The 57,671-nt window shown below is 64.7% G+C and carries 39 protein-coding genes, 2 tRNA genes and 1 pseudogene (2 of these 42 only partly in view); 18 read left to right on the top strand and 24 right to left on the bottom strand.

Translation table 11 applies throughout. The features are described 5' to 3' along the window. From QX128_RS00995 to QX128_RS00985, 3 genes are all read left to right on the top strand, one after another. Positions 1–249, top strand: the 3' portion of a protein-coding gene (locus tag QX128_RS00995) for a response regulator (RefSeq protein ID WP_315799927.1). The gene continues 216 nt to the left of window position 1, outside the view; 249 of the gene's 465 nt are visible here — the last part of the coding sequence; the start codon falls outside the window, past its left edge; it ends in the stop codon at positions 247–249. Further along, positions 227–631 (top strand): response regulator, encoded by a 405-nt coding sequence (locus tag QX128_RS00990; protein WP_315799926.1) that lies wholly within the window; start codon positions 227–229, stop codon positions 629–631. The genes QX128_RS00995 and QX128_RS00990 overlap by 23 nt, the downstream gene beginning before the upstream one ends. Positions 632–994: 363 nt before the next feature. Then, positions 995–1,174, top strand: coding sequence for a hypothetical protein (locus tag QX128_RS00985; RefSeq protein ID WP_316178689.1), 180 nt, complete (start codon positions 995–997; stop codon positions 1,172–1,174). Between the two features lie 120 nt (positions 1,175–1,294). Here the strand turns inward: QX128_RS00985 and QX128_RS00980 are convergent, their stop codons facing one another. Continuing rightward, a complete protein-coding gene (locus QX128_RS00980; RefSeq protein ID WP_316178687.1) occupies positions 1,295–3,037 on the bottom strand; it encodes a methanol/ethanol family PQQ-dependent dehydrogenase in 1,743 nt (580 codons plus the stop codon). A 91-nt stretch (positions 3,038–3,128) separates the two neighbouring features. Further along, positions 3,129–3,704 carry a ubiquinol-cytochrome c reductase iron-sulfur subunit gene (locus tag QX128_RS00975; protein ID WP_316236454.1) on the bottom strand — a complete coding sequence of 192 codons (576 nt, stop codon included), beginning with the start codon at positions 3,702–3,704 and terminating at the stop codon, positions 3,129–3,131. A gap of 450 nt (positions 3,705–4,154) precedes the next feature. On the opposite strand from QX128_RS00975, the gene QX128_RS00970 reads away from it, so the two are divergent. After that, positions 4,155–4,228 (top strand) — tRNA-Cys (locus QX128_RS00970). Between the two features lie 48 nt (positions 4,229–4,276). Here the strand turns inward: QX128_RS00970 and QX128_RS00965 are convergent. The 6 genes from QX128_RS00965 to QX128_RS00940 are packed head-to-tail and all read right to left on the bottom strand — an operon-like array spanning position 4,277 to position 14,456. Then, complete coding sequence (locus QX128_RS00965) at positions 4,277–4,450, bottom strand: hypothetical protein (RefSeq protein WP_315799923.1); 174 nt, start codon at positions 4,448–4,450, stop codon at positions 4,277–4,279. 50 nt (positions 4,451–4,500) lie between these two features. Further along, complete coding sequence (locus QX128_RS00960) at positions 4,501–5,238, bottom strand: tRNA-uridine aminocarboxypropyltransferase (protein WP_316236453.1); 738 nt, start codon at positions 5,236–5,238, stop codon at positions 4,501–4,503. A 39-nt stretch (positions 5,239–5,277) separates the two neighbouring features. Next, positions 5,278–8,382 carry an efflux RND transporter permease subunit gene (locus QX128_RS00955; RefSeq protein ID WP_316236452.1) on the bottom strand — a complete coding sequence of 1,035 codons (3,105 nt, stop codon included), beginning with the start codon at positions 8,380–8,382 and terminating at the stop codon, positions 5,278–5,280. Then, a complete protein-coding gene (locus tag QX128_RS00950; RefSeq protein ID WP_316236451.1) occupies positions 8,382–11,510 on the bottom strand; it encodes an efflux RND transporter permease subunit in 3,129 nt (1,042 codons plus the stop codon). The genes QX128_RS00955 and QX128_RS00950 overlap by 1 nt, the downstream gene beginning before the upstream one ends. Positions 11,511–11,539: 29 nt before the next feature. Continuing rightward, positions 11,540–12,943, bottom strand: a complete 1,404-nt coding sequence (locus tag QX128_RS00945) for an efflux RND transporter periplasmic adaptor subunit (RefSeq protein WP_316236450.1) — start codon at positions 12,941–12,943, stop codon at positions 11,540–11,542. Further along, a complete protein-coding gene (locus QX128_RS00940; protein ID WP_316236449.1) occupies positions 12,933–14,456 on the bottom strand; it encodes an efflux transporter outer membrane subunit in 1,524 nt (507 codons plus the stop codon). Before QX128_RS00940 ends, QX128_RS00945 begins: the two co-directional genes overlap by 11 nt. A 298-nt stretch (positions 14,457–14,754) precedes the next feature. Between QX128_RS00940 and QX128_RS00935 the strand changes: the two genes are divergently transcribed. The 4 genes from QX128_RS00935 (at position 14,755) to QX128_RS00920 (ending at position 19,379) form a co-directional block, all read left to right on the top strand. Continuing rightward, positions 14,755–16,068, top strand: a complete 1,314-nt coding sequence (locus QX128_RS00935; RefSeq protein ID WP_316236448.1) for an NAD(P)/FAD-dependent oxidoreductase — start codon at positions 14,755–14,757, stop codon at positions 16,066–16,068. Positions 16,069–16,075: 7 nt separating this feature from the next. Beyond that, entirely contained in the window at positions 16,076–16,921 is an 846-nt protein-coding gene (locus tag QX128_RS00930) for a DUF1365 domain-containing protein (protein ID WP_316236447.1), read from the top strand. Between the two features lie 109 nt (positions 16,922–17,030). Then, positions 17,031–18,263 carry a cyclopropane-fatty-acyl-phospholipid synthase family protein gene (locus tag QX128_RS00925; RefSeq protein ID WP_316236701.1) on the top strand — a complete coding sequence of 411 codons (1,233 nt, stop codon included), beginning with the start codon at positions 17,031–17,033 and terminating at the stop codon, positions 18,261–18,263. 81 nt (positions 18,264–18,344) lie between these two features. Further along, positions 18,345–19,379 (top strand): cysteine synthase A, encoded by a 1,035-nt coding sequence (locus QX128_RS00920; protein WP_316178672.1) that lies wholly within the window; start codon positions 18,345–18,347, stop codon positions 19,377–19,379. 68 nt (positions 19,380–19,447) lie between these two features. On the opposite strand, the gene QX128_RS00915 is transcribed toward QX128_RS00920, so the two are convergent. The 4 genes from QX128_RS00915 to QX128_RS00900 are packed head-to-tail and all read right to left on the bottom strand — an operon-like array spanning position 19,448 to position 23,998. Further along, on the bottom strand, positions 19,448–20,191 hold the full coding sequence (locus QX128_RS00915; RefSeq protein WP_315799914.1) for an amino acid ABC transporter ATP-binding protein: 744 nt from the start codon (positions 20,189–20,191) through the stop codon (positions 19,448–19,450). 22 nt (positions 20,192–20,213) lie between these two features. Further along, a complete protein-coding gene (locus QX128_RS00910; RefSeq protein WP_315799913.1) occupies positions 20,214–21,734 on the bottom strand; it encodes an amino acid ABC transporter permease in 1,521 nt (506 codons plus the stop codon). Positions 21,735–21,747: 13 nt separating this feature from the next. Next, complete coding sequence (locus tag QX128_RS00905; protein ID WP_315799912.1) at positions 21,748–22,953, bottom strand: amino acid ABC transporter permease; 1,206 nt, start codon at positions 22,951–22,953, stop codon at positions 21,748–21,750. A 28-nt stretch (positions 22,954–22,981) separates the two neighbouring features. Beyond that, the gene (locus QX128_RS00900; protein WP_315799911.1) at positions 22,982–23,998 is read right to left on the bottom strand and encodes an amino acid ABC transporter substrate-binding protein; all 1,017 of its coding nucleotides are present in this window, start codon (positions 23,996–23,998) and stop codon (positions 22,982–22,984) included. A 316-nt stretch (positions 23,999–24,314) separates the two neighbouring features. On the opposite strand from QX128_RS00900, the gene metC reads away from it, so the two are divergent. Together metC and QX128_RS00890 are read left to right on the top strand one after the other, a co-directional pair. After that, on the top strand, positions 24,315–25,508 hold the full coding sequence (metC, locus tag QX128_RS00895; protein ID WP_316236446.1) for a cystathionine beta-lyase: 1,194 nt from the start codon (positions 24,315–24,317) through the stop codon (positions 25,506–25,508). 123 nt (positions 25,509–25,631) lie between these two features. Next, positions 25,632–27,326 carry a Na/Pi cotransporter family protein gene (locus QX128_RS00890; protein ID WP_316236445.1) on the top strand — a complete coding sequence of 565 codons (1,695 nt, stop codon included), beginning with the start codon at positions 25,632–25,634 and terminating at the stop codon, positions 27,324–27,326. Positions 27,327–27,482: 156 nt separating this feature from the next. Here QX128_RS00890 and QX128_RS00885 read toward each other — a convergent pair whose 3' ends face one another. The 6 genes from QX128_RS00885 to QX128_RS00860 all read right to left on the bottom strand — a co-directional run bounded on the left by QX128_RS00885 (position 27,483) and on the right by QX128_RS00860 (position 38,680). Continuing rightward, the gene (locus tag QX128_RS00885; RefSeq protein WP_315799908.1) at positions 27,483–27,821 is read right to left on the bottom strand and encodes a lipid-A-disaccharide synthase N-terminal domain-containing protein; all 339 of its coding nucleotides are present in this window, start codon (positions 27,819–27,821) and stop codon (positions 27,483–27,485) included. Further along, entirely contained in the window at positions 27,815–28,558 is a 744-nt protein-coding gene (locus tag QX128_RS00880; RefSeq protein WP_315799907.1) for a glycosyltransferase family 2 protein, read from the bottom strand. Before QX128_RS00880 ends, QX128_RS00885 begins: the two co-directional genes overlap by 7 nt. A 94-nt stretch (positions 28,559–28,652) precedes the next feature. Further along, positions 28,653–29,444 carry a phosphatase PAP2 family protein gene (locus QX128_RS00875; RefSeq protein WP_315799906.1) on the bottom strand — a complete coding sequence of 264 codons (792 nt, stop codon included), beginning with the start codon at positions 29,442–29,444 and terminating at the stop codon, positions 28,653–28,655. After that, positions 29,445–31,187, bottom strand: coding sequence for a glycosyltransferase family 39 protein (locus tag QX128_RS00870; protein WP_316236444.1), 1,743 nt, complete (start codon positions 31,185–31,187; stop codon positions 29,445–29,447). Positions 31,188–31,238: 51 nt separating this feature from the next. Continuing rightward, positions 31,239–33,461, bottom strand: coding sequence for a penicillin-binding protein 1C (gene pbpC, locus QX128_RS00865; RefSeq protein WP_315799904.1), 2,223 nt, complete (start codon positions 33,459–33,461; stop codon positions 31,239–31,241). Continuing rightward, positions 33,458–38,680, bottom strand: a complete 5,223-nt coding sequence (locus QX128_RS00860) for an alpha-2-macroglobulin (protein ID WP_316236443.1) — start codon at positions 38,678–38,680, stop codon at positions 33,458–33,460. The genes pbpC and QX128_RS00860 overlap by 4 nt, the downstream gene beginning before the upstream one ends. Positions 38,681–39,155: 475 nt before the next feature. Here QX128_RS00860 and QX128_RS00855 point away from each other — a divergent pair. The 3 genes from QX128_RS00855 (at position 39,156) to QX128_RS00845 (ending at position 40,669) form a co-directional block, all read left to right on the top strand. Next, positions 39,156–39,232 (top strand) — tRNA-Arg (locus tag QX128_RS00855). A 131-nt stretch (positions 39,233–39,363) separates the two neighbouring features. Continuing rightward, entirely contained in the window at positions 39,364–40,203 is an 840-nt protein-coding gene (locus QX128_RS00850; protein ID WP_316178951.1) for an FkbM family methyltransferase, read from the top strand. A gap of 304 nt (positions 40,204–40,507) precedes the next feature. Further along, positions 40,508–40,669 (top strand): hypothetical protein, encoded by a 162-nt coding sequence (locus tag QX128_RS00845; protein WP_315799902.1) that lies wholly within the window; start codon positions 40,508–40,510, stop codon positions 40,667–40,669. 81 nt (positions 40,670–40,750) lie between these two features. Here the strand turns inward: QX128_RS00845 and QX128_RS00840 are convergent, their stop codons facing one another. The 3 genes from QX128_RS00840 to QX128_RS00830 form a co-directional block, all read right to left on the bottom strand. Beyond that, the gene (locus tag QX128_RS00840; RefSeq protein WP_315799901.1) at positions 40,751–40,963 is read right to left on the bottom strand and encodes a hypothetical protein; all 213 of its coding nucleotides are present in this window, start codon (positions 40,961–40,963) and stop codon (positions 40,751–40,753) included. 122 nt (positions 40,964–41,085) lie between these two features. Next, a complete protein-coding gene (locus QX128_RS00835) occupies positions 41,086–41,559 on the bottom strand; it encodes a hypothetical protein (RefSeq protein WP_315799900.1) in 474 nt (157 codons plus the stop codon). 149 nt (positions 41,560–41,708) lie between these two features. Further along, positions 41,709–43,745, bottom strand: a complete 2,037-nt coding sequence (locus QX128_RS00830) for an acyltransferase family protein (RefSeq protein WP_316236442.1) — start codon at positions 43,743–43,745, stop codon at positions 41,709–41,711. Between the two features lie 979 nt (positions 43,746–44,724). Here QX128_RS00830 and QX128_RS00825 point away from each other — a divergent pair. Both QX128_RS00825 and QX128_RS00820 read left to right on the top strand, forming a co-directional pair. Beyond that, positions 44,725–44,880: a hypothetical protein gene (locus tag QX128_RS00825; RefSeq protein WP_315738062.1), complete on the top strand. Its 156-nt coding sequence runs from the start codon at positions 44,725–44,727 to the stop codon at positions 44,878–44,880. A 269-nt stretch (positions 44,881–45,149) separates the two neighbouring features. Then, positions 45,150–45,425, top strand: a complete 276-nt coding sequence (locus tag QX128_RS00820; protein WP_315799898.1) for a hypothetical protein — start codon at positions 45,150–45,152, stop codon at positions 45,423–45,425. 84 nt (positions 45,426–45,509) lie between these two features. On the opposite strand, the gene QX128_RS00815 is transcribed toward QX128_RS00820, so the two are convergent. Continuing rightward, the gene (locus tag QX128_RS00815) at positions 45,510–45,878 is read right to left on the bottom strand and encodes a PRC-barrel domain-containing protein (RefSeq protein WP_315738064.1); all 369 of its coding nucleotides are present in this window, start codon (positions 45,876–45,878) and stop codon (positions 45,510–45,512) included. A 376-nt stretch (positions 45,879–46,254) separates the two neighbouring features. On the opposite strand from QX128_RS00815, the pseudogene QX128_RS00810 reads away from it, so the two are divergent. After that, positions 46,255–46,907: pseudogene (locus QX128_RS00810) on the top strand (SDR family oxidoreductase); the annotation flags it as partial. A gap of 170 nt (positions 46,908–47,077) precedes the next feature. On the opposite strand, the gene QX128_RS00805 reads toward QX128_RS00810, so the two are convergent. Further along, positions 47,078–47,269: a hypothetical protein gene (locus tag QX128_RS00805; RefSeq protein ID WP_315799896.1), complete on the bottom strand. Its 192-nt coding sequence runs from the start codon at positions 47,267–47,269 to the stop codon at positions 47,078–47,080. A 538-nt stretch (positions 47,270–47,807) separates the two neighbouring features. Between QX128_RS00805 and QX128_RS00800 the strand changes: the two genes are divergently transcribed. Beyond that, entirely contained in the window at positions 47,808–53,987 is a 6,180-nt protein-coding gene (locus tag QX128_RS00800; RefSeq protein ID WP_316236700.1) for a HAMP domain-containing protein, read from the top strand. 13 nt (positions 53,988–54,000) lie between these two features. After that, positions 54,001–55,494 carry an HWE histidine kinase domain-containing protein gene (locus QX128_RS00795; protein ID WP_316236699.1) on the top strand — a complete coding sequence of 498 codons (1,494 nt, stop codon included), beginning with the start codon at positions 54,001–54,003 and terminating at the stop codon, positions 55,492–55,494. A gap of 14 nt (positions 55,495–55,508) precedes the next feature. Here QX128_RS00795 and QX128_RS00790 read toward each other — a convergent pair whose 3' ends face one another. Next, positions 55,509–57,671 carry the 3' portion of an FdhF/YdeP family oxidoreductase gene (locus QX128_RS00790; protein WP_316236441.1) on the bottom strand. The gene runs 120 nt beyond the window's last position, so only the last 2,163 of its 2,283 coding nucleotides appear in the window; its start codon lies beyond the right edge, outside the window — the gene reads right to left on this strand; the stop codon is at positions 55,509–55,511.

Raw genomic sequence — 57,671 nt, 5'->3', positions numbered from 1 at the left:
ACGGTCCCGTTCATCGCAATCTCCGGCTACGCGTTCACCGATAAGAAACTGGGAGCTCCAGACTTCCTCGGAATGGCAATCAAGCTCGGAGCAACGGCAGCGTTGCAGAAGCCGTTCGACATCCTCGATCTGCTCGAAGCGGTCGATCGTGCGATCGAGGTGCGGCAACGACTTCTGACCGAGGCGCGGCGCGTGGCTCCTCATCCACGTCTGTCAGGAAGGGCTCATGATGAACATCCTGGTCGTTGATGACGAAGTCGGCGTTTGCTGTGTCATCCAGCATCTTCTGGTTCGCGAGGGCTACGCGGTCACGGCCGTCACCGACGGTCGGCTGGCCATGGATGCCGTGTCCCGCGACGATTTCGCTGCGGCCCTGATCGATCTCAACCTGGCCGACATGGACGGCAACGACGTCATCCGGGCTGCGCGCGCGGCCCGGCCCACGATGCCGATCGTGATGATGTCGGGCATGGTGCTCGAGTCAGGACAGGGGGCGCCTGACTTGCTCTCCCCCTCGCCCAAAGTGGTCGGCCTTCATCGTTTGGCGAAGCCGTTCAAGCCGAAAGACCTGTCGCAGCTGATGCGTGACATTCTGGCGCAGGACACCGAGCTTCTCGCCGTGGCGGTCTGACCGCCAGCGATTCTGCTGCTTGCGTCGAGCCGGGCGTTTGGAGCGGGTCGCCTCTCTCCGGCAAGGCAGCTTGCGACGCGCGGCAGACGTTCTGGATCTCTTGCTCGCGGTCGGCTACGGGCGGACTCGTGATCGCTGCAGGGCATCACCTGCCGCACGGGCAGACGGGTCGACGGACGACGAGAAGCCTTGGGATGTGAGCCCGTTCACACTGGAACGGCGCGGACCGCGGTATCTTTTGGAACGAAGGGCACCGGTAACCAATTAGGTCCTTCGTGCCCGATCGTTAGAATTTGAGCGATCCGCTCAATTTGAACAAAGTGGAATTTTGCCATCCTGGCTCGCAGTTTGTGCGAGGGCGAGATGAGCGAAGCCGAATACGAGTTGTTGATGGATGTTGTGAGAACCGCTATTGCGCCCGAGACCGAGACCGATTCCATGGCCCGTTTGTTCGCGATTCTGCATTTCCCCGCGGCAGCCAACGACAACCAGGGCGCCTGGCCGCTGATCCCGTTTCCGGACGGCTGGTTCGCGGCCTGTTGACGCGCGATCTTCTGTCGTCATGCAAGCCAGTGGATCGGCACGTCTTTGCCGGAACACTGCTGCGGTCTTCATTTTCTGAGATGGCGACGGCGGAGGCCGCCGCCCCTCAGATCGCCGGCGCTACTTCTTGACTGCGAACACCCAGACGACGCCGCCTTGCGGGACGTTGTCCTCCAGACCGATGTTGCCTTTCGAGAGCGCATCCTGGATGCGTTGCGCATCGACGCCCCAGCCGGACTGCACGGCGATGTACTGCGTGCCATCGACCTCATAGGCGACGGGCATGCCCATGATCCCCGAGTTCGTCTTCTGCTCCCACAGCAGCTCGCCGGTCTTGGCATGGAAGGCCCGGAACATCCGGTCGTTGGTGCCGCCGACCAGAACGAGATCGCCCGCCGTCGCGGTCACCGACCCGAACAGCTGGGATTTCGGGAAATTGTGCGACCACACCTTCTTGCCTGTCGCGGGATCCCAGGCCTGCAGCTCCCCGAAATGGTCGGCACCGGGCCGCACCGTGAGCCCGATGTCCTCGGCCTTGGTGCCGAGCCAGAGCTGGCCGGGAACGAGCGGCAGCTTTTCCCCGGTGAAGCCGCCGCAGAAATTCTCGTTCGCCGGCACGTAGACGAAGCGCGTCTTCTGGCTGTAGGCCGCGGACGGCCAGTCCTTGCCGCCCCACAACGAGGGACAGAAGTCGACACGCTTGCCGAGCGTCGGCTTGTGCGCGGGATCGACGATCGGCCGTCCCGTCTCGGGCTCGATGCCCTTCCAGACATCGGTGTGGACGAAGTTCCAGCCATTGACGTAGTTGATGCGCTCCGGCGTGCGCTCGAGCACCCAGAAGATGGCGTCGCGTCCGGGATGGATCAGGCTCTTGAAGCTGCGGCCGTCGCGCTGCAGGTCGACCAGCATCGGCGCATCGACCTCGTCCCAGTCCCACGAGTCGTTCTGGTGATACTGGAAATGCGTCTTGATCTTTCCGGTCGCAGGATCCAGCGCGATCACCGAGCTGGTGTAGAGATTGTCGCCGGGGTGCAGGCCCCCTGGCCAGGGCGCGGCGTTGCCGACGCCCCAATACACCGTCTTGGTGTCCTTGTCGTAGGTGCCGGTCATCCAGGCCGAGCCGCCGCCGTTCTTCCAGTCGTCGCCGCTCCAGGTGTCATGCCCGGGCTCGCCTTCGGCCGGGATCGTGAAGGTGCGCCAAAGCTCCTTGCCGTCCTCGGCGTCATAAGCGGCAACGTAGCCGCGGACGCCGAACTCGCCGCCGGAGCCGCCGACCATCACCTTGCCGTCGACGATCAGCGGCATCAGCGTGAGATATTGTCCCTTCCTGTAGTCCTGGACCTTCTTGTCCCACAGCACCTTGCCGGTCTTGGCGTCGAGCGCGACCAGATGATCGTCCGTCGTGGCGAGGTAGAGCTTGTCCTGCCAGAGGCCGACGCCACGATTGGTCGGATGCAGCTGGAACAGATCCTCGGGGAGCTCGCGCTTGTAGCGCCAGTACTGATCGCCGGTCTTGGCATTCAGCGCGATGACCTGCCCCATCGGCGTCGTGATGAACATGACGCCGTTGTTGACCAGCGGCGGCGCTTCGTGCCCCTCGACCACGCCGGTGGCAAAGGTCCAGACCGGCACCATGTCCTTGACGTTCGTGGTGTTGATCTGGTCGAGCGGACTATACCCCTGGCCATCATAGGTCCGGCGGTAGAGCATCCAGTTGCCCGGTTCGGGATTTTCGAGCCGCGCGGGCGTAACGGGACTATAGTTGTCGATCGGGCCGGCCACGGCTGCCGGTGCGGCGAGACAGGTGAACGCCACGGTGCTCGATAGCAGCCATTGCTTGATCGCGGTGGACGTGATGGACATGGACAAACCTCCCCTGCTTCGTTTTTCGATTCACTTGTTGTCGTGACGGGTGTCGAGACGATGCGAGTTCCGATAGGGACATGGGATCTCATCAGCCCTGTTGGCCACCTACCTTCCCAATGAAGGGCCCGGCGATCAGGAGCGTGCCGTCCTTGATCGCGAGGGGAAGCGCGGCAAGCCGCCGCGGCGCGGGGCCGAACACGACCTGCGCCCCGCGCCTCGGGTCGTACTCGGAATTGTGGCACATGCATTTGAAGACATCGTCGTTGCCCTCGGTCGCCTTGATCCAGGCCGTGACCGGGCATCCCGCATGCGAGCAGATGGCCGAATAGGCCACGATTCCTTCGGCTGCGCGCCGACGCGTGTCGTCGTCCAGTTCGTTTGGATCGAGCCTGACGAGCACCACCTCGTTCAATCGCGATCCGTCACGCACGATCGCATTCGCTGGATCCTTCGGCCACCCATGAACCGGTGGCTCGCCGATCTTCAAGTCGTCAGGCGTGATCGTCTGCCCTTCGCGCTCCCCTTCCGAGAACACGATCAGGTCGCCTTTCTGCGGCCGCTTCTCCTTGCGAGGATCATCGTCATCGGCCGCTGCGCTGGCGACTGTTGCGCATGCGGCAAGCGTGCCGAAAACCACCGAGCGGCGTGTCGGGTGATCATCCATGACAGATCTTTGCGTGTGAAGTTGTGTGCTTGAGTCGTGGGAATGCTGCTCTAAAGTCCGGCGTCCCGCAGCGCACCCTGACATAGAATAATTAGAACAACACAACCTGACGAAATCAAGGCGCGTTGCGCGATTTCGCCGCGATGTTTTCAACTATCGTCGCTGCTGCGCGTCATTGCCGATGCAACAGTTCGGCGAAAGCTGCTGGTGATCGGCAGCGACGGTGTCGCCAGCTCCGTCTGGAATTTCGACCACGCAAGGTGTGCGCCAGGGTCGGGATGAGAGCAGCGCGACAACACCCCTACGTGCTGCCGTGCCGGGTGCCGACCCGATCTAAACGCGGCTCGGCCGATCAAGGTCCAGCTGGCCGAGGCCCGGATCGATGGCGTCGGCTTCGCGACGAGAGTGGTTGCCTAAGCGACCGATTGCCTATATTGCTCCGCCCACAGGGGCCACGTGGCGGAGTGGTTACGCAGCGGTCTGCAAAACCGTTTACACCAGTTCAATTCTGGTCGTGGCCTCCACTCAATCAAGATCAAGCGGGTTGGACCCCCCATTGGCCGCGGCCGGCGCTAGATGGGCAGATCGTCGATGCCGCCGGGATAGCTGACCTGCGCGCGCGGCCAGGTCAGAATTGCGCCTCGTTCACCGGCCGAGACGCCGCCCCGATCCGAGCCGGACCTGCCGGCCAGCCGGGGCGCGTAATCCCTGAACTGCACCACATTGGATTTTTCTGCTTCCTGCATGGCTCTGATCCTCGTTCCATGCTGCAATGCAAGAAGCGTACCCCCGGTTCCTAAACCCGGCGTTTACGGCCGCGCCAATCCGGCTTGCGGGCCTTTGGGCGGGGCGTGAGCTCCGGTTGCTCTTTTTCCACCTCCCGATACCGCGCCAGCATGCGCTCGAAGCTGGCGTCGAGGGTCGTGGCGATCTCCGGCCGGCGTTCCAGCGCGGCCATCAGCATCCCCGCCGCCTCGATGGTCGACAGCCCGTCGCGGCGCGGCTCGCGGCGCAGCCGGCCGTAGCGCGACGGCTGCCGCGGCCCGAGGATCACGCGCTGGCACTTCAGCATCCACGGATTGCGCCACCACAGCGCCTTGGCCTGGCTCCAGGTGCCGTCGAGCAGGATCACGCCCTCGATCGACTTGAGGATGGCGCGCTGGTTGTCGGCCACCTCGCCCTTGCGGGTCAGCGCGACCACCTCGGTCTCAGGATCGAGCTCGGCCGCCTTGGCCGAGCCGAGATAGAGAATCGCCCAGCGCGCGGGATCGTCGACCGGCCGTCCCAGCGCCCTGGCGAGGCTCGGCCAGGACAGCCCGACCTTGACCACCGCGTTCTTGAAATGCTGGGCGGCGAGCCGCGCGGTGCCGAGCGCGCGGTCCTGCTCCTGCGGGTGCTGCAGGATCAGGAGCCCCAGCCGGCTTTCCAGCGACGTGACGCTGTCGCAGATGCACAGCGGCAGCGGCTTCTGGCAGCGCGGGCAGTCGGGTGGCGCCTCGGTGGCAAGCGGCGGATGGTTATGTATCTCTGGCATGGCGCGCCTATACGCGCCGCTGAACGTCGCGACAACGGCTCATTCGGCAGGAGCTGCGAGCGGCTCCGGCGCCGAGCGGCGGCGCAGCCGGTCGATCAGCAGATAGATCACCGGCGTGGTGTAGAGGGTGAGGATCTGCGACACCAGCAGCCCGCCGATGATGGTGATGCCGAGCGGGCGGCGCAGCTCAGTGCCGGGACCGGTCGCGATCACCAGAGGCAGGCCGGCGAACAGCGCGGCGAGGGTCGTCATCAGGATCGGGCGGAATCGCACCCGGCAGGCCTCGAAGATCGCATCGGCCGATGACATGCCTCGCTGCCGCTCGGCTTCCAGCGCGAAATCGACCAGCATGATGCCGTTCTTCTTGACGATCCCGATCAGCAGGATGATGCCGACGAAGGCGATCACCGTCAGCGGCGTGTTGGTAACCTGCAAGGCGAGCAGCGCGCCGAGCCCGGCCGACGGCAAGGTCGAGATGATCGTCAGCGGATGCGCCAGGCTCTCATAGAGCACGCCGAGCACGATATACATCGCGGCCAGGGCGAACAGGATCAAGAGAGGCTGGCGGCCGCTGCTCTTGTTGAAGTCCCCGGCATTGCCGTCGAAGCTGCCGCGGATGCCCTCCGGCATGTGCAGCTCGTCGACGGCGCGCTGGATGTTGGCGGTCGCGGTCTGCAAGGGCACGTCCGGCAGCAGGTTGAACGAGACGGTGGTCGAAGGGAACGATTGTGAATGATACACCGCCAGCGGTGACAGACCGCGCTCGGCCTTGACCAGCGCCGACAACGGCACCTGCGCGTCCCCTGCCCCGGCCACATAGATGCGGTCGAGATTGGAGGGATCGGTCTGGAACTTCGGGTCGATCTCCAGCACGACCATGTATTGGTTGCGCTGGCTGTAGACGATCGAGATCTGGCGTTGCGCGAAGGCGTTGTTGAGCGCGTTGTCGATATCCTGGACGCGGACGCCGAGGCTCGCCGCCGTTTGTCGGTCGATCCGCAGCGCAAGCTGCAGGCCACCGGGATCGCGGTCGCTTGAAATGTCGGTGATGCCGTCGACCGACTCCAGGCGCTTGGCGACAATCGGCGCCCATTTCTGCAGAAGGTCGAGATCGGGACTGCTCAACGTGTACTGGTAGTCGGAATCGCTCTGGCGGCCGCCGGTGCGAACGTCCTGCGCGGCGAACATGAAGAGCCGAATGCCGGGGACCATCGCGAGGCTCCGCCTGAGGCGGTTGATCACGAGCTCAGTCGAGACGCCCTCGCGCTCCGCCGGGGGCTTGAGGTTGATGAACATGGTGCCGCGGTTGGACGTCGCGCCGCCCGGCCCGCCGCCACCCCCGACCGTCGAGCCGATGCCGGCCACGGCGGGATCGGCCATCACGATGTCGGCAAGCCGCTGCTGCAGGCCCAGCATGGACTGGAACGAAATGTCGGCCGAGGCGCGCGTCGCACCGATGACGAAGCCGGAATCGTCGGTCGGGAAGTAGCCCTTGGGCACCTTGATGTAGAGCGTCACCGTGAGCGCGATGGTGGCGAAGAACACGATCAGGGTGAGAAACGGATAAACCAGCACGCCGCGCAGCGTCCAGGCATAGAAGCGGACCATGCCGGACAGCGCGCCTTCGACGATACGGTCGAACCAGGTGGCACGATCGGACAGCGTCTCCTTGATGTAATGCGCGCAGATCATCGGCGTCACCGTCAGCGATACCAATGTCGACACGACGATCGCGAAGGTCAGCGTCAGCGAGAACTCACGCAGGAGACGGCCGACGACGCCGTCCATGAAGATCAAGGGCACGAAGGCTGCAATCAGAGAAAGGCTGATCGACAACACGGTAAAGCCGATCTGGCGGGCGCCATCGAGCGCGGCGCGCATCGGCGACAGGCCATGCTCGAGATTGCGGTACATGTTCTCGATCATGACGATGGCGTCGTCGACGACGAAGCCGACGGAGATCGCGAGCGCCATCAGTGACAGATTGTCGATCGAGAAGCCTGCGAGCCACATCGCCGCGCAGGTACCGGCAAGCGCCAGCGGCACCGAGACGCCGGCCGCGACCGTCGGCACCAGACGGCGAAGGAACAGGAACACGACGATCATCACCAGCACGGCGGTCGCGAGCAAGGTCCACTGCATGTCATCGACCGAGGCGCGAATGGTCCCGGTGCGGTCGACCAGCGTGGAGATCTCGATCCCCGCCGGCAGCCATTGCTTGAGCTCCGGGATCAGCGCCTTCACCCGGTCGACCGTCTCGATCACGTTGGCATCGCCCTGCTTGGCGATCTGGATCAGCACCGCCGGCTGCTTGTTGAACCAGGCGATCGAACGCACGTTGCGCACGGAATCCTCGACGTCGGCGACATCCGACAGCCGTACGAAGCTGCCATTGCTGCTCTTGATCAGGATGTCGCGGAATTCGGCCGCGCTGCGCATCTGCCGGTTGATGGCGATGGTCTCGCTCTGGCGGCCGCCCTCGAAGATGCCGACAGGCCCGATCGGATTGGCATTGATGATCGCCGTCCGGACATCGTCGGTCGAGATGCCGGCATTGGCGAGCGAGACCGGATTGAGCGCGATGCGCACGGCGGGTTGATCGGCGCCGCTGACCGTGACGTTACCGACGCCGGGTACCTGGAACAGCCGCTGCGCGAGCACGGTGTCGGCGACGTCATACATCGCGCTCGTCGTCATCGTCTTCGAGGTCAGCGCCAGAACGAATACGGGAGCCGCGGCCGTGTTCGCCTTGCGGAACCGCGGCAGCGCCGGAAGGTCGCTCGGAAGGTCCGACAGCGAGGCATTGATGGCCGCCTGCACGTCGCGCGCGGCCTTGTCGATGTCGCGGCCGATCGAGAATTGGATCTGGATGTTGGTGGTGCCGAGCGAGCTCGTCGAGGTGATCTGGTTGACGCCCGCGATCTCGCCGAGTCGCCGCTCCAGCGGCGCCGCGACCGTCCCCGCCATGACGGATGGGTCCGCGCCGGGGCGCGACGCGCTGACGAAGATCGCCGGGAAATCGACGTTCGGCACCGGCGCGACGGGAAGGAAGATGTAGGCGACGATCCCGACCAGGAACAGGCCGATCGAGAGCAGCGTGGTGCCGACCGGCCGGCGAATGAACGGCTCGGAGATCGAGGCCATCACTGGATGCCTTCGGTAGCACCTGCGATCGGCGGCGACGGCAGGTCCGGCGCCGGCGGCAGCGCGCGCTCGAAGCGACGATTGATGCGGTCGAGCGCGAGATAGATGACCGGCGTCGTGTACAGCGTCAGCAATTGGCTGAGCAGCAGGCCGCCGATGATGGAGATACCGAGCGGAAAGCGCAGCTCCGAGCCGGTGCCGCTCTCGATCGCCAGCGGCAGCGCACCGAACAGCGCGGCCAGGGTCGTCATCATGATCGGGCGGAAGCGCAGGAGACACGCTTGCACGATCGCGTCGTAAGGCGTGCGGTTCTCGTGACGCTCCGCCTCGAGCGCGAAGTCGATCATCATGATCGCGTTCTTCTTGACGATGCCCATCAGGAGGATGATGCCGATCAAGCCGATGACCGAGAGATCCTGGCCGAACAGCATCAGGGCCAGGATGGCGCCGCCGCCCGCCGACGGCAAGGTCGACAGGATCGTGATCGGATGGATGTAGCTCTCATAGAGCACGCCGAGCACGATGTAGATCGTGACCACGGCCGCCAGCAGCAGCCAGGGCTGGCCGGCCAGCGACTTGGCGAATTCGGCGGCATCACCCGAGTACACGCCGATGATGCTGCCGGGCATGCCGATGCGGTTCTCGGTCGCATGGAGCGCGTCGACCGCCTCGCTCAGGGCCACGCCGGGCGCGAGATTGAAGCTCAGCGACACCGCCGGAAACTGCGCCTGGTGCGAGATCGCCAGCGGCGCGGTGGTGCGCTTCAGGCTTGCCACCGCCGAGAGCGGCACTTGGCCGCCGGCGCCAGGCAGATAGAGCTTCGATAGGATCGAGGGATCGCGCTGATACATCGGCAGCGCCTCCAGCACGACCCGGTACTGGTTGGCCTGGCCATAGATCGTCGAGATCTGCCGCTGCGCGAAGGCGTCATTGAGGGTGTCGGTGACGCCCTGCAGGCTGACGCCGAGCTGGCCGGCGCGCTGGCGGTCGATGGTCAGCTCAGCGCGCAGGCCGCCCTCCTGGGCTTCGGATGAGACGTCGCGGAATAGAGGGTCGCGGCGCATTTCTCCGACAAGCTGCCTCGCCCATTTCGACACCTCCGCGGCATCGGCACTGGTCAGCGTGTATTGGTACTGCGAGCGGCTCGCCTGGGTCGAGATCTGCACATCCTGGACCGGCTGGAAGTACACGGTCATGCCGGGCACGCCCGAGGTCTTCTGCTTCAGCCGGTCGATCACCTCGGCGACGCCATCCTGCCGCTCGCCGAGCGGCTTCAAGGTCATGACGAGACGGCCGACATTGGTGGTCGGGTTGACCGATCCGGCGCCGATCACCGAGACGACGCCGACGACGTCGGGATCAGCCCGGATCGCGGCGGCGACATCCGCCTGGCGCTTCTGCATTTCGGCGAACGACACGTCAGCGCCGGCTTCGGTCACCGCCGTGATCGAGCCGGTGTCCTGCAGCGGCAGGAAGCCCTTGGGCGCGACGACGTAGAGCGCCAAGGTCGCCGCCAAGGTCGCGAAGGTCACGACGAGCGTCTCGGTCTGGCGGTCGAGCACCCAGAGCAGGCTGCGGTGATAGACCGCCACCGTGCGGTCGATGAAGCGGCTGATAGCGTTCAGCCCCGGCAGCACCCACTCCTCGCTGGCATGCTTCAAAAGCCGCGAGCACATCATCGGTGTCAGGGTCAGCGAGACCACCGCCGACGTCACCACTGCGATCGTCAAGGTCAAAGCGAACTCGCGGAACATGCGGCCGACAAGCCCCGACATGAACAGCAGCGGAATGAACACCGCGATCAGCGACACGGTCAGCGAGATCACGGTGAAGCCGATCTCGCGCGCGCCGCGCAACGAGGCGTTCATCGCGCTCTCGCCATTCTCCATGTGGCGCACGATGTTCTCGATCATCACGATGGCGTCGTCGACGACGAAGCCGGTGCCGATGGTGAGTGCCATCAGCGAGAGATTGTCGAGACTGAAGCCGGCAAAGTACATCACGCCGAAGCTCGTGATCAGCGAAAGCGGCAGCGCGACGCCGGCGATGATCGTGGCGCGCAGCGAGCGCAGAAACAGCAGCACGACCAGCGTCACCAGCACCACGCTGAGCACCAGCGTGAACTGCACGTCGTGCACCGAGGCGCGGATGGTCACGGTGCGATCGCTGACGATGGCGAGCTTCACGCCGGCGGGAAGCGTGCGCTGCAGCTTCGGGATCTCGGCACGGATCTGCTTGACGACCTCGATGACGTTGGCACCCGGCTGGCGCTGGATGTCGAGGATGACCGCAGGGACACCCTGGTACCAGCCGCCGGTCCGATCGTTCTCCAAACCATCGATAATCGTCGCGACATCGCCGATCGTGACCGGCGAGCCGTTGCGGTAGGCAATGATGATCGGCTTGTAGGCGTCGGCGGCCGCGATCTGGTCGTTGGCCGTGATCAGATAGGCCTGCTGCGCCCCGTCGAGCGATCCCTTGGGACCGGAGACGTTGGCGCCTGCGATGGCGGCGCGCAGGTCCTCCATCGAGATGCCATAGGCGGCGAGCCGCGCCAGGTCGGCCTGCACGCGCACCGCGGGCTTGAGTCCGCCGAGCACCGAGACACGGCCGACGCCCGAGACCTGGCTCAGCCGCTGGGCCATGATCGTGTCCGCCATGTCACTCATCGCGCGCAGGGAGATCGTGTCCGAGGTCAGCGCGAGCGTCATGACCGGTGCGTCGGCCGGATTGACCTTGGCGTAGGTCGGCGGATAGGGCAGCGACTTCGGCAAGACGCCGGCGGCGGCATTGATCGCCGCCTGGACGTCCTGCGTGGCGCCATCGATGTCGCGTCCGAGATCGAACTGCAGCGATATCTGGCTGACGCCGAACGAGCTCGTCGAGTTCATCGCCGAGAGCGACGGGATCTGCCCAAGCTGGCGCTCCAGCGGCGCCGTGATCAGCGAGGCGATCACATCGGGGCTGGCGCCCGGCAGTTGCGTCGTCACCTGGACGGTCGGGAAGTCGACCTGCGGCAGCGCCGAGACCGGCAGCGCGAGATAGCCGAGCAGGCCGCCGATCAGCAGCGCGACGCCGAGCAGCGAGGTCGCGATAGGACGGCGGATGAAGGGTTCGGAGACGCTCATCGCGACTGCTCGTCACTCTTGCGGTCGCGTCATGGCTGCGCCTTCGCGCCGCGACCTGCCTCACTCCCTCCCTGGGGCGCTGCACCGGCATCGGTCTGGCCCGCGGCCTGAGGCCTGCGACGCCGCTCGCCGTCCTTCGGCGCGCCGTTAGGCGGCGCTCCGCCCTCCTTCGCCTGGTCCTTGCCTTGATCCTTTGCTTGCGGATTGCGGCCGCGTTTGCGAGGCGCCAGATCGGCCTGCGGCGTCTGCTCGGCGCGCCCGACCACCACTTTGACGCCCTCGGCGAGGTTGGCAAAACCTGTCGTCACCACACGGTCCGAGGGGCTCAAGCCGCTCGCGATCACGGCCTCGCTCTCATTCTGCTGCACGACCGCCACCGGATGCGCGGAGACGATGTCGCCCTCGCCAATCACGTAGCTGAACGTACCTGCCGGCCCGCGCTGTACTGCCGACGTCGGCACCGTGATCGCCTGCGACAGGGTCTCGACCTTGAGCCGGACATTGACGAACTGTCCTGGCCAGAGCTGGAATTTACCGTTGGGGAATTCGGCTTTCAGCTTCAGCGTGCCCGTCGTCTGATCGACCTGGTTGTCGATGCCCCGCAACGTGCCGGTGTCGATGACGGTGACGCCGTCATTGCCGAACACGTCGACGGCGAGCGGTCCGTTGGCGGCGGCCGCATTGACGCGCATGATTTGCTGTTGGGGCAGGCTGAACTGAACCGCAATCGGCTGCAGCTGCGTGATGACGACGAGGCCGGTCGCGTCAGAGGCATGAACGACGTTGCCCTGGTCGACCAGGCGCAGACCGGCGCGGCCGGAGAGCGGCGCCACGATCTTGGTGTAGCTCAAGGTCGTCGCCGCGTTGTCGATCGCGGCCTGATCCGCCTTGATCAGCGCCTGCTGCTGCGCCACCACCGCGCGCTGCGTGTCGGCCTGCTGCTTGGTGCCGGCATTGCTGGCGGCGAGCTGCTCGTAGCGGGCGAGGTCGAGCTTCTGGTTGGCGAGCTGCGCCTCGTCCTGCGCCTTCTTGGCGACGGCCTGGTCGTATTGCGCCTGATAGATCGCCGGATCGATCTCGGCGAGCACGTCGCCCTTCTTGACGTCCTGCCCTTCGACGAAATTGACCGCGATCAGCTTGCCGTCGACCTGGGAGCGAACCGTGACGGTATTGAGCGCGCGGACCGAGCCGACGCCGTCGAGATAGACCGGCACGTCCTTGATGGCAGGCGAGGCGGCCAGGACCGGAACGGGAAGGTCGGGCCGCGCGAAGCGGTTATTGGTCTGCTGCTTCTGCTGCATCGCCGACCAGCCGATATAGCCGAGGCCGCCCAGGATCAGCAGCGTGATCGTGATCGACACCAGCCGCCGCGCCACGCTGGACCGCGCGCGCTTCACTGCCCCTGCTCCCTTCTCGTCCGGTTTAAAGAGCATCGGCCGACTTCTCCATGCGCGGCTCCCAGCCGCCGCCGAGCGCCTGATAGAGGCTCACGAACGCCTGCAGGCGCGCCAGTTGCGCCTGCCATAGCGCGTCCTCGGCCTGGAACAGCGTCAATTGCGTATTCAAGACTGTCACGATGTCGGCAGTTCCCGCGCGCAGTTGCTGCTCGGACAATTCGAACGCACGACGCGAGGCGGTAACGACCTGGCGCTGCAGTTGAAGCCTGATCGTGGTCTGCTTGATCGAGAACAGCGCATTGTCGACGTCGGTGAAGGCCTGGATCACGGTCTTGCGGTAGGTCTGCAGCAGCTCATCCTGGCGCGCTTTGGCATTCTCGAAATTGCCGAGAATCCGGCCGCCGTCGAAGATCGGCTGGGTCAGGCTGCCGGCCAGGCTGAAGAACGCCGCATGCGGCTGAAACAGCGAGGTCAGCGCTGCACTCTGATAGCCTCCGTTTCCGGTCAACTGGATGCTCGGAAAGAATTGCGCCCGCGCGCTGCCGACATTGGCGGTGGCTGACGCCAATTGGGCCTCCTGCCGGCGGATGTCCGGACGCTGCGTCAGGATCTCCGACGGCAGACCAGGCGTGACCCGCGGAGTCCTGATCTGGTCGAGCGAGCCGCCGCTGACCCGAATGCCTTCGGGCGATCGCGCGACCAGCACGGCCAGCGCATTGACGTTCTGGTCGAGCGTCTGGCGCAGCGGCGGCACCGCCGCCTTCTGATTGGCGAGCACGCTCTCCTGCTGCGCGACGTCGAGATCATTGCCGGTGCCCGCCTTCTGCCGTTCGCGGATGGCATCGAGCACACGCGTGGCGCTGGCGATGTTGCGCTCCGCCGTCCGAATCCGATCCTGCGCGGCCAGCACCTGGAAATAGGCATTTGCGACGGTGGCGAGCGTCGTCAACTGCGTGACGTCGCGGTCGAAGCGGTTGGCCAATGCGGTTTCCTCGGCCGCCTGCAGCGCGTCACGATTCTGGCCGAAGAAGTCGAGCTGGTAGCTCGCAGAAAGCGAGGCCTGGTAATTGACGACCTCACGGCCGCCATTGGTGAGCCCGCTGGAGCTCGACCCGGACGTGCGCGAATAGGTCTCCTGCCCCGTGCTCGACAGGCTCGGCAGCAGCGCCGCGCCGGCCTGCCGCGCCAGCGCATCGGCCTGCCTGAACCTGGCCACAGCAGCGGCAATATCGAGGTTGACGCTCTGCGCCTCCTCCATCAACTGGGTCAGCTCGCGTGATCCGAAGCCGCGCCACCAATCGAGCGGCGGTGGCGCCGCCAATTCGGAACCGGACGCCGCCTTGTAGCGCCGGGGCATGTCGAGGGCCGGGTCGGGAATATCCTGCGTCAGCAGGCAGCCGGCCGAGCTTACCGCCAAGCCGATCGCCGCGATCCAGCGGACGAAATGCCGCAGGCCCGCCGGAGCGCGATTCTCCCGCTTCCCGGCAACGATCCGCGGGTCAGCGGACGCGCGGCAAAGCTCGTCGACGGCGATCGGCACGGTGGACACTGGCGTGATGCTTCCCTGTAGTCTTGGGGAATCATTCTAGCCGCAGCCCACGGCGCCGGACAGCCCTGCAGCCCACGTCCCCCCCAGCAGCGATGGTGCCGATAAAGTCCGCCGAATCGACAGATCTCCCGTAAATCAGCGGAGTTTCGTGCAGGCCCGGCCAGGGGCCACCGGCTGCCGCCTTACCAAGATTTCATCTGCCGAATGCCGTTTTGCGCGGGGTGTGACGCGGCGAGCGCGCCCGTGAAACCCTTTGGCGGGGACTCCGTAACTTGCACGTGAACTTCAGGGGGCATTCATGCGAGTTGCGGTGGTCGGAACGGGTATTGCGGGTAACGCCGCGGCCTGGTCCCTGGCGAAGCGTTATCCGATCACCGTCTACGAGCGCGATCTCCGTCCGGGCGGCCACAGCCACACCGTGACGATCGACTATGACGGCGCTCCGGTCTCCGTCGACATCGGCTTCATCGTCTACAACGAGCTGAACTATCCTGAGCTCACCGCCTTGTTCGATCATCTGGGGGTCGAGACGGTCGACAGCAGCATGAGCTTTGCCGTCACCGCGGATGCCGGTCGCTTCGAATGGAAAGGTGGCGGAAACACCTGGCTCGACACCGCCAAGGGGCTGTTCGCGCAGCCGAGCAACCTGCTGTCGACATCCTATCTCTGGATGCTCAGGGACATCCTGACCTTCAATGAACAGAGTACAGCGGACTTCAAGGCCGGCCGCCTGCATGGCCTGACGCTCGGGGACTATTTCCGGCGCAACCATTTCGCGCCGCGACTGCTCACCGACTATCTGGCGCCGATGGGGGCCGCAATCTGGTCGGCCCCGGCATCCGAGATGCTGGACTTTCCGGCCGAGAACTTCGTCGCGTTCTTCAGCAATCACAGGTTGCTGCAATATGACCGCCCGGTCTGGCGCACCGTCAAGGGCGGCAGCCGCCGCTACGTGGAGAAGCTCACGTCAAGCTTCCGCAACCAGATCAGGCTCGGCAGCGCCGTGACCCGCATCGAACGCACCGCCCACGGCGTCATCGTTCAAGATAGCAGCGGGCGTCGGGACAGCTACGATCATGTGGTGATTGCCGCTCACAGCGACCAGGCTTTGTCGATGCTCGCCGACGCGGACGAGCGGGAGCGCGGCATCCTCGGTGCGATCAAATATTCGCCCAACACGATCTATCTGCACCGTGACAGCAGGCTGATGCCGAAGCGCCGCCGCGCCTGGGCTTCGTGGAATTTCCTGCGCTGGCAGCGTGAGGGCGTTCCCATGAACGATGTCGCCGTCACCTATTGGATGAACAACCTGCAGGACATCGACGACGCCAGGCCGCTGTTCGTCAGCCTCAACCCACCCTTCGCTCCGGCTCCGGAGCTGACCTTTGGCAAATATATCTGTGAGCACCCACAATATACGGCTGCCGCCTTTGCGGCGCAGAAGCGTCTGGCAGCGATTCAGGGGCAGCGCAATACTTGGTTTTGCGGGGCCTGGACCGGCTATGGCTTCCATGAGGACGGGCTGCGCTCGGGTCTCGCCGTGGCAGAGGCGCTCGGCGCGAGCGTGCCATGGCGCGGGTTTCCAACCGAGCTCGCCGAGGCTGCGGAATAGGCGCGATATGGGCATGGATCACTCGGGACCGGATGATCGAACGGAAGCGGCCGCGCTCTATGTCGGAGATGTCATGCATGCCCGCATGCGGCCGACCACGCATCGATTCCAGTATCGCGTGATGAGCCTGCTGATCGATCTCGGCCGGCTCGACCAGGCGGACCGGCAGACACCGCTGTTCGGGGTCAACCGGCGCGCGCTCTACAGCTTCCACGAGGCCGACCATGGTCCGCGCGACGGCTCGTCGCTGCTGGCCTATGCGCAGACCTGTGCGGCGGATCAGGGGATCGATCTCAGCGGCGGACGCGTGCTGCTGCTGTGCTATCCGCGGCTGCTCGGCTACGTGTTCAATCCGCTGTCGGTCTATTTCTGTTATCGCAGCAACGGCACCCTGGCGCTGATGATCTACGAGGTCCGCAACACCTTCGGCGAGATCAAGCCCTATGTGCTGCCGGTCAGGCCCAATGAGCTGTCCGCGGCAGGGCTGCGCCAGACGCAGGACAAGACCTTCTACGTCTCGCCGTTCATCGACATGGCGATGCGCTACCATTTCCGCATCATGCCGCCGGGCGACAAGGTCAAGTTGCGGATTCTGGAAACTGGCGCCGACGGGCCCCTGCTCGCTGCAACCTTCTCCGGCCGTCGTCGCGGGCTGACGTCCGGCTCCCTACTCGCTGCCTTCGTCTCGCTCCCGCTGGTGACTGTCAAAATCTTCGCCGCGATCCATTGGGAGGCACTGCGGCTGTGGGCCAAAGGCGTCCGGCTCGTGCCGCGCGGCGAAATCATTGCAGGCCCTGGAACCAATACCGGCTTGGCGGGGAACGGCAGCCACGCTTATATATCACGACGCTGACCGGAAACGGCCGGCTCGCTCTGCGTCCGTGATTCCCTGCCCGCACAGGTGCCACACCGGCCAGCCGACGGGGACGTGGGCTGGAGCCGTTTGCGTGAGTGGACCTGCCATGCCGGACGTCATCCCAGTCACCCCTGATACCATCGACAAGGTGCTTGCCGATCTTCCCCGCCTGCCCCGCCTTGCCCTCGGCTTCGGATCGCGGTTGCGAAAAGGCACGCTCGACGTGACCCTGCCGGACGGACGGGTGATCCGGCTCGGCGGCGTTGAGCCCGGGCCGGCCGCCGCAATGATCCTGGCCAATTACGGCTTCGCATCGCGCCTTCTCAATGGCGGCGACATCGGCATCGCCGAAGCCTATCTGAACGGCGACTGGGATACGCCGGACCTGACGCAGTTTCTCTATCTGTTCTGCGTCAACCAGCACCTGCTGCAGTCGATGCTGGAAGACAAGCCGCTGATCCGGTTTGCCCAGCTGGTCCGGCACTGGTTCAACCGCAACACCAAACGTCAGGCGAAGCGCAACATCTACGCCCATTACGACATCGGGAATTCGTTCTACTCGGCCTGGCTCGATCCGAGCATGACCTATTCCTCGGCCTTGTTCGAGGAGCACACCACCGACCTCACCGCTGCGCAGACCAACAAGTACAAGCGGCTGGCCGAGGCGATCGATCTCAAGCCCGGGCAGAAGCTGCTCGAGATCGGCTGCGGCTGGGGCGGCTTTGCCGAATATGCCGCCAAGACGTTCGGCACCAAGGTCGTTGGGCTGACGATCAGCCAGCAGCAACGCGATTTTGCACAGCGCCGCATCCATCAGGCCGGGCTCGCCGAGAAAGTCGAGATCCGCCTGCAGGACTATCGCGACGAGCGCGACCGCTACGACCGTATCGCCTCGATCGAGATGATCGAGGCGGTCGGCGAGCAGTTCTGGCCGAAGTATTTCTCGCAACTGCGAGACCGTCTGCTGCCGGGCGGACTGGCCGGTGTCCAGGCCATTACCATCCAGGACAGCCTGTTCCAGCACTATCGCCGCGAGGTCGACTTCATCCAGCGCTACGTTTTCCCGGGGGGCATGTTGCCAACACCGCAGATCCTGAAGTCGCTCGGCGACCGCTTTGGCATACCCGTCATCCGCGAGCGCATCTTCGGGGAAGATTATGCCAGGACGCTGGCGATCTGGCGAAATAACTTCCGAGAGGCTTGGCCTGACCTCACGCCCGCCGGATTCGACGAGCGCTTCAGGCGGCTCTGGGAATATTATCTGTCCTACTGCGAAGCAGGTTTCCTCTCTGGGAACATCGATGTTCGCCAGGTGGTCTTTGCGAAATCAGGGGGCTGATCCAGCCGGCTTACGCTCCCCTGGATATCAGGCTAGGGTCCTCTTAAGTGTGCTCGAGGAAACTCCTACGGTATCTGCAAAATGACCATTCATAACGACGTCGTCGCGGCGATCGGCAATACGCCGCTGATCAAGCTCAAGCGCGCCTCGGAGGCGACGGGCTGCACCATTCTCGGCAAGGCCGAGTTCATGAACCCGGGCCAGTCGGTCAAGGACCGTGCCGGCAAGTGGATGATCCTGGAGGCCGAGAGACGTGGCGATCTCAAGCCGGGCGGCCTCGTGGTGGAGGCCACTGCCGGCAACACCGGCATCGGTCTGGCCGTGGTCGCCAGCGCGCGCGGTTATCGCACGCTGATCGTGATTCCGGAGACGCAGAGCCAGGAAAAGAAGGACATGCTACGGCTGTGCGGCGCGGAGCTGGTCGAGGTGCCGGCGTTGCCGTTCAGCAATCCCAACAACTATCAGCATGTCGGCCGCAGGCTCGCCGACGAACTGCGCAAGACTGAGCCGAACGGCGTGCTGTTCGCCGACCAGTGGAACAACCTCGACAACGCCAAGGCGCATTATGAGTCCACGGGACCCGAGATCTGGGAGCAGACCAACGGCAAGGTCGACGGCTTCATCTGCGCGGTCGGCACCGGCGGCACGATTGCCGGCACCAGCCGCTATTTGAAGGACAGGAACAAGGATATCGTCACCGCCTGCGCCGATCCGCACGGCTTCGCCATGTACGAATGGTTCAAGAACGGCGTCGTCAAGTCGACGCCCGGCGACTCCATCACCGAAGGCATCGGCATCGGTCGCGTGACGCCCGTGATCGAGACCGCCAAGGTCGACGACGCGTTCCTGGTGTCCGACGAGGATGCCGTCAACACGATCTACGACCTCGTGCAGCATGAAGGCCTGTGCCTGGGCGGCTCGACCGGCGTCAACGTCGCCGGCGCGGTGCAGCTCGCCCGGAAGCTCGGCCCCGGCCACACCATCGTGACCATCCTGTGCGACTCCGGCACGCGCTATCAGTCGAAGCTGTACAATCCAGAGTTCATGCGTTCGAAGAACCTGCCGGTGCCGGCTTGGCTCGAGAAGCGCAGCGGGATCAAGCCGCCGTTCATGTAGGACGCGAAAGACGAGTAGCGAACGAGAAACGACCTCTATTCGCTATTCGCATCTCCCAATTCGCCCCATCAATGCCGCAGGATCTGGCTCAGGAACAGCTTGCTGCGCGCATGCTGCGGATTGGCGAAGAACTCCTGCGGCGTGTTCGATTCGATGATCTGGCCGGCGTCCATGAACACGACGCGGTTGGCGACCTCGCGCGCGAAGCCCATCTCGTGGGTCACGACCAGCATGGTCATGCCCTCCTTCGCGAGATCGACCATGGTGTCGAGCACCTCCTTCACCATCTCCGGATCGAGCGCCGAGGTCGGCTCGTCGAACAGCATGACCTTGGGGTTCATCGTCAGCGCGCGCGCGATGGCGACACGCTGCTGCTGACCGCCCGACATCTGGCCCGGGTATTTCTGCGCCTGATGCGGGATCTTGACCCGCTCCAGGAACTTCATCGCGGTCGCCTCGGCTTCCTTCTGCGGGATGTTGCGCACCCAGATCGGCGCCAGGGTGCAGTTCTCCAGCACGGTCAGGTGCGGAAACAGGTTGAAGCTCTGGAACACCATGCCGACCTCGCGGCGAACCTCGTCCACGCGCTTGAGGTTCGGACCGAGGTCGATGCCGTCGACATTGATCTCGCCCTCCTGGAATTCCTCGAGCGCGTTGATGCAGCGGATCAAGGTCGACTTGCCTGAGCCCGAAGGCCCGCAGATCACGATGCGCTCACCCTTCCCGACCGAGAGATTGATGTCGCGCAAGACGTGGAATTCGCCGTACCACTTGTTGAGGGCGGAAATGCTGACGATCGAATTTGCAGTCATGGATCTCTCGATGATCTCTGGCTCAATGGCGCCGGTGCGCGTTGACGCGGCGCTCGACCAGCAGGGAGTAGCGTGACATGCCGAAGCAGAAGGCGAAGTAGATCAGCCCCGTGAAGGCAAAGCCGGTGAAGGCCGTGGTCGGCGTCGCCCAGACCGGATCGGCAAACGAGGCCTTGAGGCTGCCGAGCAGGTCGAACAGCGCCACGATGGACACCAGCGAGGTGTCCTTGAACAGCGAGATGAAGCTGTTGACGATGCCGGGGATCACGTGGCGCAGCGCCTGCGGCAGCACGATGAAGCTCGTCGTCTTCCACCAGGACAGGCCGAGCGCGCTCGACGCCTCCGCCTGGCCGCGCGGAATGGCCTGCAGGCCGCCGCGGATCACCTCGGCCATGTAGGCGCCGGAGAACAGCGCAACGCCGATCAGCGCCCGTACCAGGCCATCGACCCTGGCATTGCCGGGCAGGAACAGCGGCAGCATGTAGGTGGCGAAGAACAGCACGGTGATCAGCGGCACGCCGCGGACCAGCTCGATGAAGGCGATCGAAAAGATGCGGATCAGTGGAATGGTCGAGCGGCGGCCGAGCGCAAGCGCAATGCCGATCGGCATCGACGCAACGATGCCGATCACCGAGACGACCAGCGTCACCAGCATTCCGCCCCACAGCCTTGTGTCGACGATGGGAAGGCCGCCGCGATCGAGGCCCATGATCGCAATGACGACGGCAATGCCGGCGAAGGTCGCGGCCGTGGCGATGACGCTGCGCAGCGCCCTGCTCCCGCCGCCGACGATGAACACCAGCGCGGTGACAATGATCGCCGAGAGCGCGAGATCATTCCACACGGGCTGGTGAGATTGCTGCAGTTCGTTGCGGATCCAGACCAGTGGCCAGATCACGAGCGATGCGAGCGTTCCGATCAGCACGACCAGCTTGCCGAGCAGCCACAGCAGCATGCCGACCACCGGCACGTTGTCGCCGGCGCGCATCAGCGCGTTGCCGGCCGTATCGATGCTCTCGACGAACACCTGGAGGGCGCCTGTGGTCCAGCTCACGCCGAAGCCCTCCAGCCCACCGCCATAGAGCAGGAAGAACGCGACCACCGGCAGCGCGAAGAAGAACAGGCCCGCGTTCAATCCTTTGGCAGGCAGGCGCGGAATCAGCAGCGGCACCAGCAGCACCACCGCCAGCACATAGGTCAGATTGACGCGCCAGCGGTCGGCCTCCGGGTAGAAGCCGTACATGAACTGGCCGAACTTCGCCGAAATGTAGGGCCAACAGGCGCCGACCGGATGGCCGGCGTTCTGCGCCAGGCATGCTTCGCGGTCCTTGCCGACCCACACCGCGTCGACCAGCAGGAACTTGACCGCCGGGATCACGGTGAACCAGATCAACAGCGCGCTCACCAGCGTGAGCAGGATATTGGTCGGCGAGTTCAACAGCCTCGTGCGGACGAAGCCGACGAAACCCGTCGTCTTGATGGGCGCCGGGCGTTCTCCGGCCATGTCCTGACGGATGAAGGTTGAGGCCGTGATGTCGGTCATGCGCCAAGTCTCTTCATGCGCCAAGTCTCTTCCCAAGCCGCCAGCTGTAGAAGCTCATCATCGCGCTCGTGATCAGCGACAGCGCCAGATAGACGCCCATCGTGATTCCGATGATCTCGATGGCCTGACCCGTCTGGCTCATCGTCGTGCCCGCGAACACCGACACGAGATCGGGATAACCGATAGCGACCGCGAGCGAGGAGTTCTTGGTCAGGTTCAAATACTGGTTCGTCAGCGGCGGCAGGATGACGCGAAGCGCCTGCGGCACGACGATCAGGCGCAGCACGGTGCCTCGGCTCAGTCCAAGCGAGAGCCCCGCTTCCATCTGTCCCTTGTGGACCGAGAGAATGCCGGCGCGCACGACCTCGGCGATGAACGACGCCGTGTACATGGTCAGCGCCAGGGTCAGCGCGACGAGCTCTGGAATGATGCGCGAACCGCCGGCGAAGTTGAATCCCTTGAGCGCCGGTACCTCGAACGAAATCGGCACGCCGAACACGAGCGCTGCAATCAGCGGCAGGCCGATCAGCAGCCCCAGCACCCAGGGCCAGATCCGCATCACATGGCCGCGGAGGAACAGCTCGCGCCGCGCGTAATAGTGCAGACCGACCGAGACCACGATCGCCACACCGAGCGCGATCACGAACGGCATGAAGCCGGGCTCCTCGATCGGGCGCGGAACGATGAAGCCGCGGTTGTTGAGAAAGAAGGTCGAGAAAAGAGAGATGCTCTGTCGCGGTCCGGGCAGAGCCGCCAACACCGCAAGATACCAGAACAGGATCTGAAACAGCAGCGGCAGGTTGCGGATCAGCTCGACATAGGCGCCGGAGACTCGCGACAGCAATGCGTTCGGTGACAAGCGGCCAAGCGCAACCAGAAAGCCAAGGATGGTCGCCAGCACGATACCTATGACGGAGACCAGCAGCGTGTTCAGCACGCCGACGATCAGCACGCGACTGTAGCTGTCGGAGCCGGAGTAGCTGATCAGGGTCTGGTTGACGTCGAAGCCGGCCGTGTTGTTGAGGAAACCGAAGCCCGACGTGATGCGCTGGGCGGCGAGGTTGCTGCGTGCGTTGGCCACGATCTCGTAGCCAACCCACACCAGGACTGCGACGAACAGGATCTGCAGGATGATGCCGTTCCATCCTGCCTTGCCACCCAGCATGCGCTTCAGCCGAAGCCCATATTGCGCAGGCGGTAACCTCGCTTCGATACTCATTCGCCGCAGCCCCGCTATCGTGCAGTGATCAGCGGATCGGCGGCGCGTACTGCAGGCCGCCCTTGTTCCAGAGCTGGTTCAGACCGCGCGCGATCTGCAGCTTGGAGCCCGCGCCGACGTTGCGGTCATACATCTCGCCGTAGTTTCCGACCGCTTTCACGATCCGGGAGAACCAGTCCTTGGTGAGGCCGAGCTGCTCGCCGAGATTTCCATCGGTGCCGAAGGCGCGCTTGAAATCAGGCTTGTCCGACTTGGCCATCTCGTCCACGTTCGCCTGGGTGACGCCCATTTCCTCGGCCGTGATCAGCCCGAACAACGTCCACTTCACGATGTCGAACCACTGGTCGTCGCCGTGGCGCACCATTGGGCCGAGCGGTTCCTTCGAGATCACCTCGGGCAGCACAACATGGTCGGCCGGATTGGAGAGCTTCAGGCGCTCGGCATAGAGGCCGGAGACGTCGGTGGTGAACACGTCGCAGCGGCCGGATTCATAGGCTTTCACGGTCTCGTCGGCGCCGGCGAACGCGATCACCTCGTACTTCATCTTGTTGGCCTTGAAGTAGTCGGCGAGGTTTTGCTCGGTCGTGGTGCCAGTCTGCACGCAAACCGAAGCGCTGTTCAGCTCCAGCGCCGAGTTGACCTTGAGGGCCTTCTTCACCATGAAGCCCTGGCCGTCATAATAGGTAATTCCGGCGAAGTTCGCGCCGAGCGAGGTGTCACGCGACAGGGTCCAGGTGGTGTTGCGCGACAGCACGTCGACTTCGCCCGATTGCAGCGCGGTGAAGCGATCCTTGGCGGAGAGCGGCACGAACTTGACCTTGGTCGGATCGTTGAAGATCGCGGCGGCAATGGCGCGGCAGACGTCGACGTCGAGCCCGGTCCAGTTGCCCTTGTCGTCCGGGTTCGAGAAACCGGGCAGGCCCTGGCTGACGCCGCAGGCGAGCATGCCGCGATCCTTGACGGTCTTGAGCGTTTCGGCCTGGGCGCCGACGCTCGCCAGCATCGGGGCGAGAGCAAGAGTGAGAGCCAGAGTGACGCGTTTCATAAATACAGCCTTTCGCGGTCGTCCTTGGGGAGCGATGAAATCTCAGCGCGAAGATGGGGCCGACCTGAATCCGCCTTTGCAAACGCCATACCAAGAATATGGCACACGCAATGCACAACGGAGCCGTACATGCGAGATGAAGCGGGAATCGCGGCAAGCCCCTCAACGTGCAGCGATCGAATTGCGCCGGCATCACAGAACGACTGGCGGTCCGGGTCAAGGGGTTGACGGGCCTGTTCTGCATTCTGTTATTAACGACCGCAGTGCAGCCTGATTTCCAGCTATCCCGGCAGGCTCAAAGAGAAAAGACACGCGAATGGCATTATCGAACGACCCCGCTGCGGCGGTGCGACAAAACGTCGAGACACGGCTGGTCACGGCGGGGCGGGACACGAAGGCGCAGCACGGATTCGTGAATCCTCCGGTCGTTCATGGGTCGACGGTCCTGTATCCAACGGCTGAAGATCTGCATGCACACCGCGGCGAATTCCAATATGGCCGCCACGGCACGCCGACCACCAAGGCATTGCAGCAGGCGCTGATGGCGTTGGAGGGCCCGCAATGCGCCGGCGTCGGCATCGCGCCGTCAGGTCTCGGGGCGATCTCGACGACCCTGCTGTCGGTGCTCAAGGCCGGCGACCACGTGCTGGTCTGCGACAGCATCTATCGCCCGACCCGCAATTTCTGCAACGGCATGCTGGCGCGCTACGGCGTCGAGACGACCTATTTCGACCCGTTGATCGGCACAGGAATTGAGCAACTGCTCAAACCAAATACACGCGCGGTAGTGGTCGAGGCGCCCGGCTCGCAGTCGTTCGAAATGCCGGACATCCCCGCCATTGCGGCGGTTGCGCATGCGCATGGCGCACTCGTCATCGACGACAACACCTGGGCGACGCCGCTCTACCACCGCTCCCTCGATCAGGGCGTCGACGTCAGCATGCAGGCGGCCACCAAATATATCGGCGGCCACTCCGACATCATGTTCGGGACGATTTCGGCCAATGCGAAGGCGTGGCCGCTGATCTCCGAGGGCATTCGCCTGCTCGGCGTCTGCGCCGGGCCGGACGACGTCTTCCTGGCGCTGCGCGGCGTGCGGACGCTTGGCGTGCGGCTGGCGCAGCATCATCGATCCGGCCTGGAGATGGCACGCTGGCTCGCCGCCCGTCCGGAGGTGATCGAGGTCCTGCATCCTGCGCTGGAGAGCCATCCGGGGCATGCGATCTGGAAGCGGGACTTCACCGGTGCCTCCGGCCTGTTCAGCATCGTGCTGCAACCAAAGCCGCAAGCCGCGGTTGATGCGATGCTCGACACGCTGACACTGTTCGGAATGGGCTATTCCTGGGGCGGCTTCGAGAGCCTGGCGATTCCGTTCGACTGCGCGACCTATCGCACGGCCACCACCTGGGCGCCCGGCGGCCCCACGCTGCGTCTGCATATCGGCCTGGAGAATGTAGAGGATCTCAAGGAGGATCTCGACCAAGGCTTTGCGGCGTTCAACGCATCTTAGCCACATCTTGGGCAGCCCATGGAACGCCCTGCGATCAGGCACGCAGGGCCGACAAAATAGCGTTGATCCCCAGCCGATTGGGCGTAGCCTTCGCGGCAGAGGTCGCGGAGACGAACGGAAATCATGGTTCTGCTCGATCTGATGGGCGGCGTGGCGTTGCTGCTGTGGGGCCTTCACATGGTCCACAGCGGCATTCTTCGCGCCTTCGGCCCGGATCTCCGGCTGCTGCTATCGCGGGCGCTGCGTAACCGCTTCAGCGCGCTCGCCGCCGGACTCGGTCTGACCGCTCTGCTCCAGAGCAGCACGGCGACCGCGCTGATCACGACCTCCTTCGCGGCGGAAGGCCTGGTCGGCCTGATCCCGGCGCTGGCGATCATGCTCGGCGCCAATATCGGCACCACGCTGATCGTGCAGGTCCTGTCGTTCAACGTGGCGGCGGTCGCCCCCATCCTGTTCGTGCTCGGCCTGGTGGCGTTCCGCAGCGAGCCGCGATCGCGCATCAAGGACCTGGGGCGGGTGTCGATTGGCCTCGGCCTGATGCTGCTGTCGCTGCACATCCTGATCGACACCCTGGCGCCCGCTGAAGAAGCGCCGGCGATGCGCGTGTTCATGCAGGCGATCACGGCCGATGTCACGCTGTGCATCATCTTCGGCGCCGTCGTCACCTGGATCGTGCATTCCAGCGTCGCCAGCGTGCTGCTGGTGATGTCGCTGGCCTATGCGCACTTCATCACGGCCGATGCCGCGTTGGCGCTCGTGCTTGGCGCCAATCTCGGCAGCGCCGTCAATCCGGTGTTCGAGGGCGCGCGCCGTGACAACCCGGCGAGCTATCGCCTGCCCGTCGGCAATCTCCTCAACCGTGTCATCGGAGTCGCGCTGATCGCGCCGTTCCTGCATCCGCTCGCAGCGCAATTGCAGCAATTTCAGCCCGATCTGTCGAAGCTGACGGCCCAGTTCCACATGGCTTTCAATCTCGGCACGGCCGTGGTGTTCATCGGCCTGCTCGGCGTCATGGAGAAGCTGCTCGTCAGACTGTTCCCCGACCGCCCGGCGGAGGTCGATCCGGCCAAGCCGCGCTATCTCGACGAGACCGCGCTGGAGACACCGTCGCTGGCGCTTGCGGACGCTGCGCGCGAGGCGCTGCGAATGGGCGATCTGGTCGAGACCATGTTGCGCAATGTCATGACCGCGATGATGACCAACGACCGTGGCCTCGTGGATCAGGTGTCACGCGCGGACAATGTCGTCGACCGGCTCGACGAAGCCATCAAGCTCTACATCACCAAGCTGACGCGGGGCAGCCTGGACGACCGTGAGGGCAAGCGCGCGATGGAGATCATCTCCTTCGCGATCAACCTCGAACACATCGGCGACATCATCGACAAGAACCTGAGCGAGCTCGCGACCAAGAAGATCAAGCGCAGGTTCCAGTTCTCTGCGGAGGGCGCCGACGAGCTGCAGGCCTTTCACCGCCAGATCATGGAGGCGCTCCGCGTCGCGTTCGGCATCTTCATGTCCGGCGATGCGCAGCAAGCCCACCAACTGCTCGATCAGAAAGCCGAGCTCCGCAACGCAGAGCTCGGCGCGACCGAGCGGCACCTCGAACGTCTGCGCGAGGGCCGCTCGGAGACGCTCGAAACCACCTCACTGCATCTCGACGTGCTGCGTGACCTCAGGCGTATCCACTCCCACATCTGCTCGGTCGCCTATCCCGTCCTGGACGCGGCCGGCGAAGCGGCCAGCCGCCGCAGCGAGGCGGCAGACAGCGGGGCCACCGTCGCCCTGCCCGCATCCTCTGCAAAGCCGCTGCCGCGCTGAGCGTAGGACGGCGCTACGAACCGGTTGTTCCGCATGCCCGCGCCGGGGCCGAAGCGCCTTCGGCGCGGAGAGAGCTGGGCGCGAACTGCGATGGGAGAGGCAATGCCTGTCCTGCGCCAGCGAACATCCGCCCTGTGAACCTGAAGACGGCCCCGATCAATTGCTCAGCGTCTGGGATTCCCGCTGGCGGTTCTTGAAGATCAACATCACGTTGCGGACGTAGATGATGTTCGACAGCAGCTGGCCGAAGATGATGACCGGCTCGCGCTTCACGAGACCGTAGATCAGCGTCATCAGCCCTCCCCCGATCGAGAAGAACCAGAAGGCGATCGGCACCACGCTCTTGCCCGCGCGCTCGCTGGCGATCCACTGCACAAGGAAGCGCGCGGCGAAGGCCAGCTGGGCGGCAAGGCCGAACACCAGCCAGAAATCGAATTTGGCGACGAAGATGTCATAGAGATAGTTGCTGAACGCCTGCCCGAATTGAATCAGCATGATTTCACCTCGATCGCAACCGGCGTCGGCTTCTTGCGGCGGATCAGCCACCACACGCCGGCGAGATCCATGATCCCGATCCACAGCCGGTCGAAGAACCCGTAGTTCGACACGCCCGAATGCCGGGGACGATCGATCACGTCGATATAGGCGATGTCGTAACCCTCGCGCCGCACCAGGGCGGGAAGGAAGCGGTGCAGACCATCGAAATACGGCATCATCAGGAACACGTCGCGACGGACCGCCTTGAGGCCGCAGCCGGTATCGCGGGTGCCGTCATGCAGCACCGCATTGCGGATCTTGTTGGCCAGCCGCGACTGTAGCTTCTTGAAGCCGGTATCCTTGCGGCCGACGCGCTGCCCTGCGACGAGGCCGACGCCTGCACCGCCCTTTTCGAGCGCGGCAATGAGGTCGGGCAAGAACGCGGGATTGTTCTGGCCATCGCCATCCAGCGTGGCCACCATGGCGCCATGGGCCGCGCGGATGCCGCTACGAACCGCAGCCGATTGGCCGGTCGATTTCTCATGCCGCAGCACACGCAGGTTCGGCCGCCGTGCCATTTCCTCGGCGAGCCGCTGCGCGGTGTCATCGGTCGAGCCATCGTTGACGTAGATGATCTCGTAGGACCACAGACCATCGAGCGCCGCCGCGATCTCGGTGATCAGCGGAACGATATTGCCGGCCTCGTTGCGCACGGGAACGACGATGGAGACGGCAACGGGGGTTTCGGTCGACAAGATGAGAACTCGTAATGGCGTGACTGGACCGGTTGCTGCCCCGGGCGCTGCGGCGGAGGCTTCTTATGGGGCTTGGGGCCGCCTATCAACCCCTTTAGCGCGGTACGATTTGGCCGTCCTTGCCCAGGCGGAAACCCAGCCGCCGGGCTGCGAACCAGTAGCGGACCAGCATGGCGCAGGCCAATCCGACCACGGCGCCGGCGACCACATCGCTTGGATGATGGGCCAGCAGCACCAGCCGGCTCAGGGCGATCACGACGGCATAGATGAACGCGGGAACGCGCCATCGCGGCCAGACGGCGGCAACGGCGAAGGCCAGCGCAAAGGCCGTCACCGCATGCGCGGAGGGCATGCTGAAATAGGCAGGTGTGCCGTTGAACGGGTCGAAGTTGAAGGCATTCGCCTTGCCGCCGACGAAGGGACGGCCGCGGCCGATGATGTATTTCAGCACCTGAGCCACGAGCACCGAGCCCAGCACCGCGAAGAAGGCGTACTGAACGTGGGTGGCGAAATTCAGCAGGCGGCTGCGCGTGGCCTCGGGCCATAGCGGCGCGATCAGGATCGTCACGATGACGCCGACTGCCAGCAGACCCAGCACGTATTCATCCTGGCCGAACTCGGTGACGATGCGCCATGGCCACATGCTGGGGGTGCCGCGGGCGGGCATCAACCCGATCTCATAGGCATCGAAGGCAACCATCAGGATCACGATCGCGCCCAAACCGATGCCAATCAGCAGGAGAAGTTCGCGCCACAGACGCTGCCGGCTTGCTGCATCGGGCGCCGTCTGAGGCCGGCGCACCAGCCGTCCCAGCGAGAATTTGCCGACCAGCGCGAGCTGCGAGACATAGCCTGAGGAAGACGGAGAGGTGTCGGGCGCCGACATCTATTCGGTGCCCTCCGAGCGATAGATCGCGATCGAGACCGGGCGGCCCTGCGAGATGTTGTAGCCGTCGATCCGCTTGGCGACGTTGTAGCGCAGCCCGATCGCCTCGGCGCGCTGCACGAAGGCGCGCTCGGTGCGCTGCTCGACAAGCGCGAAGCGGCACGTGCCGTGGTTGAGGAAGTCGGCCGCCCCCGAGCCGTCGGTGAGCTGTGTCGAGGTTCCCGTCATGAACACGAGGCTCGGCTCCTGGAAACCTGCCGCCGCCGCCTTCGGCCCGACGCAGACCACGTTGCGCAGCGCGCGCGCAATCTCCGCGCTGGGAAACAGCGGCGTCAGCGCCGGCAGCACGGCGCCATACACCACGAACGCCAGGAACATCGCCGCCACGCCAGCATTCAAGAGCGAGCGCTCGGCACGGCCGTCGTCATAGAGCCACCAGGCGAACAGGCCGAAAATCAGCGATGCCGCCACGAACGGCCAAGCCAGGAACACCGGCTGATGCGCGACGATGATGGCGCCGATCACGGCCACTACCGACGTGATGGCGGGAATCGCGAACCACCAGGCTGCGCCGCGGCGCAGCCACGAGCGCGACAGCACCCGCCGCTCCAGCGCGCCCACGGTCAGGATGGCGATCGCCGGATACAGCGGCAGCACATAGTGCGGCAGCTTGGTCAGTACCGCCTCGAACACGATCCAGGAAGGCACCAGCCAAGCCAGCAGGAACTGCGCCCCCGGCTCGCGCCGCGCGCGCCACACGGCCGGAGCGGCCATCGCGGCCAGCGGCGCGCCGGGCCAGAAGGTGATGAACAGCAGCAGCAGATAAAGGCCGGGCGGTGCGCCATGCGACTCCTGGGCGCCGATCTTGCTCAGCATGTCGCCGCCCACGGAATCGGCAAAGAAGGTGTCGCCGGCGCGCAGGAAGATCAGCACGAACCAGGGCAGCACCAGCACCAGCATCCACATCAGCCCCCACAGAGGGCGCAGACGCGACAGCCAGCCGGCGCCGCGATCCATGATCGCCAAAGCCAAGATCGTCAGTCCTGCGAACATCAGGATCAGCGGGCCCTTGATCAGGATGCCGCCGGCGAGCGCCGTCCAGAAGATCGCAGGCGGTCCCCACGGCGGATGCACCGGATCCTCGCCGCGCTGCCACGACAGATAGACGCGCGCCAGGGCGCCCATCGCGGCCACAACGGTGAACAGCAGCATCGCGTCGGTCTTCGCGAGCCGGGCTTCCACCCCGAGCAGCACCGAGCAGCACATCAGAAGGGCGGCGAACACGGCGCCGCGCCGCGTCACGAACGACAGCGCGGTCCAATAGGTCAGCAGCACCGCGCCGATCGCGCCGATCAGCGAGGGAATGCGGTAGACCCAGATGCGCAGCTGCGCACGCGGCAGGCCGATCGCCGACGCCGTCTCGACCGCAGCCGATTGCAACCAGTAGATGCCGACGGGCTTCTTATAGCGCACGTCGTCCTGGAAACGGATGTCGACGTAATCGCCGCTCTCGACCATCTGCTTGGTCGCCTGGGCGAAGCGCGCCTCGTCACGGTCGATCGGCGGGATGGTGAAGAAGCCCGGCAGGAACAATAGCAGCCCGCAGACGAGCAGGAACGCCACCGCCCTGGTGTGGCTCACGGTGACGGCATCGATCATCCGCACCAGCCGATTGCCTGGATTGACCAGGTTCTTCGGCTCGCGCGGCTCTCCAAAACGGGGGCGGGCATAGGTCTCGACCATGGGGTTCCGAATACGCTGAAACCGCCATGCCGACAACCGCTTAGCGAACCCTCACTGGATTCTGACCACAACTGTGTCCGCAGCGCCCGTGGCATCGATCACGGTGAGGCGGGCAAAGCCCGGCCCGGGCGGATCGATCAGGCGCTGGCGCCGGCCGTCGATCTCGCCGACGGCCAGTCCATTGACCAGCATGGTCAGCGGCAGCACGCCCCCGGACACTTTCACCGGCATCACCGACGCCTCGCGTCCCGCGGATCGGTCGACATCGATCCGGGAGCCGTTCAGCGGGAACTGAATGTGCGGCGCCTGCTCTGCGCCGGTCCGCACCAATTCCCCGACCGGCCGGAACCGGCGAAGGGGCATTGGCAACTTTGAATTGCTGGCGACAAGCGCCCCTTTGGGCGCCTTTGGCAGTGTCGCCGGCAGCTTGCCGCTGCGGGCAAAAGCGTCGAACAGGATCGGCGCCGCGGCGACGCGGCCGATCAGGCCGGGCACCGGCGCACCATCGGGCCGGCCGACCCAAACGCCGATCGTGATGCGGCCGTCGAAGCCGACCGACCAGGCGTCACGATAGCCGTAGCTGGTGCCGGTCTTGAAGGCGATCCGGTTCCGGGCTGCGTTTTCCGGCGGCGGCGTCCCCAGCAGCACGTTGCCGACCTGCCAGGCGGCCGCCGAGTCCATCAGCCGCATCGGCTCGCGGGCGTTATCCTGCGCACCGTCAGCCGTCATGATCTCGCGCAGCGGCCTGGTGGTGCCGAGCCGCGGAAAGCCGGTATAGAGCTGGGCGAGGTCCTGCAGGGTCACACCGACGCCGCCAAGGCCCATGGCGAGGCCCGGGGCCTCGTCCTTCGGCAGCACCAGATTGCCGCCCGCCTGCTTCAGCCGCGACGACAGCCGGCTGGCGCCGACGCGGTCCAGCAGCACGATCGCCGGTACGTTCAGCGACAGTTGCAGCGCCTTGCGCACCGGCACCGTGCCCTGGAACGTCATGTCGAAATTCTCCGGCGCATAGGAGCCGAAGCGCACCGGGCGGTCCTCGATCAGGCTCTCCGGGTGCACGAAGCCGTCCTCGAAGGCGAGCCCGTAGATGAACGGCTTCAAGGTCGAGCCGGGCGAGCGCACCGCGCGAGTCATGTCGACCTGCCCTGCCCGCTTCTCGTCGAAATAGTCGGCCGATCCGACATGGGCGAGCACGTCGCCGCTGTCATTGTCGACCACGATGATGCCGACCGAGACGTTTGGTCCCAATGCGATGGCGCGATCGCGCGCCAGCGGCTCCAGCACCTTCTGCAGCGAGGCATCCAGCGTAAGGCGGATCATCGGCTGACCCTTGACGGCCGCCGAGGCCTGGTCGGCGGCATGCGGCGCCAGGATCGGCATCGGCTTGCGGAAGGTAGGCACGGCTTGCGCCTTCGCCTGCGCCGCGTCCTCGGCGGAGATCACGTTCTCCGACACCATGCGGTCGAGCACGCGGTCCCGGCCGCGTCGAGCGGCCTCGGGATGGCGGTCGAGCCGGCGCGTCTCCGGTGACTGCGGTAGCGCCACCAAGAGGGCCGCTTCTGCCAGCGACAGCCGCTTCGGCTCCTTGCCGAAATATGCGATCGAGGCGGCGCGGATGCCTTCGAGATTGCCGCCATAGGGCGCGAGCGTCAGATAAAGATCAAGGATCTCGTCCTTGCTCTTCTGATGCTCGAGCTCGAGCGCGCGCACGATCTGCCTGAGCTTGGCGTGCAGCGAACGCTGCCGTCGCGGCTCCAGCAGCCGCGCCAGCTGCATCGTGATGGTCGAGCCGCCGGAGACGATATGGCCATGCGAGCCGAGTTGGATCGCGGCCCGCGCCAGCGCGCGTGGATCGACGCCGTGGTGGTCGTAGAAGCGCTGGTCCTCATAGGCGAACAGCAGCTTCAGATAGGTCGGATCGACGTCCTTCTTCGCGCTGACCGGCAGCCGCCAGCGCCCGTCCGCCATCGCATAGGCGCGCAAGAGCTTGCCGTGGCGGTCGACGACGGTGGTGGACAGCGCCTCGGCCTCGCGCAGCGGCAGCGGGCCGAGGGAGATGGCGTAGGCGGTGAGTGCGAGAACGATTGCAACGATCGACAGGAGCGTACACACCAACAGCCGTTTGACGCCCCGCCCCCTCCTCCCGTCATGGCCGGGCTTGTCCCGGCCATCCACGTCGTGCGGAGGCAGCGTGGGTGCCCGGGACAAGCCCGGGCATGACGGAGTATGTGGCTCCGTCCTGCGCCCATCACCGCTCGTTCCAGCCTCGCTCATTTCGCCGCGCGGACCTCCACGGACCCCGTCCCGGTCCGACCATAGCGCGACGGATTGTACATGTCCTCGACATAGGCCTGCGGCAGCACGTATTTGCCGGGCGACACCGCGCGCACGACGTAAGCGACCGTAAACACGGACTTGGAATCCGCGGCGCGGTCGAGCGCGGCGGTGAAGCGGTCGTCGCGGAACTCGGTATTGACCGGTTCCTGGCCGTCCTCGATCCAGTCGAGCGTTCCGCTGTCTCCCGACGACACCAGATGCGGATTGTCGATCTCCAGCCCCGCCGGCAGATAGTCCGACACCATGATGTGCCCATATTCCGGCTTGGCCTCGGTGACCTTCAGCACGACAGCGAAACGGTCGTTCTGCTTCGCGGTTCTGATATCCGCCGGCTTGCCGTCGAGCGTGTAGTAGCCGCGCTCGATCTTGAAGCCGTTGGACGCCGCGGGCTCCGGCGTCAGCGGCGAGCCGGACACCGAGACCACCGCCTGCACCGGCGCATCGCCGGTATTGGTGATCTTCAGCGGCTGGCCTGAGAGCTCAGCCGCCTTGTAGCTACGGTACAGCGCCTGCTTCACCGCCTGGCCGTTCACGTCGAGCGTCAAGGTCTCCTTGGCGAGCGCCCGCGCCGCCAGCACCATCCACGCATTTTCCTGCGTCGAGGTGTAGGGCGTCAGCCCGCGCGCGGCCTCGACGCGGGCCACCGCCTGCGTCAGCGTCGCGCGCGGCGCATTGCCCTCGCCCGCCAGCGACACCAGCGCCGCGGCATCGCGCAGGTCGGAGCCGTAGTCGGTGCGGCCGAACACCAGCACCGGCTTCGGCGCGAGGCTGTCGGCTGCGGCACCATAGACCCGCTCGGCGCGGGCGCGATCGCCGACCAGCGCGAGCGCGGCGGCGAGTTGCGCCTTGGCAATTGGAGTTGCCAGATTGCCGAGCTTGGTGTCGGCGAGATAGCGCAGGTCGCCGATCGGCGCCGCGCCGTTGCGCGCCAGCACGTAGAGGCCATAGGCAAGATCGCGGCCTCCTGTCTTCTCCGGCTCCTCGGCATTGACCACCGAGTTCCTGACGCGATCCAGCGCGCTCTTGAACAGCACGTCGGGCACCGCAAAGCCCTTTTCGCGGGCGCGGGTCAGGAAGTCCGTCACGTAGGCGTCGAGCCAGGGATCATCGCCGCCGGCCGACCAGAGGCCGAACGAGCCGTTCGAGCCCTGCCGCGCCAGCAAGCGATCGATCGAGTCGCGGATGCGCTGATCGACCTCGGTGTCCATCGCCAGATGCGCGCCGGCCGCGAGCTCATTGACATAGAGCAGCGGCATCGCCCGGCTGGTGATCTGCTCCGAGCAGCCGTGCGGGTAGCGGTCGAGCGCCTTGAGGATCGTCGCCGCGTCGAGCGCGGTCGACAGTCCCGCCGACAGCGACACCGTGCCGGTGCCCGCCACGAGGTCGGAGAACATGTCCGACGTCAGCGTCAGGCTCTCGCCCTTGGCCAGCGTCCGGATCGAGCGCCGCGCCAGCACCTGCGTCGCCGGCTTGACGTCGAGCTGATAATGCCGCGCGAGGCTCAGCCCGTTCGGCCCCTTGATGTCGACGTCGAGCTGCGCCGTGCCGGTGCCCGAGGCGTCCAGCGGCAGGGTCGATGAGCCCCGCTGCTTGGCCGCGAGCTTCAACGTCACATTGGCATTTCCGGAGACCTTCACCGGACCGCTCGCCTTCACGGCCACGGCATAGTCTCCGGGCGCGCCCTCGACATTGTCGACGTCGAATGACAGCGTGCCGCGGTCGCCCGACAGCAGGAAGCGCGGCAAGGTCGCGGTCAACACCACGGGATCGCGCACGGTGACATCGATGTTGGCACGGCCGACCTTGGTCGCGCTCCACGCCACCGCCATCACGCGCGCCGTGCCCGCGAACTCCGGAATGTCGAAGCTGACCTCAGCCGTGCCGTCCGGTCCGACGGTGACGATGCCCGAATACAGCGCCAGCGGTTTCTGCGTCGGCGGCGAGCCCTGCAGCTCGGCGCCGCCGGAGTCACCGCCGGACCGGATCTGGCCGCGCGTGCCCTGCATGCCGTCGATCAGCTGGCCATAGAGATCGCGGATCTCGGCAGAGAGCTGGCGCTGGCCGAGATAATACTCGTCCGGCGCCGGCGGCTTATAGTTGGTGAGGTTGAGAATGCCGACATCGACCGCCGCGATGACGATCTTGGCGTCCTCGCCGGGATTGAGGCCGCCGATCTTGACCGGGATCTTCAACGCCGAGCCCGGCCGCACCAGTGCCGGAGGTGTCAGCGCGACATTCAACGTGCGCGCCGACTTGTCGATGCCGAACCAGGCAACGCCGAGCGCGCGGCCCGGCATGCGCTGCGCGGCCGCATCGAGCGGACGGCGCAAGGTCGTCACGACATAGGCGCCCGTGCCCCAGTCCCTGCCGACCGCGAGCTTGACCTGGTTGGTGCCTTCCTTGACCTCGGTGGTCTGCGTCGTCAGCAGCCGGTCGCCAAGCACGTTGACCGTGAGCTTGCCAGCGGTGCGCGCATTCACCGTCACCACCATGGTGTCGCCCGACTGGTACTGCGGCTTGTCGAGCGAGGTCTCCAGGAGGTCAGGCGTATCGGCGCTGCCCTCGGTGTACCAGCCGACGTCGAACTGCAGCGACGTCACTGGACCGTCGGCCTCGGCCGACTTGATGTCGAGCCGATAGCGTCCGGCCTCCGGCTGGAAGCTCAGCCGCGCCGGCTTGTTGGCGGCGATTGCGACGTCGCCGTCACCGACGCGTTTGGTCGACTTCACCGGCTCATACTCCCAATAGGAGTTCTGCCGGTACCATTGATAGCGCGACTCGATCTTCAGGAGCTCATAGCGCAGGCCATTGCGCGCTAGCATCTTCCCCTCGGGCGAGACGAACACGATTTCGAACTCGGCCTTGTCGCCCTCGCCGACACTCTTGCCGGAAAACGACGGCTTGATGCCGATCTGCGCCGCCTTGGGCGCCACGGGGAGCACCAGCTTGCGCTCGACGGCGCGGCCGCCGGTCTCGGCCATGCGCACGAAGATCTGCGCCTCCTGCGGCCGGCTCGACGACGGCGGCTTCGGCAGGCTGACCGGGAAGGTCGCCGCGCCCTTGTCGTCGGTCTCGGGCAGCCCCTCGATCGGCGTGCGCTCGTTGGAGGCGCTCTCCTCGTCGGCGACGCCGAACTGATAGCCGGGGAAGCCCGGCCGCTCCGAGGCCGTGGTCACCAGCAGGTCGCCTTCAAGCTGCAGGCCGGAGGCCGGCGCACCATAGAGGAAATGGCCGTCGACCTTCACCTCCACCGGAGTCTCTTCCTTGATCTGCTTGTCCTTGGAGGACAAGTCGAATTCCAGCCGCTCGGGGACGTAGTCCTCGACCATGAACGTGGTCTCGCCGACCGCCGTCCCCTTCGGATCGGTGAAGGCGCGGACGCGATAGGTCCCGGTCGGCACTGCCGAGTTCAGCGCCACGCTGAACGAACGGCCGCCAGCGCCCTGATCCGGCAGCACGGCGCGGCGGAACTCGACGCCATCGGGACGCTCGACGACGAGCGTCAGCGGCGTGCCGGTCATGGCGTTGCCCTTGCCGTCGCGCAGCAGCGCGGTGAGGTAGACCGTCTCGTTGGAGCGGTAGACGCCGCGCTCGGAATAGACGAAAGCGTCTGGCCCCGTGGGCGCCTCGCGCCCGGCGACGCCGCGATCGGACAGGTCGAAGGCGGACGTCTTCAGGCTGAGGAAGGCATAGTCGGTCTTCTCGCCCGATACGGTCAGCATCGCCGGCGACAGCCCCCCCTCGCCACGCGCCAGGCCCGTCTCGAACAGCACGTGGCCGGCGTCGTCGGTCTTGCGCGTCGCCAGGATCTCGTTGTTGCGTGCCACCAGCCGCACCTCGGCGCGCGCGACCGGATCGGTCGAGGCCAGCGAATTGACGAACACGTGAATGCCGTCATTGCCGGAGAACGCGGCGACGCCGAGATCGGAGACGATGAACCATTGCGTCGCGAGCTGGCCGCCGCTGTCCTCGTCACTGTTGCCGCTGGTCGGGCCCTTCGGCGCGGCCGTCATCACATAGACGCCCGGCTGCATGTCGCTCAGCGCCTGGTCGACCGGGAAGGCAGTGGTGACGTCCTGGTTCAGGGTCATCGCGGTCGACAGCTCGCCGCTCCACACCTTCATGCCGCGCTCGTTGCCGAGATCGGTGAGCTGGTAGCTCGACAGCGGACGCTGGAAGTCGCTGTCGATGACGGTGTTGATCAGGTTGCGGTCGCCGATCCGGAACACGTTGATATTGACCGCGGGCGTGTTGACGCTGACCAGCGGAATGCCCTTCTGCCCGGTGCGCGGCAGCACATAGGCCTTGCCGGTGAAGCGCACGAACGGCTTGCGGTCACGGACATAGATATTGAACTCGGCCGATTTCGGCAGGCTCTCCTTGACGCTAGAGGGCAGGCCGGCGCGCAGATTGATGTTGTAGCGCTCGCCATGCTTGAGTCCCTCGACGCAGAGCTGCTTGTCCTCCGAGGTCAGCGCCGGCTTGTCATTGCCGGCCTGTGCCACGAAGGGCGAAAAGTCGGTGCGCTTGGCCAGATCCTCGGAGAACTGGAAGCAGGCGCGCGGGCTCGCCGAGTCCGAATCCACGGTATAGTCGAGCAGCCTGAAGCCGTGCTCGTCGCGCATCCGCTCATACTGGCCGCGGACGTCGGCGACCTCACGGAGCTCGAGCGACATCCTGAGCGTATCCAGCGCCGGACGCCACAGCTTGCGCTCGGCCATGGTCTTTCCGAGCACCGCGAGCGCGTCGGCCTCCTCCCCGGCATTGCCGGCGCGCTGATAGGCGATGTAGGCCGCCGTCGAGGCGCGCTCGAGCAGGAAAGTCTGCTCCGACGAGTTGGCCGGCTTGATCTGGTTCAACACAGTGCGCGCCAGCCGCAGCCAGTTGCCGGAATCATCCGGCGCCGCGGTGGCGATCTGCCCGAGGATCTGCAGCCCGGTGCGCAGGTCGTTCCGGCGAAGCGCCGCGTCGGCGTCCGTGCGCAAGGTCGCCAGCGGCTTGTTCACCGCCCCCGCCTCGCTCTTGATCTGCGCCTCCAGCTTGATTGCGGCATCCGCCAGGTCGTCGCGCTTGAACGCCTTGTCGGCGGCGTGGGCAGAAGCAAGACCGAGCGCCATGATGGCGCAGAGGACGGCGGCGCGGACCAGACCGATCATGGGGCAGCTCCTTGGACGGCGATTTCGGCGGCTGTTCGGGACACGCGGAGGGATGTCCGTGTTTGGCCGATTCGTGGCGAGAATGGACGCGAAATGGTGACGGACTGATGGCAAAGGTTGCAGTGGACCGCTGAGCGGCCCGTCGCAGGCGCGATCATCGGCATGCACATGCGACAGGAAAATCTGTTCATCGACGGGCAATTCACGGGACATGGCATACAGACAAGCCGCGGCGGCCGCTGATCCGACGCCGCTGACGCGCAAATGGGGCGATAGACCCACCTCCGCCTCCGCTTGGTCTCCCCGGGCCTCCGTCGGGTTCGGCCGCTCTTGGCGAAACGGAAGATTTTTCATATGACCCGTGCTATGGAAAGCGCGCTGGCCGGACGTCGCCCTCCGGCACCCATCCCATGACGCTCATCCTCCGGACGTTCATCTTGGGATGGTCACCCGGCGATGCTCGTCTCGCGACGACGGTCCCATAGCTCAACTGGATAGAGTAGCGGATTTCTACTCCGCGGGTTGCAGGTTCGAGTCCTGCTGGGATCGCCAATCGCCACGCCAGCGCCATCGTGGCGCCCCGCCGCTCGTTCATTTCGAAGCATCGCCGTGAGCGACAGGGCGTGCGCCACTAGGCTTGCCTTCGTTTGCCGGGCGCGTGGCCATGGCGTTGGGAGGCTAGGTTGGCGAAGCATGAGGCATCCCGGTTTCTGGTCAGAATCCTGCGGTCCCGATTCCGCGACCACAAGACGGAGCTGTCCGAGTTGCGGCGTCACATCCGGCGCGGCGACATCGTTTGCGACATCGGCGCCAACAAGGGCAGTTTTCTCTACTGGCTGGCACGGTGGTCGGCGCCGGGGCGGGTCGTCGCCTTCGAGCCCCAGCCGGATCTTGCCGAGCGATTGGCGCGGCTCTGTTCCCGGTTCTCGCTCGACAATGTCGTGGTCGAACCGCGCGCCGTCTATTCGTGCTCCAGCAGGAAAACCCTGTTCGTTCCCGAGGGGCATCAGCCCGGGGCCTCGCTGCTCCGGCCCGCCGAGACCTCGAGGGCGATCCAGGTGCAGACGACGTCGCTGGACGACTATCTCCCTGACACCGGAAACGTCTCTGCGATCAAGATCGACGTCGAGGGCGCCGAACTCGACGTGCTGCGCGGCGCCGAGCGCACCTTGCGCCGATGCCGGCCGTTGATCGTGGTCGAGTGCGACCGCCGCCTGGCGACGCTCGACAGGGTGAAGGAGACATTCTTGTTCCTGCGGGGTCTCGGCTATCAGGGCCAATTCCTGAGCCGCGGGAGATTGCTTCCGTTGTCTGCCTTCGACCCGGAAATCCATCAGCGCGCCGATGGCGAATGGTTCTGGAAGCGGAAGGACTATTGCAACAACTTCATCTTCAGGAGCGTGCGCGCGCCCATGTCCTATGACCGCGAAGCTTTCCTGGCTCCGATCGAAACCACTTCGCTGGGCGCACGAAGTCGTCTTGAAACAGACCCCCGGCATGTTGCCGAGCATCACGTCGACTGATGGGGTTTACCGATGTCCACGTTGCTGAGCTTCATTTTCGAGTCCTATTGCCTGAGCTGCCGGGCGATGTTTCCAGAGCTCGATACCGATCAATCGACCGTCGCTGAGTAGTACGCTCCAAACGGCAGGACTCGCGATCTGCGATTCCGCCGCGCGGGCCCAGCGGTTCTGCTTTAGCTGTTCGCCTGCAGCCTGCGACGCAGGATGAACCGCGCGCATTAAGCTTTCCTCTTCAGCTTAACGCCGGCTTCCATTTGACGCCGGCGCCCTTCATCCGCCACGTCTGGGGCGATGGAGTTGCATCATGTTTGAATTGGCCATTCTGACTGCAATCTGTTTCATTGCCGTTGTTGCCCTCACGATCATCTACCAGCGGCGCCAGGACGTTCTGTACGGTCCCTACATCTCGGACGTCTCGTGGCCGACGGCGCTGCCCGACGACCGCATGGAGGCGTCCTCGTCTTGACCTGGACAGGCTCTCAGAAGCCCACTCCGCAGGCGCCACGATCACGTCAGGGAAAATTGGTGGCCGCTGGACCGTCCGGCTTCACAAGCCGATGCGCCCACCGGCCTCGTTGAGCAACGCATCGAGCCGATCCGGGCTCATGCTTTGTCCGCCCGGCGTTTCAATGCTGACGCAGGCGGCGCCGAGACGCAGATAGGCGTTGGCCGTAAGCAGCGCGTCCTGCGCGCTGCGGCACCTGATGGTGGCGATCGCGCTGGCGCTTTGGGCTCGTACGGTGAAGGACGCTGCGGCCATGTAGGGCTGGCTCGTCTGTAAGCGGCGGCTGAAATGAAGCCGAAGCTTATTCAGAGGAGCCCGAGGGCATCATTGAGGTGGATCAAAGCCGCCAGCCGAAGACTTCGTTAAAGGCGCCCCGCTCAGCTCCGGTTCAGCGACAGGCTGATACGGGTGACGATGCCGTCCCAATCGCGTTCCCAGGCCCGGGGATAGTTGATCAGCACGCAGTGCACATAGCCCCCAACGAAGTTGCAGCGATTGTACCAGACGTAGTCGCCCTTATAGCTCGACACCGCGAAGAAGCGCGAGGTGACGCGCTTGTATTGGATGTTCGGCGGCGGGTTCTTCCTGGCGAGGAACCGCGCAGGTGACTCCTGCGCGTTGTTGGATATCGACTGCACGGTCAGATTGGCGCGGCCGTCGGCAGTCTGGAAGCGTTGGCCGTAGCCCTCGGGTTGGCCCGCCGTGTCCCTGAAGATCGAGACCGGAATGTCGACCGAGGTGCCGGTCTCCGGGATCCTGTAGGTGTTCCAGCGCACCGATTGGGCTGTCGCGGCGGTGCTCCAGCAGGCGGCGCACGCAAGCACTGCCATCGCCTTGATGATCGGATTCATGTGTGTCGTCCCGAACGGCTTGAGAAACCGATGACGTTGGACCACTTTCACGGCCGCGCGAAGGCAACGTCCGACATCAACGGCAGGGGAACGCACGACACTCGCCGAAGTTCATGGCTCCCGCAGGTCCCGTGCTCGGTCGCTTCCCATCATTGAATCCGGGACGGAGCGGGGTTCCGGGTTGCCGTCGGGCCGTCACCCGCCAGGATCTCGTTCGTCCCGGCCCCGGAGGGCTGCTCCAGTCTCTGCAAGAATGCATCCAGTTGCGGAGCGAGTTGCGAGACGACGAACCTCGAGCCTTCCGGGGTGAAATGGATGGTATCCCAAACGATCGGTGTTTCCGCGTCGATCGTCAGCGGACAACGCCTCTTGCTGCAAATCGTGCCGAGAATGGAAACGTATTGAACGAGCGGATACGCGCGGGCGATCTCTCGCAGACGATCGTCCGCCTCGAACGACGCATCTTTCGGCATCAGCGAATTGCCGATCGGGACGTGCGTCTGCTCATGGTTGAACAACGTCGACGCCAAGGGAGCTGGAAACTCGATCGAGGGACCGAGGAGCAGAACTGGAACTCCCGTTTCCTGAGCGACCGCCAGCAGCGCGTTCAAATAACCGTCGACGCGCCGTGCGGGGGGCTGGCCATAAGTTTCGAGATAGGCGCGCCAATTGCCGGAAAGAATGATGGCGTCAAAGCGGTGCGCCCTGATCTGATCGCGTAGCAGCTGATTGACGTCGTTACAGTTTCGCGAGCTGCGCAGCTTGAGCTCGACAAACGGCGGGCAGCCCCCTGACGTGAGCTGCAGAAGATGGTAGGCATCGGACGATAGGTAGCTGCGCAACGCCCAGGCATAATGCGCGGCAAGGCTGTCGCCGGCGAGCAGAATGTTGCGCTTGTTTGCAGCCGGCTTCAGGCACGCCTCGAAATCGTAGGCCGATGCCGGCTCATCGGGCTGCAAGAAGCAGCTATGCGCCCGATAGAACGGCTCCATCGTCCGGGAATCGTACCGGAGCATTCGCGCCTGTGATTGCGGGAAGCGATCGGCGTAGCCGTCATGCGCGACGCCGTGAACTCCGACCGCAACCAGGACGGCGGCAACGCCCGCGATCACCGGTGAGCCACGCACGCCGACCCACACGGTTCGCGCGCGCGCCGGCCGCTCGACGATGACATAGGAGAAATAGGCCAGCAGCAGCGAGCACAGTAGGAGTCCAGCTGTAGCGGCGGCTGAGGTCGCAACATCCAGCGGCAGCGCGGCCCTGCCGAGGACGAAAACCGGCCAGTGCCAAAGATAGAGCGAATAGGACAGACGACCGAGGAATGCTCCGATCTCGCTGAATGGCAGCCTGGGTCTGCCCTCCTCCTGATTGAACGCGACGATGTAGACCGCAGCACCGACACAGGGGATCAGCGCGTGCAATCCCGGGAAGCGGGTCTCTGCGCGGAAGGTGACCACGGCGAGCAGCATGGAGACCAAGCCCAAGGCCGCGAAGGCCAGGCGCGTCTCGCCTCTGACCGGTGACCATCGATGCAGGAAAAACGCAATGCTTCCGATCAAGAACTCCCAGGCCCGCAGCGGGGCGATGTAGAAGGCGGTCGAGGGCGATTGCTTGATCCAAAGCTCGTCGAGCACACACAGCGCGACCGTTCCGAGGATGACCAGCCCGAGTGACGGCTTCGACGTTGGGTCGGGAAACAGCCGGCTCCAGAGCCATGTCACGACCGGAAACAGGAAATAGAACTGCTCCTCCACCGACAATGACCAGGTGTGGATCAGAATCTTCCCGATCGTTGGCAGATCGAAATAGCCGGTCTGCGACCAGAAGAAGACGTTTGACGAAAACAGAACCGTGGAGATCGCGCTTCCGAAGAACATCCGGTAGTCGCCAGGAGGCGTCAAGAACCACGCGACCATCCCGGTGACGACGATCATCAGATAGAGCGCCGGAAGCAGGCGCCGCGCCCTTCGTTCGTAGAAGGCGATGAACGAAAAGGAATTGGATTGAATGCCGGTCCAGATGAGACGGGAGATCACATAGCCGGAGATGACGAAGAAGATATCGACCCCGACAAACCCCCCGCCAAAGCCTGGCAACTCGTAATGAAATCCAATGACCGAAATCACGGCGACGGCGCGCAGCCAATCGATGTCCGAACGGTACTCTAAAACCTTTGCACGCGTCATGCTGGCAGCCCGGGCGGGCCGTTCGCCCTAACAAGTTACCTGCTGACATACCGCCAAATGAATTGCAACGTGCAGAAACACACGAAAATACCGTTGATGGTTGGTGTATCCGAATTGCCGCACCCACCTCAGGGGCCCATCATGCGGGATGCTGGAGGATCGCGGGCGCGGCCCGGCTCCCATTCGCCTGCGGCGTCATCCGCTTCGCATCAGGAGGATTGGCGGCCGGTCGGGACATCCCGGTACTGAGATGGGACCGGTGATCGGAACGCGCAGCATCCGTCCAGGCCGTCACCGGAGGGCGGGCATGCCACGCGCGCTTCCTCCATCATCATCCACGAACTGCCCATCACGCTGGCGCCTCAACTGGGCTCGACACGAGACGCCCGTGCGATCCCTGCTCGATGATTATGCGGCTGTTGTTTGATGAGCACACCCACCTGCGAGATTTCAGCGAACGGCTTCCGTCGTCACCACTCACATGATACCAGTCATGCTAAAGAAGCCGGCGAGCGAGTGGCGACATTGCCATAGCCGTTAACGCCGCGTCACAAATTGGCCGAGGTCGAGGTGAGCCGCCTCTATACTTCGAGTTGCTTTTGCAACCGCATTGGCGTCGTGGCTCGGACACTGCTCATCGGCAGCGGGCCGCACAGGCTGAGAACACTCAAACCGCTTCCCCGATGGAATTAAGCTTAAAAACGTGCGGCGCCGCGTCGCCGCAACTTGGCAACTTCTTTCAGCAGCCAAGACGTGCAACAATACTGTACGCAACTAATATCAACCTCAGATTTAATTTACTGATCATTTACTTTCCGCAACTTTGCCCCAAAAACTGCACGATGCTGGGTTCCTCTTTCACAATTAGAACTCTTCTGGGACTCTACAAAAACCACCTCCCCAGAACGGGATCTAACAACCTCAGATATACTTTTCATAACTCACTCTCCGTCTTCGTTTCGCGTACAGAGGTCCCACAATGACAACACTCATCAAGGCTCTCCCGACCCATCTCGAAGAGACCCGTATCGACTCCGAGAAGCTGCGCACGATCCTGATGCTCTGCGGCGCCACGGCGTTTGGCTTCATTCTCCACGCCACCTACGGTCTCGATCTCAGCTACGCTTTCTTCTGATTTGATCAGTCCGCCGGTCGCGGGCTGCCTACTCTTCATTGCCGGACGCAATCGGCGCCGGTCCCGGCTCGCGGGGTTATTGAACGGCCCCGCGCGTCGCCTTTTTCGCAGCGATACGCGTGTCATGCGAAGAATATGGCAGAGACCGTCCATCACAGGCTTGATCGTGCTTTTGCACAGCCTGGCCGCGTCGCTCCCACAATTCCGCCGCGACCACGCGACACGCTGAGGGTGTTGAGAATTGCGGTTGCTTGAGGACGAGTAGCGTCATGCGTTCACCAGTATATGATCTCTATCAGATGAAGCAGGATCGCTTGCCGAAAGGAGCCCGTTCGGCATGGCTGAGGACGAGGCCGAATGAGCCGCCACCTGCCGCCGACGACTGGGTCTTCGTCGGCAAGGAACGGCATCCGAGCCGGTGGACGGTCGCAGAGATGAATGAAAAAGGCACCTGCTACCGCGAGATTCCGATCTGGCTGTCGAGCCGCCGCAGCATGATGGCTGGATCGGCGGCCGAAAACAGCGCTCAGCCGCCGGCCGCCTGAGATTTCATCGGGGAGCGCTGACATGGCCGCGACGTGCGAGGTTCGTCAACGGCCTGGACAGCGCAATGAACGGGTTCGGCGGTCCTAAGCGAGTTGGACGCCGTAATAGTCGTCGACCTTGCGCCCCGCTCCGGCATCGCCCCAGTCCCACTCACGCTCGTCGGAATATTTCGGCGCACCTCGCAGCTGATTCTCGGTCACGCCGGTAACGTAGCCGCCGAGTCGCGTGTCGTACTTCAGGGATTGCCAGGGCAACGGGTAGTGGTCATTGCCAAGCCCGAGGAAACCACCGAAGCCCAGGACGGCATACGAGACCCGCCCGCTCAGCTTGTCGATCATCACGCGTTCGATGGTGCCGATCTTGGTGTCGTCGGCGCCATAGACGGCCGTGCCTTCGACCTTGTCGCTTCCAATCAGGTTGCCATATTCGCGTTCATCGAGCATCGATGTCATGTGATCCTCCCATGCCAATGGATCGGCAACGTTCGACCGTCACCGGCTGTTCTCAAGTCCCGCCGGACGCTCAGTCCGAATCCAAGTCTCCGCTGTGTTGCTTGCGATCCTGAGAAGGATGCCGCGTCGCCTCGCGCGAGGGCGCATCCGGCGATGTAGTCTGATGCACCCGCTGCGCACGCTCCTTGTCGGCGGGCTGGTCCTCGCCGCGTTCAGTCCTGACAATGCCTTGGCTTGGCTGCGTCATCGGATAGCTCCTTCTGTCGGTGATCCAAGCGCGCCGAGCTGGGTAGCGCCGACGCGGCCGCGGTTCGCGCCGTAACGACGCCGGCTACGCCTGTTCGTTCCCTCCTTGAGCCAACACGTCGCAGAATCGACCGCGTCACCCGGCTCAGCGCAGTTCGGAGGCCCTCGCCGGCGCAAGGCGCTGATCACCGGGGAGCGACTGCTGCATGGGACGCACTGACGCCCTCGCCGAAACGCGCCGAGCGACGACCCAACCGAAGAGCCGGATGCGCAGGAGGTCATCGCCTTGATCCGGGCGGGAGGGCGGAAGGCCGTCGCCATCACTGGCGACCTGCGCGACGAGGAGTTCTGCCGGCGGCTGGTGCAACAGGCCATCGAAGCGCTCGGCGGACTCGACATCGTCGCGGCAGCAGACGCGTCAGTCGATCCGGGACGTCTCTTCCGAAGATTTCGATGCAACCATGAAGGCCAACATTCATGCCCCGTTCTGGATCATCAAGGCCGCCTGCCCTCACCTCAAGCCGGGATCAGCCAACGAACTACGTAAAGTCGTTGGCCAAGCAGCCGGGCCGAAGGGTACTCGTAACGCCGTCGCTCCCGGCCGACCTGGACCCCGCTTCAGGTCTCCGGCGGAGCTGAAATGGAGACGCTGGACGCGCGGCGGCCAGACCCCGCTGGGCCGTACCGGCGGAGCTCGGATCGATCCATGTACAATTGGCGGCTGCAAACGCGAGCTACGCCGATGGACAGGTCTATGGATCCTCGGGCGGATCGGCAGCTTTGATGCTGCCGCTGGTTCAGATGCGGGTGATGGGCTGCGGCAGCGAATACGCTTCCGTATGCACCTGGCGGATCGTCGTGAACGCGGCGACGGCCGATGCCAGGCCGAAGGCCGTCAGCAGTGCAATGAGAACGGTGCGGGCTGTCATGTGACGCTCCTCCATTCGGATTTGTTACTTGGGCAGCGCAGTCCGGGGCTCTCCGAGCGGCGCAATCTCGCCATCGAGCCAATCCTGCTGGAGGGCGAGGGCGTTCCAGCCCTGGGCCATCCGTTGATAGCGCCGGAACGCCGGCTCTCCGTCGGCGCGCTCCGCGAGCTGAAGACAGTTGTCTGCGTTCTCTCTGAAAAGATCTGATTGTTTCATCCCAATGAGTTGGTAGACGCGGCGGAGCGGTGCAACTCTGTTACATGATATTAATATTCGCCCTGCGCTCGATGGAACATGGCGCGCATTGCAGCGCCATCCGACCTCCTCCTGTCTCCCGCCCCATTCCCCATCGTGCCTTCGGAGGCCATCGCGGCGACTGAGCTACCGATCTCGACCCGCGGTTCTCCGACGGCGTCTCTTCGTTGGTCCATGGAAATGGCCGTCCTCGTTGGCAGTTAAATCCTTTGGAACCCTTTTGCTGGAGGAGAGTTGAGGTGCTTGTGCCAGCAGAAGCCGGTTCCATAAGCCTGAGAAATCGGCGTCCCGGCTTGATTTGGATAGTTGCGGCGGCTTGTATGCCGCCGGCTATACGAATCTCGGATTCTTGCTGGCAGGCGGTCTGCCACGGGGGAACTTGATGAGCGATGTCGATTCTGCTGCCGGTCCGATGCCCCTGCGCCAAGGGTTTGGTCGCCAAGGCAACGGAGCCGAGGCGGCCGATGCCAGCCAGGATCTGCTCCGTGTCCTCCAGGCGATGCGTTCCGGAGATTTCTCCGTGCGCATGAGCGGCGACTATCTCGGCATTGACGGCAAGATCGCCGACACGTTCAACGAGATCATTGCAGCCAACGAGCGGATGGCGCAGCAGCTCGAACGCGTCGGCCAGGTCGTGGGACGGGAGGGAAAGACGCGCCAGCGCGTGCGATTCGGCATTGCCAGCGGCTCCTGGGCGGACATGGAGAGCTCGATCAACACGTTGATCGACGATCTTCTATGGCCCACCCGCGAGGTGACGCGCGCGGTCGCCGCCGTGGCCCAAGGCGACCTCCTGCAGACCGTGAAGCTGGACGTCGATGGGCGGCCTCTGGGCGGCGAGTTCCTGCAGTCGGCGACCATCGTCAACACGATGATCAAGCAGCTCAGCGTCTTCACCTCCGAGGTGACGCGCGTGGCGCGCGAGGTCGGCACCGAGGGCAAGCTCGGCGGCCAAGCCCAGGTTCCCGAGGTCACGGGCGTCTGGAAGGACCTGACCGAGAGCGTCAACTCGATGGCCAACAACCTCACCGGCCAGGTCCGCAACATCGCGGAGGTGACGATCGCGGTGGCCAATGGCGACCTGTCGAAGAAGATCACCGTCGACGTGCGCGGCGAGATCCTGCAGCTGAAGGAAGCCATCAACACGATGGTCGATCAGTTGCGCTCGTTCGCCTCTGAGGTGACGCGCGTGGCGCGCGAGGTCGGCACCGACGGCAAGCTCGGCGGCCAGGCGATCGTTCCCGGCGTTGCCGGCACCTGGAAGGACCTCACCGACTCCGTCAACGCGATGTGCGGCAACCTCACCGCTCAGGTCCGCAACATTGCCAACGTCACCACTGCGGTCGCTCGCGGCGACCTGTCACGCAAGATCACGGTCGACGTGCGCGGCGAGATCCTGGAGCTGAAGGACACCATCAACACGATGGTCGACCAGCTCAACGCCTTCGCCTCCGAGGTGACGCGCGTGGCGCGCGAGGTCGGCACCGAGGGCAAGCTCGGCGGTCAGGCGCAGGTGCCGGGCGTTGCCGGCACCTGGAAGGATCTCACCGACAACGTGAACTTCATGGCGTCGAACCTGACGGCCCAGGTCCGCAACATCGCCGACGTCGCGACCGCCATCGCCAGCGGCGATCTATCAAAGAAGATCACGGTCAACGTCTCCGGCGAGATCCTTCAGCTGAAGGAAACGCTGAACACGATGGTCGACCAGCTCAACGCGTTCGCCGGCGAGGTCACGCGCGTCGCGCGCGAGGTCGGCACCGACGGTCGGCTCGGCGGCCAGGCCAACGTGCTCGGCGTTGCCGGCACCTGGAAGGATCTCACCGAGAGCGTCAACTCGATGGCGTCGAACCTGACGGCGCAGGTCCGCAACATCGCGGAGGTGACGACCGCCGTCGCCAATGGCGACCTGTCCAAGAAGATCACCGTCGATGTGCGGGGCGAGATCCTGGAGCTGAAGGACACCATCAACACGATGGTCGACCAGCTCAACGCCTTCGCCGGCGAGGTGACGCGCGTGGCGCGCGAGGTCGGCACCGAGGGCAAGCTCGGCGGCCAGGCCATGGTGCGTGGAGTCGCCGGCACCTGGAAAGACCTCACCGACAGCGTCAACTCGATGGCCTCGAACCTGACCGGCCAGGTCCGCAACATCGCGGAGGTCGCCACCGCCGTCGCCAAGGGCGACCTGTCGAAGAAGATCACGGTCAACGTCTCCGGCGAGATCCTTCAACTGAAGGAGACGCTTAACACGATGGTCGACCAGCTCAACGCCTTTGCTGGCGAAGTCACCCGCGTGGCGCGCGAGGTCGGCACCGACGGCAAGCTCGGCGGCCAGGCCGAGGTGCCCGGCGTCGCCGGCACCTGGAAGGACCTCACCGACAGCGTCAACTCGATGGCCGGCAATCTGACCGCCCAAGTGCGCAACATCGCCGAGGTCGCAACCGCCATCGCCGGCGGCGACCTGTCGCGCAAGATCACGGTGGACGTCCGCGGCGAGATCCTGAGCCTCAAGGAGACGCTGAACACGATGGTGGATCAGCTCAACCGCTTCGCGGGCGAGGTGACGCGCGTGGCGCGCGAGGTCGGCACCGAGGGCCGGCTCGGCGGCCAGGCCAACGTCCCCGGCGTCGCCGGCACCTGGAAGGATCTCACCGACAGCGTCAACTCGATGGCCGGCAATCTGACGGCCCAGGTCCGCAACATCGCCGAGGTGACCACGGCCGTGGCGCGCGGTGACCTCTCCCGCAAGATCACCGTGGACGTGAAGGGCGAAATCCTCGAGCTGAAAAACACCATCAACACGATGGTGGACCAGCTCAACGCCTTCGCGTCCGAAGTGACGCGCGTCGCCCGTGAGGTCGGCACCGAAGGCAAGCTCGGCGGCCAGGCCGAGGTGCCCGAAGTCGCTGGTACCTGGAAGGACCTCACCGACAGCGTCAACTTCATGGCCTCGAACCTGACCGCGCAGGTCCGCAACATCGCCGAGGTCGCGACCGCCATCGCCGGCGGCGACCTATCGAAGAAGATCACGGTCGACGTGCGCGGCGAAATCCTGCTGCTCAAGGACACCCTGAACACGATGGTGGAGCAGTTGCGCTCGTTCGCGGCCGAAGTGACGCGCGTCGCGCGCGAGGTCGGCACCGAGGGCCGGCTCGGCGGCCAGGCCGTCGTGCCCGGCGTCGGCGGCACCTGGAAGGATCTGACCGACAACGTCAACCTGCTCGCGGCCAATCTGACCACGCAGGTCCGCAACATCGCAGAGGTCACCACCGCGGTGGCGCGCGGCGACCTGTCGCGCAAGATCACCGTCGACGTGAAGGGCGAAATCCTGGAGCTGAAGAACACCATCAACACCATGGTCGATCAGCTCAACGCCTTCGCCGGCGAGGTGACGCGCGTGGCGCGCGAGGTCGGCACCGAAGGCAAGCTCGGCGGGCAGGCGCAGGTGCCGGGCGTTGCCGGCACCTGGAAGGATCTCACCGATACCGTGAACTTCATGGCCGCGAACCTGACCGAGCAGGTCCGCGGCATCGTCAAGGTCGTGACCGCCGTCGCCAACGGCGATCTCAAGCAGAATCTCACGGTCAAATCGAAGGGCGAGGTCGCAGCGCTCGCCGACACCATCAACAACATGACGGAGACGCTGGCGACCTTCGCCGACCAGGTGACGAGCGTGGCCCGCGAGGTCGGCGTCGAGGGCAGGCTCGGCGGTCAGGCCAACGTGCCCGGCGCGGCCGGCACGTGGAAGGACCTGACCGGCAACGTCAACCTGCTCGCGGCCAATCTGACGTCCCAGGTGCGCGCTATCGCCGAGGTCGCGACGGCCGTGACCAAGGGCGATCTCACCCGCTCCATCCAGGTCGATGCCCGCGGCGAGGTGGCCGAGCTCAAAGACAACATCAATACGATGATCACCAATCTGAGGCTCACCACCGACCTCAACACCGAGCAGGACTGGCTCAAGACGAACCTCGCCAAGTTCACCAACATGCTGCAGGGCCAGCGCGACCTGACCACCGTCGGCCGCCTGCTGCTGACCGAGCTAACGCCGCTGGTGAACGCCCATCGCGGTGTGATCTATCAGGTCGAGACCGAGTCCGCGCCGCAGCTGCGCCTGCTCGCCTCATACGCCGATGACGGCATCTATCCTCACCGGACGCATGTCCAGTTCGGCGAGGGCCTCATCGGGCAATGCGCGATCGACAAACGCCAGCGGCTGGTCTCGGAGATCCCAGCCGACGTCATCCCCGTGGGCTCCGCCCTGCTCCGCGCCGTCCCGAAGAACCTCGTGGTGCTGCCGGTGTTGTTCGAGAACCAGGTCAAGGCGGTGATCGAGCTGGCGTCGCTCAGCCCATTCACGACGTCGCAGATGACGTTCCTCGAGCAGCTCACCGACTCCATCGGCATCGTGCTCAATTCGATCGAAGCCACGATGCAGACCGAGGGACTGTTGAAGCAGTCGCAGCAGCTCGCCGCGGAGCTTCAGACCCAGCAGCGCGAGCTGCAGCAGACCAACGAACAGCTCGAGCAGAAGGCGCAACAGCTCGCCGAGCGCAACGTCGAGGTCGAGCGCAAGAACCAGGAGATCGAGCAGGCCCGCCGCGCGCTCGAGGAAAAGGCGACCGAACTCGCGCTGACATCCAAGTACAAGTCCGAGTTCCTCGCCAACATGTCGCACGAGCTGCGCACGCCGCTCAACAGCATCCTGATCCTCGGCCAGCAGCTGACCGAGAATCCGGACGGCAATCTCACTCTCAAGCAGGTCGAGTTCGCCCGCACCATCCATGGCGCCGGCACCGATCTGCTCAATCTGATCAGCGACATCCTCGATCTCTCCAAGATCGAGTCCGGCACCGTGACGGTCGATGCCGAGGAGATCCTCACCACCAACCTCCTGGATACCGTGGGACGTCCGTTCCGCCACGAGGCAGAAAACCGCCTGCTCGCCTTCAACATCGACGTCGACCCGAACCTGGCCCGCAGCATCGTCACGGATTCCAAGCGCTTGCAGCAGGTGCTGAAGAACCTGCTTTCGAACGCCTTCAAGTTCACCGCCGAAGGAGGGGTGCGCTTGAAGGTGTCTGCGGCGCTCGGCGGATGGAGCGCAGAACATCCGGTGCTCAACACTGCGCCGGCCGTGATCGCGTTCGAGGTCTCGGACACCGGCATCGGCATTCCGCAAGACAAGCAGAAGCTGATCTTCGAGGCGTTCCAGCAGGCGGATGCCGGCACGAGCCGCAAATATGGCGGCACCGGTCTCGGGCTCGCGATCAGCCGCGAGCTCGCCAACCTCCTGGGCGGCGAGATCCATCTCAGGAGCGCCCCCGGCAAAGGCAGCACCTTCACGCTCTATCTGCCGCTCAAATATTCAGGTCCCGCAACGACGCCGCGCGTCAGTCCCGCATCGCCCGTTCCCTACGTTCAACCTCCAGCCCTGCAGCAAGCGGCCGCGCCGGAGCGCGGGATCGAGCCGCCGCCGGACGATCGTCTCGATCTCGAACCCGGCGATACGATCCTGCTCGTGGTCGAGGACGATCCACACTACGCGCGCGTCCTGATCGACCTCGCGCGCGATAAGGGCTTCAAGGTCCTGATCGCCGGCCGCGGCGCAGAAGCGCTGGATCTCGCCAAGCAGTATCAACCAGCCGCGATCTCTCTGGACGTCTTCCTGCCGGATATGCTCGGCTGGACCGTTCTGAGCCAGCTCAAGCATAATCCGCTGACGCGGCACATCCCGGTGCAGATCATCACGCTCGACGAAGATCGCCAGCACGCTTTGGCGCGTGGCGCCTTCTCCTTTGTCAGCAAGCCCACGACAACAGAAGGCGTCAGCGCGGCCCTGTCGCAGATCAAGGAATACGCCAAGCCGCGACGCAAGCGGCTGCTGATCGTCGAGGACAACGCGGCCGAGCAGCTCAGCATCCGCCAGCTGTTGGATCACGACGACATCGAGATCATCGCGGCGGATACGGGAGCTGCGGCGCTCGATACGCTGCGTAGCGCCCCGTGCGATTGCGTGGTTCTCGATCTGCGGCTGCCCGACATGAGCGGGTTCGACGTCCTCGATCAATTGCGCTCCGACGAATTCTTGTCGAGCGTTCCGGTGGTCGTCTTCACCGGGCGGGAATTGTCGGCCGAGGAGGATGCGGAACTGCATACGATGGCGCGGAGCATCGTCGTCAAGGGCGTGGAATCGCCGGAGCGGCTGCTCGACGAGACGTCGTTGTTCCTGCACCGTGTGATTACGGAACTGCCGCTCGAGAAGCAGCGCATGCTCGAGAAGCTGAACAGTTCCGACGAGGATCTGATCGGCAAGACGGTGCTGCTGGTCGACGACGACGCCCGCAACATCTTTGCTCTCTCCAGCGTGCTGGAACGCCGCGGCATGAAAGTGCTGACGGCGACCACCGGCAGCGAAGCGATCGACCTGGTGCAGAGCAATCCTGCAATCGCGATCGTCCTCATGGACATCATGATGCCGCAGATGGATGGTTATCAGACGATCGGCGTCATCAGGCAAAACCCCGCCTTCGTCCGGCTCCCCATCATCGCGTTGACCGCGAAAGCCATGAAGGGAGACCGCGAAAAGTGTCTCGAGGCCGGCGCCTCCGATTATCTGGCAAAACCCGTCAACACCGAGCAGCTGCTTCTTGCGATTCGCATGTGGCTGCACCGCTGAACGGCTCATCATGATGGAACATGCGAAGGTCAACATCCTCCTGGTCGACGATCAGCCCGCGAAGCTGCTGGCCTACGAGGTCATCCTGAAGGAACTCGGCGAAAACCTCGTAGTCGCCACCTCTGGTCGCGAGGCGCTCGAAATTCTGTTGAAGAACGAGATCGCCGTGATCCTCGTCGACGTCTGCATGCCTGAGCTCGACGGTTTCGAGCTGGCGCAAATGATCCGTGAGCATCCGAGGTTCCAGAAGATTGCGATCATCTTCATCTCCGCCATCCAAGTAAGCGACTTCGATCGCCTGCGTGGTTATGAGATGGGCGCCGTCGATTACGTGCCGGTTCCCGTCGTGCCGGAGGTGCTGCGCGCCAAAATCAAGGTCTTTGCCGAGCTCTATCGCAAGACACGCGAGCTGGAACATCTGAACCTTGAGCTGGAGGACCGGGTACGGGCCCGCACGGCCGAGCTTGAGCGATCGACAGCAAAGCTCGTCGAGAGCGAGCAGCGTCGGAGCATGGCGATCGCGGCCGGCAGGATGGGCTCGTGGGACTGGGACGGTGTCAATGGCGACTGGATGTGGGACGAGGGCCAGTACCGCATCTTCGGCGTCACGCCGCAGAACTTCGAGCTGAACACCGTGAACATCATGGCGCTGCTGCACCGGGAGGATGCCGAGCGCGCCCGCCAGGTGGTCGCGGAATTCAGCCGCGGCACGGCGTCGTATGAGGCTGAATTCCGGATCAACCGGCCCGATGGCGAAGAGCGGTGGTGCGTCGGAACGGCCGCGGCGACCACCGACAGGACCGGCCGCGTGATCCGCGTCAGCGGGGTCACGATCGACATCACCGAGCGCAAGCGCGCCGAGGAACGACAGAACCTGCTGACCCGCGAGGTCGATCATCGTGCCAAGAATGCGCTGACCTTGGCCCAGTCGATCGTGCGGCTCACCAAGGCGGACAGCGTGAAGACCTATGTCAACGCGGTAGAGGGGCGCATCAGCGCACTGGCCCGCGTTCACACCATCCTCTCGCTATCAAGCTGGGAAGGTGCGAAGATAAGCAGGTTGGTGGCCGAAGAACTTGCACCCTATGCACCGGGCGGCCAGGTCGCCTTTGACGGTGCCGAGCTGCAACTCGAGCCTGCGACCGCACAGACGCTGGCGTTGGCGCTGCACGAGCTGGTGACAAACTCGGCCAAATACGGCGCGCTGTCGGTCCGCTCCGGACATCTCTCGGTCAAATGGACCATCCAGGATGAGCGCCTGGATCTGATCTGGATTGAAACCGGCGGTCCCTTGGTGCGCGCACCGACCTCGCGCGGCTTCGGCACGCGCAGCCTGATGGCCAGTGTGGAAAGCCAGCTCGGTGGGCGCGCCTCCTTCGACTGGCGTCCAGAGGGATTGGTGTGCCGGCTGGTCGTCCCGCTCCGCCCCGGCGCGACCCCGCCGGAGATCACGAGCCCTTGCGCAACGGCGGCTCCGGACGACGCACGACAACGGGCTGCGGGCTGACCGCCCCGGAGAGCTCAGGCCATGTCGCGCGAGATCCGGACCGGGATCGACTTGGCGGCGGGCACCTTGCTGCCCTCCGCATAGTGCCATAGCGGAATCAATCCGTTGCATTCGGGGTAGTAGGCCGCAACACTGTAGCGCGGAATGTCGAACGCCACGGCCTGGAGCCCGCCCAGCGAGCGCTCCACGCCGTCATCGGCCTTGGTCGAGAGCCGAACCGGCTCGCCCTGCTTGACGCCCAGATCGGCCATATCGCTCGCGTTCATGAAGACGATCAGACGGCCACCGGTGACGCCGCGAAACCGGTCGTCCTCGTTGTAAATGGTGGTGTTGAACTGGCCGTCGGCGCGCAAGGTCATCAGCTGAAACACGCCGTTGCCTTCCTCCGGCGGATTGAGCGCTGCCCTGGGCACGGTGAAGTTCGCCTTGCCGGTCGGTGTCTTCCATTTGCGTTCGCGGGCGCCAAGCGGCCGCGGAAAGCCGCCGGGCTCAAACAGGCGCTTATTGAAATCTTTGAACTGCTCGGGATAGGTCCGCTCGATCGCGTCTCTCACGCGCGCGTAGTCACCAACCCAGGCATCCCAGTCGACGCACGGATTTGGCTTCAGGGTGGCCTTGGCGAGACCGGCGACAATGGCTGGTTCGGACAACAGGGTCTCGGCGACGGGCTGGCGCTGCCCGCGCGAGCCGTGAATGCAGGTGGTGGAGTCCTCCATCGAGACCGCCTGATCTCCGCTGGCCTGCCGGTCGATTTCGATGCGGCCGAGGCACGGCAGCAGATAGGTCACCTCGCCTGCGACGATGTGGCTGCGATTGAGCTTGGTTGCGATCTGCACAGACAGCCGCAGCTTCGACCACGCCGGCTCCATCAGCGAACGTTCCGGGACGGCGCGCAGGAAGTTGCCGCCGAGACTGATGAAGCCCTTCACGTCGCCCTTGATGATGCCCTGGCAGGCATCCACCGTGCTGAGACCGTCCCATCGCGGCGGCTCGAAGGAATAGAGATCGGCCAGTTTGTCGAGTGGCACCAGCTTGGTCTTCTCGGAGATTCCCACGGTGCGCTGACCCTGCACGTTGGAATGGCCGCGGACAGGCGAGATGCCGGCCCCGGGCTTGCCGATATTGCCGCGCAACAGCAGGAGATTCACGATCATCTTGGCCGTCTCGACGCCATGCCGATGCTGGGTAATTCCCATGCCGTAATTGGCGATCACGGCGTGCGAGTTCGCGTAGACCTTGGCTGCCTCCAGAATAGCGGCGCGCTCGAGGCCGGAAGACCGCTCGATATCGCTCCACGACGCCTGCCGGCAGAAGGTCGCAAAGGCCTCGAAGCCGGACGTGTGCTGCTCGATGAAGGCGACATCCAGCACACGCGGGCTCTTCGTGGCGACCGCCGCGTCATCCGCCTCGATGACCGCCTTGCACAATCCGAGCAGCGCCGCCCCATCTCCGCCGACGCGCAGCTGATGATATTGCGTGCTGATCCGCGTCCCGCCGGTCAGCACCATCTGAATCGGGTTCTGCGGATCGGTGAAGCGCTCCAGCCCCCGCTCGCGCAGCGGGTTGAAGGTGATGATGGGTACGCCGCGTTGCGCCGCCCGCTGCAACGGATGCAGCATGCGCGGCGAGTTCGTCGTCGTGTTCTGGCCGAAGAAAAATATGCAATCCGCTTTGTCGAAATCCTCCAGCAGCACCGTGCCGACGGGCACGCCGATCACCTCAGGCAGCGCTACCGACGTCGACTCGTGGCACATGTTGGAGCTGTCGGGAAAATTGTTGGTGCCGTACATCCGGCCGAACAGCTGATACATGTAGCTCGTTTCGAGCGAGGCCCGGCCCGACGTGTACATCACGACCGACCGTGGCTCGAGCCTGTTCAACTCCGCCCCGATGTCGCGGAAGGCCTCGTCCCAGCTCACGGCAACATAGCGATCCGCCGCAGCGTCGTAGCGCATGGGATGAGCGAGACGCCCCTGCTCTTCGAGCTGATGATCCGACCAGCCTCGCAACTCTGTCAGACTGTGCCGAGCAAAGAACTCCGGTCCGACGGTCTTGCCGGTGATTTCCCACGCGGTCGCCTTGGCGCCATTCTCGCAAAATTCGAACGGGTGCGGCTTTGCCGGCTTGGCCCAGGAGCAGCTGACGCACATGAAGCCGCCCAGCTTGTTCTGTTTCAG

Source organism: Bradyrhizobium sp. SZCCHNR1015 (genome assembly GCF_032489875.1).
Classification (GTDB): Bacteria; Pseudomonadota; Alphaproteobacteria; order Rhizobiales; family Xanthobacteraceae; genus Bradyrhizobium.
The sequence above is the reverse complement of the archived record's forward strand: the minus strand, read 5'-3'. Positions and strand labels throughout refer to the sequence as shown.

Coding starts and splice junctions, on each gene's coding strand:
- QX128_RS00990 (WP_315799926.1), top strand. CDS start 227: ATGATGAACATCCTGGTCGTTGATGACGAAGTCGGCGTTTGCTGTGTC.
- QX128_RS00985 (WP_316178689.1), top strand. CDS start 995: ATGAGCGAAGCCGAATACGAGTTGTTGATGGATGTTGTGAGAACCGCT.
- QX128_RS00980 (WP_316178687.1), bottom strand. CDS start 3,037: ATGTCCATCACGTCCACCGCGATCAAGCAATGGCTGCTATCGAGCACC.
- QX128_RS00975 (WP_316236454.1), bottom strand. CDS start 3,704: ATGGATGATCACCCGACACGCCGCTCGGTGGTTTTCGGCACGCTTGCC.
- QX128_RS00965 (WP_315799923.1), bottom strand. CDS start 4,450: ATGCAGGAAGCAGAAAAATCCAATGTGGTGCAGTTCAGGGATTACGCG.
- QX128_RS00960 (WP_316236453.1), bottom strand. CDS start 5,238: ATGCCAGAGATACATAACCATCCGCCGCTTGCCACCGAGGCGCCACCC.
- QX128_RS00955 (WP_316236452.1), bottom strand. CDS start 8,382: ATGGCCTCGATCTCCGAGCCGTTCATTCGCCGGCCGGTCGGCACCACG.
- QX128_RS00950 (WP_316236451.1), bottom strand. CDS start 11,510: ATGAGCGTCTCCGAACCCTTCATCCGCCGTCCTATCGCGACCTCGCTG.
- QX128_RS00945 (WP_316236450.1), bottom strand. CDS start 12,943: ATGCTCTTTAAACCGGACGAGAAGGGAGCAGGGGCAGTGAAGCGCGCG.
- QX128_RS00935 (WP_316236448.1), top strand. CDS start 14,755: ATGCGAGTTGCGGTGGTCGGAACGGGTATTGCGGGTAACGCCGCGGCC.
- QX128_RS00930 (WP_316236447.1), top strand. CDS start 16,076: ATGGGCATGGATCACTCGGGACCGGATGATCGAACGGAAGCGGCCGCG.
- QX128_RS00925 (WP_316236701.1), top strand. CDS start 17,031: ATGCCGGACGTCATCCCAGTCACCCCTGATACCATCGACAAGGTGCTT.
- QX128_RS00920 (WP_316178672.1), top strand. CDS start 18,345: ATGACCATTCATAACGACGTCGTCGCGGCGATCGGCAATACGCCGCTG.
- QX128_RS00915 (WP_315799914.1), bottom strand. CDS start 20,191: ATGACTGCAAATTCGATCGTCAGCATTTCCGCCCTCAACAAGTGGTAC.
- QX128_RS00910 (WP_315799913.1), bottom strand. CDS start 21,734: ATGACCGACATCACGGCCTCAACCTTCATCCGTCAGGACATGGCCGGA.
- QX128_RS00905 (WP_315799912.1), bottom strand. CDS start 22,953: ATGAGTATCGAAGCGAGGTTACCGCCTGCGCAATATGGGCTTCGGCTG.
- QX128_RS00900 (WP_315799911.1), bottom strand. CDS start 23,998: ATGAAACGCGTCACTCTGGCTCTCACTCTTGCTCTCGCCCCGATGCTG.
- metC (WP_316236446.1), top strand. CDS start 24,315: ATGGCATTATCGAACGACCCCGCTGCGGCGGTGCGACAAAACGTCGAG.
- QX128_RS00890 (WP_316236445.1), top strand. CDS start 25,632: ATGGTTCTGCTCGATCTGATGGGCGGCGTGGCGTTGCTGCTGTGGGGC.
- QX128_RS00885 (WP_315799908.1), bottom strand. CDS start 27,821: ATGCTGATTCAATTCGGGCAGGCGTTCAGCAACTATCTCTATGACATC.
- QX128_RS00875 (WP_315799906.1), bottom strand. CDS start 29,444: ATGTCGGCGCCCGACACCTCTCCGTCTTCCTCAGGCTATGTCTCGCAG.
- QX128_RS00870 (WP_316236444.1), bottom strand. CDS start 31,187: ATGGTCGAGACCTATGCCCGCCCCCGTTTTGGAGAGCCGCGCGAGCCG.
- pbpC (WP_315799904.1), bottom strand. CDS start 33,461: ATGAGCGAGGCTGGAACGAGCGGTGATGGGCGCAGGACGGAGCCACAT.
- QX128_RS00860 (WP_316236443.1), bottom strand. CDS start 38,680: ATGATCGGTCTGGTCCGCGCCGCCGTCCTCTGCGCCATCATGGCGCTC.
- QX128_RS00845 (WP_315799902.1), top strand. CDS start 40,508: ATGTTTGAATTGGCCATTCTGACTGCAATCTGTTTCATTGCCGTTGTT.
- QX128_RS00840 (WP_315799901.1), bottom strand. CDS start 40,963: ATGGCCGCAGCGTCCTTCACCGTACGAGCCCAAAGCGCCAGCGCGATC.
- QX128_RS00835 (WP_315799900.1), bottom strand. CDS start 41,559: ATGAATCCGATCATCAAGGCGATGGCAGTGCTTGCGTGCGCCGCCTGC.
- QX128_RS00830 (WP_316236442.1), bottom strand. CDS start 43,745: ATGACGCGTGCAAAGGTTTTAGAGTACCGTTCGGACATCGATTGGCTG.
- QX128_RS00825 (WP_315738062.1), top strand. CDS start 44,725: ATGACAACACTCATCAAGGCTCTCCCGACCCATCTCGAAGAGACCCGT.
- QX128_RS00820 (WP_315799898.1), top strand. CDS start 45,150: ATGCGTTCACCAGTATATGATCTCTATCAGATGAAGCAGGATCGCTTG.
- QX128_RS00815 (WP_315738064.1), bottom strand. CDS start 45,878: ATGACATCGATGCTCGATGAACGCGAATATGGCAACCTGATTGGAAGC.
- QX128_RS00805 (WP_315799896.1), bottom strand. CDS start 47,269: ATGAAACAATCAGATCTTTTCAGAGAGAACGCAGACAACTGTCTTCAG.
- QX128_RS00800 (WP_316236700.1), top strand. CDS start 47,808: ATGCGTTCCGGAGATTTCTCCGTGCGCATGAGCGGCGACTATCTCGGC.
- QX128_RS00795 (WP_316236699.1), top strand. CDS start 54,001: ATGGAACATGCGAAGGTCAACATCCTCCTGGTCGACGATCAGCCCGCG.